Annotated in this window: 38 protein-coding genes and 1 pseudogene (1 of these 39 running past the window's edge); 13 read left to right on the forward strand and 26 right to left on the reverse strand. The window is 65.5% G+C overall.

What is annotated here, in order from left to right; genetic code table 11:
• Positions 1–300, reverse strand: partial view of a PQQ-dependent sugar dehydrogenase gene (locus HLH29_RS12530; RefSeq protein WP_182967286.1) — the beginning only. The gene continues 810 nt to the left of window position 1, outside the view; 300 of the gene's 1110 nt are visible here — the first part of the coding sequence; its start codon is at positions 298–300; the stop codon falls past the left edge of the window.
• Between the two features lie 19 nt (positions 301–319).
• On the reverse strand, positions 320–799 hold the full coding sequence (locus HLH29_RS12535; RefSeq protein ID WP_182967288.1) for a low molecular weight protein-tyrosine-phosphatase: 480 nt from the start codon (positions 797–799) through the stop codon (positions 320–322).
• A gap of 257 nt (positions 800–1056) precedes the next feature.
• Between HLH29_RS12535 and HLH29_RS12540 the strand changes: the two genes are divergently transcribed.
• Entirely contained in the window at positions 1057–3513 is a 2457-nt protein-coding gene (locus HLH29_RS12540) for an ABC transporter permease (RefSeq protein ID WP_182967290.1), read from the forward strand.
• A 30-nt stretch (positions 3514–3543) separates the two neighbouring features.
• Here the strand turns inward: HLH29_RS12540 and nadC are convergent, their stop codons facing one another.
• From nadC to HLH29_RS12560, 4 genes are all read right to left on the reverse strand, one after another.
• Complete coding sequence (nadC, locus tag HLH29_RS12545; protein WP_182967292.1) at positions 3544–4395, reverse strand: carboxylating nicotinate-nucleotide diphosphorylase; 852 nt, start codon at positions 4393–4395, stop codon at positions 3544–3546.
• Positions 4392–5933 (reverse strand): L-aspartate oxidase, encoded by a 1542-nt coding sequence (locus HLH29_RS12550; protein WP_182967294.1) that lies wholly within the window; start codon positions 5931–5933, stop codon positions 4392–4394. The genes nadC and HLH29_RS12550 overlap by 4 nt, the downstream gene beginning before the upstream one ends.
• On the reverse strand, positions 5930–6913 hold the full coding sequence (gene nadA / locus HLH29_RS12555; protein WP_182967296.1) for a quinolinate synthase NadA: 984 nt from the start codon (positions 6911–6913) through the stop codon (positions 5930–5932). Before nadA ends, HLH29_RS12550 begins: the two co-directional genes overlap by 4 nt.
• Before the next feature lie 243 nt (positions 6914–7156).
• On the reverse strand, positions 7157–8044 hold the full coding sequence (locus tag HLH29_RS12560; protein WP_182967298.1) for an NUDIX hydrolase: 888 nt from the start codon (positions 8042–8044) through the stop codon (positions 7157–7159).
• 195 nt (positions 8045–8239) lie between these two features.
• Between HLH29_RS12560 and HLH29_RS12565 the strand changes: the two genes are divergently transcribed.
• Complete coding sequence (locus tag HLH29_RS12565) at positions 8240–9004, forward strand: VOC family protein (RefSeq protein WP_182967300.1); 765 nt, start codon at positions 8240–8242, stop codon at positions 9002–9004.
• A gap of 24 nt (positions 9005–9028) precedes the next feature.
• Here HLH29_RS12565 and HLH29_RS12570 read toward each other — a convergent pair whose 3' ends face one another.
• The 6 genes from HLH29_RS12570 to HLH29_RS12595 all read right to left on the reverse strand — a co-directional run bounded on the left by HLH29_RS12570 (position 9029) and on the right by HLH29_RS12595 (position 16474).
• Positions 9029–10129 carry a sulfate/molybdate ABC transporter ATP-binding protein gene (locus HLH29_RS12570; protein WP_182967302.1) on the reverse strand — a complete coding sequence of 367 codons (1101 nt, stop codon included), beginning with the start codon at positions 10127–10129 and terminating at the stop codon, positions 9029–9031.
• A complete protein-coding gene (cysW, locus tag HLH29_RS12575; RefSeq protein ID WP_182967304.1) occupies positions 10126–10941 on the reverse strand; it encodes a sulfate ABC transporter permease subunit CysW in 816 nt (271 codons plus the stop codon). The genes HLH29_RS12570 and cysW overlap by 4 nt, the downstream gene beginning before the upstream one ends.
• The gene (gene cysT, locus HLH29_RS12580; protein WP_182967306.1) at positions 10941–11786 is read right to left on the reverse strand and encodes a sulfate ABC transporter permease subunit CysT; all 846 of its coding nucleotides are present in this window, start codon (positions 11784–11786) and stop codon (positions 10941–10943) included. The genes cysW and cysT overlap by 1 nt, the downstream gene beginning before the upstream one ends.
• Positions 11787–11797: 11 nt before the next feature.
• Positions 11798–12832, reverse strand: a complete 1035-nt coding sequence (locus HLH29_RS12585; protein ID WP_182967308.1) for a sulfate ABC transporter substrate-binding protein — start codon at positions 12830–12832, stop codon at positions 11798–11800.
• 44 nt (positions 12833–12876) lie between these two features.
• Complete coding sequence (locus HLH29_RS12590; RefSeq protein WP_182967310.1) at positions 12877–14547, reverse strand: OprO/OprP family phosphate-selective porin; 1671 nt, start codon at positions 14545–14547, stop codon at positions 12877–12879.
• Positions 14548–14854: 307 nt separating this feature from the next.
• On the reverse strand, positions 14855–16474 hold the full coding sequence (locus HLH29_RS12595; protein WP_182967312.1) for an OprO/OprP family phosphate-selective porin: 1620 nt from the start codon (positions 16472–16474) through the stop codon (positions 14855–14857).
• Between HLH29_RS12595 and HLH29_RS19905 the strand changes: the two genes are divergently transcribed.
• Entirely contained in the window at positions 16461–16583 is a 123-nt protein-coding gene (locus HLH29_RS19905) for a hypothetical protein (RefSeq protein WP_275944182.1), read from the forward strand. The genes HLH29_RS12595 and HLH29_RS19905 overlap by 14 nt on opposite strands.
• A 264-nt stretch (positions 16584–16847) precedes the next feature.
• Here HLH29_RS19905 and HLH29_RS12600 read toward each other — a convergent pair whose 3' ends face one another.
• The 4 genes from HLH29_RS12600 to HLH29_RS12615 all read right to left on the reverse strand — a co-directional run bounded on the left by HLH29_RS12600 (position 16848) and on the right by HLH29_RS12615 (position 22765).
• Positions 16848–18443 (reverse strand): isocitrate lyase, encoded by a 1596-nt coding sequence (locus HLH29_RS12600; protein ID WP_182967314.1) that lies wholly within the window; start codon positions 18441–18443, stop codon positions 16848–16850.
• Positions 18444–18679: 236 nt separating this feature from the next.
• On the reverse strand, positions 18680–20173 hold the full coding sequence (locus HLH29_RS12605; protein ID WP_182967316.1) for a CoA-acylating methylmalonate-semialdehyde dehydrogenase: 1494 nt from the start codon (positions 20171–20173) through the stop codon (positions 18680–18682).
• A 36-nt stretch (positions 20174–20209) separates the two neighbouring features.
• Positions 20210–21580, reverse strand: coding sequence for an MFS transporter (locus HLH29_RS12610; RefSeq protein WP_182967318.1), 1371 nt, complete (start codon positions 21578–21580; stop codon positions 20210–20212).
• Positions 21581–21607: 27 nt separating this feature from the next.
• Entirely contained in the window at positions 21608–22765 is a 1158-nt protein-coding gene (locus HLH29_RS12615; protein ID WP_182967320.1) for an iron-containing alcohol dehydrogenase, read from the reverse strand.
• A 184-nt stretch (positions 22766–22949) separates the two neighbouring features.
• Between HLH29_RS12615 and HLH29_RS12620 the strand changes: the two genes are divergently transcribed.
• Together HLH29_RS12620 and HLH29_RS12625 are read left to right on the forward strand one after the other, a co-directional pair.
• Complete coding sequence (locus HLH29_RS12620) at positions 22950–23849, forward strand: LysR family transcriptional regulator (protein WP_182967322.1); 900 nt, start codon at positions 22950–22952, stop codon at positions 23847–23849.
• Between the two features lie 101 nt (positions 23850–23950).
• Positions 23951–24784, forward strand: coding sequence for a DODA-type extradiol aromatic ring-opening family dioxygenase (locus tag HLH29_RS12625; protein ID WP_182967324.1), 834 nt, complete (start codon positions 23951–23953; stop codon positions 24782–24784).
• A gap of 9 nt (positions 24785–24793) precedes the next feature.
• Here HLH29_RS12625 and HLH29_RS12630 read toward each other — a convergent pair whose 3' ends face one another.
• From HLH29_RS12630 to HLH29_RS12650, 5 genes are all read right to left on the reverse strand, one after another.
• Positions 24794–26932: a TonB-dependent receptor gene (locus tag HLH29_RS12630; RefSeq protein WP_182967326.1), complete on the reverse strand. Its 2139-nt coding sequence runs from the start codon at positions 26930–26932 to the stop codon at positions 24794–24796.
• Positions 26933–27087: 155 nt separating this feature from the next.
• Positions 27088–27537 (reverse strand): DUF2946 family protein, encoded by a 450-nt coding sequence (locus HLH29_RS12635; RefSeq protein ID WP_338030236.1) that lies wholly within the window; start codon positions 27535–27537, stop codon positions 27088–27090.
• A gap of 111 nt (positions 27538–27648) precedes the next feature.
• Positions 27649–28341: a YfdX family protein gene (locus HLH29_RS12640; protein WP_182967328.1), complete on the reverse strand. Its 693-nt coding sequence runs from the start codon at positions 28339–28341 to the stop codon at positions 27649–27651.
• Between the two features lie 323 nt (positions 28342–28664).
• Positions 28665–29447: a uracil-DNA glycosylase gene (gene ung, locus HLH29_RS12645; protein WP_456305429.1), complete on the reverse strand. Its 783-nt coding sequence runs from the start codon at positions 29445–29447 to the stop codon at positions 28665–28667.
• Between the two features lie 8 nt (positions 29448–29455).
• The gene (locus HLH29_RS12650; protein WP_182967330.1) at positions 29456–30163 is read right to left on the reverse strand and encodes a pirin family protein; all 708 of its coding nucleotides are present in this window, start codon (positions 30161–30163) and stop codon (positions 29456–29458) included.
• 195 nt (positions 30164–30358) lie between these two features.
• Here HLH29_RS12650 and HLH29_RS12655 point away from each other — a divergent pair, with 195 nt between their 5' ends.
• Positions 30359–31291, forward strand: coding sequence for a LysR family transcriptional regulator (locus HLH29_RS12655; RefSeq protein WP_182967332.1), 933 nt, complete (start codon positions 30359–30361; stop codon positions 31289–31291).
• Here the strand turns inward: HLH29_RS12655 and HLH29_RS12660 are convergent.
• From HLH29_RS12660 to HLH29_RS12675, 4 genes are all read right to left on the reverse strand, one after another.
• Positions 31228–31728, reverse strand: coding sequence for an EAL domain-containing protein (locus HLH29_RS12660; protein ID WP_182967334.1), 501 nt, complete (start codon positions 31726–31728; stop codon positions 31228–31230). The two genes, HLH29_RS12655 and HLH29_RS12660, sit on opposite strands and share 64 nt — an antisense overlap.
• Positions 31729–31730: 2 nt before the next feature.
• On the reverse strand, positions 31731–33494 hold the full coding sequence (locus tag HLH29_RS12665) for an FUSC family protein (RefSeq protein WP_338030237.1): 1764 nt from the start codon (positions 33492–33494) through the stop codon (positions 31731–31733).
• Between the two features lie 243 nt (positions 33495–33737).
• Positions 33738–34640, reverse strand: a complete 903-nt coding sequence (locus tag HLH29_RS12670; protein WP_182967336.1) for a LysR family transcriptional regulator — start codon at positions 34638–34640, stop codon at positions 33738–33740.
• Positions 34641–34739: 99 nt separating this feature from the next.
• Positions 34740–35402, reverse strand: coding sequence for a hypothetical protein (locus HLH29_RS12675; RefSeq protein ID WP_182967338.1), 663 nt, complete (start codon positions 35400–35402; stop codon positions 34740–34742).
• Between the two features lie 986 nt (positions 35403–36388).
• Between HLH29_RS12675 and HLH29_RS12680 the strand changes: the two genes are divergently transcribed.
• Positions 36389–37810, forward strand: coding sequence for a carbohydrate porin (locus tag HLH29_RS12680; RefSeq protein WP_246374213.1), 1422 nt, complete (start codon positions 36389–36391; stop codon positions 37808–37810).
• A 160-nt stretch (positions 37811–37970) separates the two neighbouring features.
• The gene (locus tag HLH29_RS12685) at positions 37971–39224 is read left to right on the forward strand and encodes an MFS transporter (RefSeq protein ID WP_246374222.1); all 1254 of its coding nucleotides are present in this window, start codon (positions 37971–37973) and stop codon (positions 39222–39224) included.
• A 238-nt stretch (positions 39225–39462) separates the two neighbouring features.
• Here HLH29_RS12685 and HLH29_RS12690 read toward each other — a convergent pair whose 3' ends face one another.
• Positions 39463–40677, reverse strand: a complete 1215-nt coding sequence (locus HLH29_RS12690) for an MFS transporter (protein ID WP_182967344.1) — start codon at positions 40675–40677, stop codon at positions 39463–39465.
• Between the two features lie 105 nt (positions 40678–40782).
• Here HLH29_RS12690 and HLH29_RS12695 point away from each other — a divergent pair, with 105 nt between their 5' ends.
• The 5 genes and pseudogenes from HLH29_RS12695 (at position 40783) to HLH29_RS12715 (ending at position 44476) form a co-directional block, all read left to right on the forward strand.
• Positions 40783–41421: a TetR/AcrR family transcriptional regulator gene (locus HLH29_RS12695; RefSeq protein ID WP_182967346.1), complete on the forward strand. Its 639-nt coding sequence runs from the start codon at positions 40783–40785 to the stop codon at positions 41419–41421.
• Positions 41422–41579: 158 nt separating this feature from the next.
• Positions 41580–42341 carry an SDR family NAD(P)-dependent oxidoreductase gene (locus HLH29_RS12700; protein WP_182967347.1) on the forward strand — a complete coding sequence of 254 codons (762 nt, stop codon included), beginning with the start codon at positions 41580–41582 and terminating at the stop codon, positions 42339–42341.
• 31 nt (positions 42342–42372) lie between these two features.
• The gene (locus tag HLH29_RS12705) at positions 42373–42825 is read left to right on the forward strand and encodes an SRPBCC family protein (RefSeq protein ID WP_182967349.1); all 453 of its coding nucleotides are present in this window, start codon (positions 42373–42375) and stop codon (positions 42823–42825) included.
• Positions 42822–43535 carry an SDR family oxidoreductase gene (gene bdcA / locus HLH29_RS12710; RefSeq protein ID WP_182967351.1) on the forward strand — a complete coding sequence of 238 codons (714 nt, stop codon included), beginning with the start codon at positions 42822–42824 and terminating at the stop codon, positions 43533–43535. The genes HLH29_RS12705 and bdcA overlap by 4 nt, the downstream gene beginning before the upstream one ends.
• A gap of 49 nt (positions 43536–43584) precedes the next feature.
• Positions 43585–44476 (forward strand): annotated as a pseudogene (locus tag HLH29_RS12715) (aldo/keto reductase).
• Positions 44477–44716: the final 240 nt, after the last annotated feature.

Genomic DNA, 44716 nt, shown 5'->3' on the forward strand with positions numbered 1-44716 from the left:
ATCATGAAAGGCGACGCCCACCGGCATGGTCAGCCCGCGCGCCACGATCCGCACCCGCGTGGCCCGCTCGGGCCCGCCCGTCACCGCATAGACCACGCCCCCGCTCATCGAGCCCACGAACAGCGTGCCCCGCGCCCCCACCGCCATTTCCCGCGCCGAAGGAACCTGGTCGGTATAGACCGAGACATGGAATCCCGCCGGCAGGCGCAGCCGCTCGACCGGCGGCGCGGCCCGCCCGCCCATCGGCGCCGCCAGCGCCAGCATGGCCCCCAGACAGGCGATCAGCCCATATCGCGCCATCACGCTTCTCCTCTGCCGGTCACACCATGGTGGCGCGGGCCAGTTTCAACGCCAGGGCCTCGGCCCCCTGCCGCACATCCGCCCATGTCACGTCGAAAGCCCGCGCGTCCCCGTAATACGGATCAGCCACGCCCTGCCCCTCCCGCCCCGGCACATGATCCAGCAACAGCGAGAGTTCCGCAGTCGAATCGATAGGCCGCCGATTGCGCAATATCTTCAGATGGCCCGGATCGAGGGCGACGATATGGGTAAAGGTCCGGAAATCGGCCGCGCTGACCATCCGCGCCCGATAATCGGCGATATCGAGCCCATGCCGCCGCGCCACCGCCTGCGCCCGCCGGTCGGGCGCCTCGCCACGATGCCAGTCACCGGTCCCGGCCGAATCGACCAGCCCCTCCAGCCCATGGCGTTCGGCCGCCACCCGAAACGCAGCCTCGGCCAGCGGCGAGCGGCAGATATTGCCGGTGCAGACAAACAGAACGGCGGGACGAACAACCATCGCGTGATTTCCATCCTCGACGTGGGGCAGGGTACTGTGCCGTCCATCATGATGGCCGCAGACCGGCCACACTGTCGAGCCCGCCCCGCTACCTCTTGACGAAGGAAGCCGGCCGTCCGTTTCCAGACACCGCGTCCGTTTCCGGACAATTCCGCAGGGGTGCGAAAAAATCCAACGCCATTTCAAACAGATAAAAAAGAGCCCGTATCGCTTACACTGTCTACCCGAACCGCAACATCATGTGGAGAGCGTGGACCATGCTCACGACCATCCTGTCGAGCTTCTGGCGGAACCTGCGCCGCCATCGCCTGGACGCGGTCCTGACCGTCGCGGGCCTCTCCCTGGGGATCGCGACTTTCCTCACCCTCGGCCTGGTCGCCCGCTACGAATACCGCTTCAACGCCTGGATTCCCGGCGCGCAATCGGTCTACCGGATCGACGAGATCTACGACCTGCCCGGCCTGCCCCGTCTCGAGGTCGCGGGCTCGACCTTCGCGATCGAGCCCTATCTGCGCCAGGAGGTGCCACAGATCGGTGCCAGCGTCCGGATCGATCCGCACAGCGTCTCGTTCCGGCATGGCGAGACGACGGGCACCGAAACCCTCAATTATGTCGATCCCACCTTCTTCGACGTGTTGCGCCTGCCTCTGATCCAGGGGAAAACCGAGCAGGCCCTGCAAGAGCCGGACGGCATCGTGCTGTCCGACACGCTGGCCCGGAAATATTTCGGCCGCACCGACATCCTCGGTGCCCGCCTGACCATCCAGAACGACGGGCATAAGCAGGATTACGTGGTCAGCGGCGTACTCGCGCCCCAGCCGGCGAACACGACCCAGCCGATCGATGCCATGACGCGCCTTCCGGGCGCCGCACTGTCCGATCCCGCGTTCAGCGAATGGGGCACGGGATCGGGAAGTATCTATATCCGGATCGACAATCCGGACGACGTGGCAACGGTACGCAACGCGCTGGACGAAGTGGAACGTCGCCACGTCACCATGGGTCGGAACGATGCAGATCGAATCGACGCCCTCCGCGCCCTGCATTTCACGATCGTTCCTCTTCTCGAGACACATTTTTACGATGCCCATATATTCGGCGACGACACGGCCGCCGACAGGCGCGTGATCGACTCGCTGTTCATCGTCGGCCTGCTGGCGTTGGTCGCGGCGGCGATCAATTACGTCAATCTGGCCACCGCGCGCGCCCTGCTGCGGGCCCGCGAGGTGGCCATGCGCAAGGTATTGGGCGCACCGAAAGGCGTGCTGATCGCGCAGTTTCTCGGCGAGGCGATCATGCTGGCCCTGGGCGCCGGGATCGCGGGACTTGCGCTCACCGAACTGGCCGCGCCCGTCGTGAACGCATTGGGCGGATGGCAGGTCTCGCTCGACTATGCGTTCCTGCTGCCGGTCCTGCTCGCGGTCGTCCTGGCGATCGGCCTGGGTGCCGGCGCATATCCAGCCTTCGTGCTGGCATCGTTCAGGCCCGCCATCGTCCTGGCCTCCATGAAAATACCGTCCGGCGGCCGCATGGGCGCGCGGGTGCGGGCGGTGCTGGCGGGCGTGCAATTCGCCTTCGCGGTCGGTCTGGCGATCTGCACCCTGGTGGTGGACATGCAGGCCCGCCACCTGCGCACCGCCGATCGTGGCTTCGGCCGTGACGGGCTGCTCGAGATCACCACGCCGCTCGACCCCTCACCCGACGGGCGGCAGCGCATCCTGCGTGACGCCCTGCGATCCGTCCCCGGCGTGACGGCGGTCACAATGGCGAACTCGGCCCCCGGCCACGTCCGGATCGTCGACGAGCCTGCCTGGCGACCCGGTACGATCGGCCAACGGTCCACCGTAGGCTTCGTCGCCGTTGGTCCCGATTTCTTTCGCACCCTCGATATCGTCCCTCTGGCCGGCCGGGTATTCGACGACGCCCATGGCGACGACGACACGAAGGCCGCAGAATTGTCCGGCCACGGCACGATCATCATCGATACGGTCGCGATGCGTATTTTCGGCTGGTCCTCACCGCGGGACGCCGTCGGCCAGACACTGATCTACCGGGCCGATTCGAACCAGCGCGCGATCTCCGCGACAATTGCCGGGGTCGTGCCCTCGGTCCGCTTCCAGTCGATGCGCAATGCGCAGGGGCCGCAGATCTTCCGCTATTATCGCGACCCGATGCCGTACGGCCGCTCCATCGTGCGCTTCGCTCACACCGACCCGAAGATCATCCTGGCGCGGCTGGCGGAAAAATGGAGAACCCTCTTCCCCGACATCGCATTTTCCGCCCAGACGGCCGACGAGGCCCTGGCCCAGTATTACCGGCCCGACCAGCAGCGCGGGCAATTATTCACGCTGGGCGCCGCCGTGGCCCTTGCGGTCGCCTGCCTCGGTCTCTACGGGCTGGCGGCCTTCAATACCGAGCGACGGATGCACGAAGTCGGTATCCGTAAGACGCTGGGGGCCACCACCGGCCAGATCATGCGGCTGATGCTGACCCAGTTCCTGCGCCCCGTGATGCTGGCGAACCTGGTCGCGTGGCCGGTCGCATGGGCCTGCATGCAAAGCTGGCTCGCCGGCTTCGAAAGCCGCATCACGCTGTCGCCCCTCTATTTCCTCGGCGTGACGGCCTGCGCGCTGGTCCTCTGCGGCGTAACCGTTTTCAGCCGTACCATCACCCTTGCCCGCGCCGAACCCGCGCGGGCGTTGCGGGCCGAATGATGGCCATGCCCGTCCCCCCTTGCCCGTCTCTCACGCCTCGTGATCCAGTCCGATATCCAGCGCCCGCACCGTATGGGTCAGCCAGCCGACCGACAGGATATCCACCCCCGTCGCGGCAATCTCGGGCGCGCTATCGGGCGTGATCCCACCCGAAGCCTCGGTCACGGCGCGCCCATTCACCATGGCAACGGCCTCGCGCAACTGGTCCGGATTCATGTTGTCCAGCAGGTACGCATCCGCTCCCCCCGCCCGCAGCGCCTGCGCCAACTGGTCGAGCGTATCGACTTCCAGTTCGATACTCACCAGATGCCCCGCCCGCGCCCGCGCCGCCGCCAGCGCATGCGCCACATCGCCGCCGGCCAGGGCGATGTGATTGTCCTTGATCAGGATCGCATCATCCAGCCGAAAGCGATGATTCGCTCCCCCACCGGCCCGCACCGCATATTTCTGGATCGCCCGCATCCCCGGCAGCGTCTTGCGCGTACAGCACACGCGCGCCTTCGTCCCCGCGACGGCACGGACGATCCCGGCCGTGGCGGTGGCAATCCCGCACAGATGCGACAGGAAATTCAGCGCCACCCGCTCGCCGCCCAGAATCGCCGGCGCCGGCCCGGTGACGCGCGCAATCCGCTCTCCGGGCGCCACCGCGCTGCCATCCGGCCGCTCGATCTCGAAGCGCACCGACGGGTCCATCAGCGTGAAGGCCAGCCGGGCCAGTGCCAGCCCGGCCACCACGCCGGGCTGCCGCGCCACCAGGGCAGTGCGGAGCCTCTGGCCGGGCGCCGCCAGCGCGTCGGTCGTCAGGTCGCCGCCGCAACCGAGATCCTCCAGCAATCCCGCACGCACCAGCGGTTCCAGCATCAGGTCGGGCAAAGGGGTCATGGCACGGTCAATCCATCGGCAGGAGTAGAAACGAGGTCGCCGGACGACAGGTCGGCCAGCATGGTCAGGGTCCGCGCCAGCGTCAGGCGCGAATGCACGGCGGTCGCGGCGGTTCGCGGATAATCGGTACGATAATGGCCGCCCCGGCTCTCCCGCCGCTCCAGCGCCGCCAGGCACAGCATGGCCCCGACCAGCGCACGATCATCGGTGGCGACATGCGGCGCCAGCGCCCGCGCGGCACGGGCCAGTCCGGCGCCGTCGCGCAGAATGCCGGCGGCACGGCCGAGGCAGGCGTGAATATCCGCCAGCCCCACCCCGTCCCCGGCATCGGGCGCCGGCTCACCGACCGGACGCGGCATGGGCAGAGAAACGGCATCCAGATCGCGCGCCACGAAGCCCGCACAGACAAAGGCCTCCAGCAGCGAATTGCTGGCCAGCCGGTTGGCGCCATGCAACCCGGTCGACGCCGCTTCTCCGCAGGCCCACAGGCCGGGCACGGTGCTGCGCCCGTTCAGGTCGGTCTCGATCCCGCCCATATGGTAATGCACCGCCGGCCGCACCGGCATCGGCTGGCGGTCGGGGTCCAGTCCCCGCGCCGCACAGGCAAGCGCAATCCCGGGAAAATGCCGCGCAAACGCCCCCCGCGTGGCCGCACGTGTATCCAGCAGCACCTGATGCCCGGCCGCCAGATGGGCCTCGATCGCACGCGCCACCACGTCGCGCGGCGCAAGCTCGTCGGTAAAACGCGCTCCGGTCTCATCCACCAGAATCGCGCCGGCACCCCGCACCGCCTCGCTGACCAGCGCCCGCGGCGCACCGGCCGGCCCACCGGCCAGCGCCGTGGGATGAAACTGCACGAACTCCATGTCGCGCAGCACCGCCCCCGCCCGCGCCGCGCAGGCCAGCCCCATTCCCTGCCCACCCACCGGGCTGGTCGTCGCGGGAAACAGCGCCCCCACTCCACCGGTGGCGATGACGCAGGCAGCCGTCGGCAAGGCCAGCACCACACCACCCCGCATGATCTCGACCCCGGCCACCCGCCCGTCCCGCAGGATCAGGCGGCGCAGCGCAGCCCCCTCGATCACCGTAATGCGCGGCGTGGCCCGTACCCGCGCCACCAGCGCCCGCATGATCTCGGCCCCCGTGCCATCGCCCCGCGCATGGGCAATGCGCGGGCGGGAATGCGCAGCCTCCAGATGCAGGTCGGGCTTCCCATCGGCCCCCAGGTCAAAGACCACGCCCAGCGACCGCAGCCCCGCCACCGCCTCAGGACCGGCCCCGACAATGGCCGCAACCGCATCCGGGTCGCACAGCCCGCCCCCGGCAGCCAGCGTGTCCGCCACATGCAGGTCCACTGAATCATCCGCCCCGATCGCCGCCGCAATCCCGCCCTGCGCCAGCGCACTGGCGGCATCCCGCCCCAGCGGCGCGGGCGACAGCAGCACGCAGGGCCGGTCCATCAGCAGCGCGGTCGCCAGACCGGCCAGCCCGCCCCCGGCGATGACCGGCTGCCCGGCCAGGGCGGCGAAACCGGTCATGCCGCCAGCATCCGTTCGACCGCGCGGCGCCCGCCCGCCACCAGATGCGCCGGGATCGTCACCTCATGGCTCATGGTCTCCAGCGCATGGCGGATGCCTCGCAGGGTGATGCGCTTCATGTGCGGGCACAGATTGCACGGCCGGACGAACTCCACCTCCGGATGCGCGGCCGCCAGATTGTCGCTCATGGAACATTCGGTCACCAGCAGCACCTTGCGATGCGCGCCCTCGGCGACGAAATCCGACATCGCCGCCGTCGAACCCGAAAAATCGGCCTCCGCCACTACGCCGGGCGGGCATTCCGGATGCGCCAGCACGGCTACGTCCGGATTGTCGGCGCGCCAGTCGCGGATCTCCTGCGGCGTGAAGCGCTCATGCACCTCGCAATGGCCGCGCCAGGTGATGATCTCGACCCCGGTTTCCCGCTGCACGTTCTGGGCCAGGAACTCGTCGGGGATCATGATCACCCGCGGCACGCCCAGGCTTTCCACGATCCGCCGCGCATTGGCCGAGGTGCAGCAGATATCGCTCTCCGCCTTCACCTCGGCGGTGCTGTTCACATAGGTCACCACCGGCACGCCGGGATGGGCGCGGCGCAGGGCCCGCACATCCTCGGCGGTGATCGAATCGGCCAGCGAGCACCCGGCCTCCAGCGACGGCATCAGCACCGTGCGGTCGGGGTTCATCAGCTTCGCGGTCTCGGCCATGAAATGCACGCCGGCCATCACGATCACCTCGGCATCCAGCCCCTGCGCATCACGCGCCAGGGCCAGGCTGTCGCCCCGAATGTCGGCGATGCAGTGAAAGATCTCGGGCGTCTGGTAATTATGGGCCAGGATCACCGCACGGCGCCGCCGCTTCAGCTCCAGGATGGCCGCGATGTCGTCGGCGAACAGATCCCATTCCAGACGCGGGACGACACGGGCGACACGATCATAGAGCGCATCGAGCTGGGACGGAGCGGTAAGGGTTTCGGACATCACGGTCTCCTCCGACCTTTATGCTCATGTTGAGCATAATCTAGATACATAACGTCGCCCTTGTGCTGTTCAACCCGCCCGCCGCCCGCGTCAACCCATGCCGGCGCGCGTCCTAAAACCCATCACGGAAAAAACGCCAGAATTCCAGTTCACTGATCCCGTCAAACATATCCGTGAACACCGCATTCAACAGCATTTTTTAAAGAAGACACTCAAAGCCAGCGCGCATTTTCGGTCAGGTTCTCAAATCGGACGCGCCAATGGCAGTTTCGACCCCGCAATCCGCCGCGCGCCAATCACCTCGCGCCGAAAGCGGAACAGCCGCGCCGGCCGGCCGCGCGTGTCCGGCGCCACCTCGCCCGTCTCCTCGATCAGGTCCTGCTGGGCCACCAGCCGGCGGAAATTCTGCTTGTGCATCGGCTGGCCAGCCACCGCCTCGACCGTGCGCTGCAGGTGCAGCAGCGTGAAACTGTCGGGCATCAGCTCGTAGATCACCGGCCGGTAGCGGATCTTGGCCCGCAGCCGCGCCATCGCGGTGGCCAGCACGCGCCGCTCGTCGCACGCCATGCTCAGGCCCGGCAGCACCGGCGCCCCCGGCGGCGCGGATTCCGGCACCAGCGCCGCCTCCCACAGCAATTCGTAGCGCTGCAGCACCAGCTCGTCGTCCCAGCCCAGCCCGTCCAGCCCGAAGGTCAACGCCACACGCTGGCGCCGCGCCTCCTGCCCGGCGGCCGAGGGCGCCCGCCCGGCCCAGTCATCCAGCAGCCGCGCGATACGCTGCACCAGCGCGCGGCCTTCAGGCGCCGTCTGGTCCTCCCACGGGAAATAATCGTACCAACCCCGCCAGCCGCGCTCGCCCCGGCGGGTGCGGGTCAAGGCAAGGTAGGAGATCATGACCCGCCGCTCATCCGGCCCGCCATCGACCGGCGCATCGGCAAATGTATAAAGCTGCTCCACATGCCCCAGGGCATGACCGGTCTGGTGCTCCACCCACAGGCGCAAACCCGTCTGCAGCGACCGATGCCCCGCTTCCAGCGGCCCGGAGGGCAGCAGGCGGCCGCCTTCCAGCGTCAGCACCATCGGCCGGTCGTCGCTGACCGCGATCAGGACCGCGATCAATTCCGGGGGCATGGCGCATTTCCTTCGGCTTGCGTGGCGGGGGGCACGGGCGGCAAAGCCCGGCTATCGGGCCATATCACCGCGCGGCCGGCAAAAAAACCGCGAATGGGGGCGCTTGATATGGTCCCGGTTCCGCACCACGGTCATCAGGGCCGCCGCAACCCGCGCGATGCCCGCCGGGGCCGGATCGGCTTGAGAGGATGCGCCATGTCGACCCATTCGGGCACGTTCGTCTGGTACGAACTGATCGCCGGCGACCCAGCGGCCGCCGAGTCGTTTTATTGCACCGTCATCGGCTGGCACGCCCGCGATGCCGGCGTGCCCGGCATGGCCTACCGTATCCTGAGCGCCTCGGAACGCCCGGTGGCCGGCCTCCTCGGCCTGCCGGGCCTGGACGCCGCCGCCCGGCCGGGCTGGATCGGCTATATCGGCGTGGATAATGTCGATGCCGCCAGCGCACGGATCGCCACCGCCTCCGGCGCCATCCTGCACGCCCCGGACGATATCCCCGGCGTCGGCCGCTTCGCGGTCGTCACCGATCCGCAGGGCGCACCCTTCGCCCTGTTCCAGGGCAATGGCGAAGCACCGATGCCGCCGGCACCGGAAGGCACGCCCGGCCATGTCGCCTGGCACGAACTCTATGCAAGCGAGGGAGAGGCAGCCTTCGCCTTCTATGCCGACCAGTTCGGCTGGACCAAAGCCGACGCGCTGGATATGGGCCCGCGGGGGATCTACCAGATGTTCGCCACCGGCGGACCGCCAGTGGGCGGCATGATGACGGAACCCGACGCGGCAGCGCCATTCTGGTTGTTCTATATCGCCGTCGAGGCCCTGGATGCCGCGCTGGAACGCGTCGCACAGGCGGGCGGCCACGCCATCCAGGGGCCCATGGAAGTTCCCGGCGGACAGTGGATCGCCCAATGCCGCGATCCGGAAGGCACGCTGTTCGCGCTGGTGGCCCCCCACCGCTGAACCGCCCGCCCCGCCTCCGCCGCGTCAGCCGACGGTCACACGCGGCAATTCCTGCCCGCTCGCCACGGGGGGCGCGCCGGCCAGCGGCGCGCCATCGCGAAACAGGCGCGCCCGCCCGATATCGAGCCCCAGCCCCTCGGTCCCCGCCTGGCCAAGCCGCTCCGGCAGGACGAGGATCTCGACCTCCCGCGTGCCCAGCGCCACGGCCAGCCGCCGCAATCCCCCCTGCCCGCCGGTCAACGGTATGGCCCGGGCCGCCCCACCCGCCGCCACCAGCCGCGCCTCATGCGGGCGCAGGTAGGCCGTCGCCGGGCCATCGCCGGCGCTCACGGCAAAGGACAGGACATTCGGATCATCGGGCAGGAACCGCCCGTGGGCGACCCGGCCGGCAAATTCCAGCGCTTCGCCCAGAAATTCCATCACGAACGGCGTGGCGGGTGCGGCATCCAGCGTCTCGGCCGCCGCCTCCTGCACGATGCGCCCGTTCTGCATCACCACCAGCCGGTCGGCCACTTCCAGCGCCTCGTCATGGTCGTGGGTCACCAGCACCGTCGTCAGGCCAAGCTGGTCGTGCAGCCCGCGCAGCCAGCGGCGGATCTGCCGCCGCACGATCGGGTCCAGCGCGCCGAACGGCTCGTCCAGCAGCAGCAGGCCCGGCTTCGTCGCCAGCGCGCGCGCCAGCGCCACGCGCTGCCGCTGCCCGCCGGACAACTGGTCCGGATAGGCCCCGCCCAGCGTCGGCAACTGGATCAGCTCCAGCAATTCGGCCACCCGGGCGGCAATCGCCCCCCGATCCGGCCGCTCCCCCCGGGGCAGCACATCCAGCCCGAAGGAGATATTGCGCGCCACCGTCATGTGGCGGAACAGCGCATAATTCTGGAACACGAAGCCGATCCGCCGCTCGCGCATCGGGCGCCCCGCCAGCACCTGGCCATCGACCAGCACCGTGCCCTCATAAGGCCCGTCCAACCCGGCGATGGTCCGCAGCAGCGTGGTCTTGCCGGCACCGGACGGCCCGACCAGGGCCACGAAGGCCCCATCCTCGATGGTCAGCGAAACCCCGTCGAGCATCTTGCGCGACGCATTCGGCGCACGGCGCGTCAGGGACTGGATCTGGACGCTCATGACGACGCCTTCCTGAAATCATGCTCGAGAAACGACCGCAGCAGGACGGTGGCCATGGCGATCAGCGCCAGCAGCGCCGCCATGGTGAAGGCGGCGACCGTCTGATAGCCGTTATAGAGCGTCTCGATATGCAGCGGCATGGTTTCCGTCAGCCCCGGAATATGGCCCGAGACGACCGACACCGCGCCGAACTCGCCGATCCCCCGCGCCGTCGTCAGCAGGATGCCCGACAGCAGCGCCCAGCGCGCATCGGGCAGCGTCACCCGCCACAATGTCCGCCAGAACCCGGCCCCGAGCAGGAACGCCGCCTCCTCCGCCTCGCGCCCCTGCTGTTCCATGAACGGCATCAGCGTCCGCGCGACATAGGGAAAGGTCACGAAGAGCGTGGCCAGCAGGATACCCGGCGTGGCAAAGGCGATCTGGATATCGTGCTGGTCCAGCCAGCCGCCCCACCAGCCCTGCCGCCCGAACAGCAGCAGCCAGACCAGGCCGGCAATCACCGGCGAGACACTGATCGGTAGTTCGATCAGCGCGACCAAAACCCCCCGGCCGCGAAAACGATATTTGGTCACCAGCCACGCCGCCATGATCCCGCCGGCGGTATTGACGAGGGTGGCCACCAGCGTGACCAGCAGCGTCAGGCGGATCGCGGACAGCGCATCCGGGTCCAGCAGGCTGCGCCACGCGGCCGCGATTCCGGTACGCAGGGCTTCGACCATCACCAGCAGCACCGGCAGCACCAGCACGGCCAGCACCGTCAGATAGGTGGCGGCAACCAGCACGGCATTGCCGCGACGCGACGGCCCACCCATCACGCCGCCCCCCGCGCCACCAGCCCGCGCGACACACGGCGGCGCAGCGCGGCCACGCCGGTCATGCACACCAGCGCACTGAGCAGCAGGATCAGCGCGATCGCGGTCGCGCCATTATAATCATATTCCTGCAACCGCACCACGATCAGCAGCGGCGCGATCTCGCTATGGAACGGCTGATTGCCGGCGATGAAGATCACCGACCCGTACTCGCCGATGCAGCGCGCGAAGGCCAGGCTGAACCCGGCCACCAGCGGCGGCAGCAGGGGCGGCAGGATGACCCGGCGAAAATTCTGCAACGGGCTGGCCCCCAGCAGCAGCCCTGCCTCCTCCAGCTCCGGCGGCAGGCCGCGCAGCACCGGTTCGACGGCCCGCACGATAAAGGGCAGGCCGACGAACATCAGCGCAGCCACGATGCCGGCCGGCGTGTAGGCCACGCGGATGCCGGCACGGGCCAGCAGCGCGCCGACCCACCCGGTGGGACCGTACAGGGTCGCCAGCGTGATGCCCGTCACGGCGGTCGGCAGGGCGAAGGGCAGGTCGATCAGCGCATCGATCGCCCGCCGCCCGGGCAGGCGCGCGCGCACCAGCGCCCAGGCCAGCAGCAGGCCCAGCGGCACATCGATCGCGGCGGCCAGCGCGGCACAGCCAAAGCTGACGCGCAGCGCCGCATACATGCGCGCGTCATGCAGCGCCCGCAGCATCGCACCCCCGCCTTCCTGCCAGGGGCGCAAGACCAGGGCCGTCAGCGGCAACGCGACAATCAGGCCGATCCAGACCAGCGTGAACGCGATGGATATGGAAAGACCTGGCAGCCCATCGCGCCGCCGCAGGCAAAACACCATGAAAGAGTCCGCTATCGGCTATAGATCTGGTCGAACACACCGCCATCGGCGAAATGCGTCTTCTGGACCTTAGTCCATCCACCCAGGCTGGCGACATCGAATGTTGTCGTCTTGGGGAAGACAGATGCCGTTTCGGCCACGATCGCCGGATCGACCGGGCGGAAATAATGTTTCGCCCCGATCCGCTGCCCCTCAGGCGTGAACAGGAAGTCGAGGAAGCCCTTCGCCACCGCTTCCGTTCCATGCGCCTGGACATTCTTGTCCACCACCGCGACCGGCGGTTCGGCCAGGATCGTCACCGGCGGCACGACGATGTCGAACGTGTCCGGCCCCAGCTCGCGCGTCGCCAGCAGCGCCTCGTCCTCCCACGCGATCAGCACATCGCCCAGCCCGCGCTGCACGAAACTGTTGGTGGCCCCGCGCGCGCCGGTATCCAGCACCGGCACATGGGCGAACAGCGACTTGAGATACGCGGTCGCCGAAGCTTCGGACCCGCCGGGCTGGCGCAGTGCCCAACCCCAGGCGGCCAGATAGTTCCAGCGCGCACCGCCCGAGGTCTTGGGGTTGGGCGTAATCACCTGCACGCCGTCCCGCAGCAGGTCCGGCCAGTCATGGATGCCCTTGGGGTTCCCCTTGCGCACCAGGAAGACGATCGTGCTGGTGTAAGGCGTGGAATTGTGCGGCAGACGCGTCTGCCAGTCCGCCGCCAGCAGCCCGTGCTGGGCCAGGATATCGATGTCATAGGCCAGGCCCAGCGTCACCACATCGGCAGGCGCCCCCTCCAGCACCGAGCGCGCCTGCGCGCCCGACCCGCCGTGCGAGGACGTCACCACCACCCGCTCACCCCCATGGGCCTTCGCCCAGAAGGCGGAAAAGGCCCGTCCGGCATCGGCATAAAGCTCGCGCGTCGGATCGTACGACACATTCAGCAGCCGCGTCGCCGCCGCCGCGGGACGCGGGCGCGCGCCCATGGCAAACGCCGTGGCGGCGGCAGCCGTCCCGGCAAGGAAGCCGCGCCGCGACGGCACCATGAAACCGTTCTTCATATCGTTTCTCGTCCAGATGACAGTTGCGGATGAAAAAAACCGGTTCAGAACGTGGCCTGCACGCGCCCGGCGACGGCATTGCCCGTCCGGCCCAGCAGGTTCACCCCGCCGGACACACCCTTCGACCGGGTGACGATGAAATGATCGAAATCCAGCATGAACTTGAAATGCTGGTTGGGATACCAGTTCAATCCCCCCGCCCAGACCGTCTGCTGGTTGCCGTTGACGCCCACCCCGCCCTGGTTGGCGACATCGGACAGGTCCGCCACGCTCCAGCGGCCGCTGAGTTCCAGCGCGCCCCAATCGCCGCGCGCCGGATCGAAATCATGCTCGACCCCCGGCGTGGTGAAGGCACCGGTCTTGACGTTGTATCCACGCCCCCGGCCGAACAGCGTGTAGTTGGCCGCGACATACCACCCGTCGAAATTCAGCGACGGCAGCGGAGACGCCCCGGCATTATGCCCGCGCTCCACGCCCACATGGTAATATTCGCCCTTCAGCAGGAATTTCCGCCAGCGGAAGGCCAGTTGCGGACCAGCCGCCCAGATCTGGGACACATTGGTCAGCGCCCCCGATGTCAGCAACGAAGTCTCGCCCAGCGCCACCTCCATATTGTCGCTGAACGTATAGTTGCGGCCGCTTGAATTCTGGTTGACCTTGAAGGCGCTGGTCGCGCCGGCCCCGACATGGACGTCGATATCCTTGCTCACATAGGGCCGGCCGACGATGCGGGCCACCGCGCCGGTCTGGCTGTCGGTAATCGTCGTGTCCTTGTTCCGGTCGCCGAACTTCTGGCCGGTGAAATAGGCCGCCGCCTGCCAGCGGTTTTCATAATGCTCGCCGCCGATGCTGAAGCGCCCGACGCCGCCCGCCAGGTTGCGCACCAGATCGATGATGGTCGGGCGCTCGAGGAACTCGAACGACGATGCCCGCTCCGCGCTTTCCTCTTCCATGCGCGGCTGGAAATAGCCGACGGTCAGAATCGTATGGCGCAGCCCGGTATAATTCGCGTTCGCCTCGAACAGGCTGACCGACCCGTCCACCGAGCTGGAGCCGAATTCCGGCGTGACGTTCGCCACCCAATCCTTGTAGCGCCAGGAGAAATAGATCCGCTGGCGCCGGGCATTCTGGGTGAATTTGTTGAAATTGCCGGCTCCCTCGCCCCGCCTGGGCCCGGCGCCGAGAAAGCCCCCAAGATCCTCCATCGCCGTCAGGCCGAGCGAGAAGCTGTATGCGCCATCCTCCGACGAGATCGTGGGCCGCCCGGCCGGAAAGCCGATCTGCATCCCGCCCACATGCACGGTCTCGTCCCGCGCGGTCGCGGCCCGGATCTCGGCCCAGGACGGAATCGGCCCTTCCGGGGTGATCAGGCGCGTCTCGGCATCCGTGCGGGGCCGATGCGTGGCGGCCAGTCCCTGCGGTTCCCCGATCGCGGGCAACGGACCGCCGGCCCAGCGATGCGCATGGACGACACGCGGCGCCCCCTCCCCACCATGGCCGGTGGTGACCGACACGGCCCGGCCCTCATCGCGGGCGATCCGGGCCTGCAGCACCCGGATCTCGTCCCGCATCTGGCGCTGCATCTCCCGCATTTCACGCCGCAACGCCGTGATTTCGTCATCCTGCGAAGCCGCCTCCGCCAGAGCCGGCAGAAAACTGGTGGACAGGGCCGTTGCCAGGGCAAGCATGCGCCGGACTTTGAAACCTTCTTTCATGTTCTACGAACCCTCGACCCAGCACACGCAGGCGTATTTCACGATATTTTTCGCATTTAGCGCGAACTGCAATGATCGATGGCACGTTGTAATTTAACGGTCAATAGCGTTATAAAAGTCATTTACTGTTTTTGTTCGTTTAATTCGGACAGCGCCCGAGCGACAATCCCGAGCGACAATACGGATATTCCACTATTTTTATAGTTGTTAACCGTATATGAAGGCGGCCTCAGGATGACCGGCCCTCACCCCGAAGAGGCATGGGCGGGCGGCACGTCCCACCCGGTACCCCACCCAAAAAAACGCCTCAGAAACTGGCCTGGACCCGTCCCACGACCAGATTGCCGGTCCGCCCGAACAGATTGACCCCGCCAGCCACCCCCTTCGACCGGGTGACGATGAAATGGTCGAAATCCAGCATGAACTTGAAATAGCGGTTGGGGTACCAGTTCAGGCCCCCCTGCCAGACCGTCTGCTGGTTGCCGTCAACCCCCGCGCCGCCCTGATCGGCGACATCGGACAGATCCGTGACGCTCCATCGCCCATTGAGTTCCAGCGCGCCCCAATCCCCATGCAGCGGATCGAAATCCCGTTCGACCCCCGGCGCGACAAACGCGGCGATCCTGGGATTGTAGGATCGGGGCCGGCCGAACAGCGTATAATTGGCCGCGACATACCACCCGTCGAAACCCAGCGATGGCAGCGGGCTGGCACCGGCCTCCCGGCGGCGTTCCACGCCGATATGGTAATATTCGCCCTTGAGCAGGAAACGCCGCCAGCGCACCGCCAGTTGCGGACCGGCCGCCCAGATCTGCGCCACATTGGACAACACACCCGAGGTCAGCAGGGACGTCTCGCCCAAGGGCACCTCGACATTGTCGCTGAACGTATAGCTCCGGCCCTTGGCGCTCTGGTTGACCCTGAAGGCGCTGATCGCGCCGGCCCCGACATGGACATCGACATCCCTGCTGACATAGGGCCGCCCGACAATACGCGCGACGCCGCCGGTCTGGCTGTCGGTAATCGTCGTATCCTTGTTGCGGTCGCCGAATTTCTGCCCGGTGAAATAGAGCGCCGCCAGCCACCGATCCTCGTAATGCTCGCCACCGACGCTGAAGCGCGCGACACCGGCCGCTATGTTGCGCGCAAGATCGACGATGGTCGGCCGCTCGAGAAACGCGAACGCCACCGGCCGTTCCGCGCTTTCCTCGTCCATGCGCGGCTGGAAATAGCCGACAGTCAGCGTCGTATGGCGCCACCCGGTATAATTCAGGTTCGCCTCGAACAGCCCGACCGACCCGTCGGCGGTCAGCGACCCGAAATCGGGGGTGACATGCACCACCCAATCCTTGTACCGCCAGGAGAAATACAGCCGCAGCCGGCGCCCGTTTTCGGTAAAGCTGTTGAAATTCCCCCTGGCCTCGCCCGCCCGGGCACCGGTGCCGATAAAACCGCCGATATCCTCCTGCAACAGCATGCCGACTGAAAAACTATACGCCCCGTCATCCGACGATATCGTGGGCCGCCCGGACGGAAAGCCGATGCGCATGCCGCCGATATGCACGCTCTCATCCTTCGCCGTCGCGGCCCTCAATTCCGCCCAGGACGGGATCGGCCCTTCCACCAGGGCCAGCCGGCTTTCCGCCTCCGATCGGGGCCGCACCGGGCCTGCCCCCTGCGGCACGCCGATCATGGGCAACGGCCCGCTCCACCGCCTCGGCATGGCATGGGCCCCATGCGCGGGTACCCGATGCGCCTCCTGCGCCCGCGGCGCGCGGCCCTCGTCGCGGGCGATCCGGGCCTGCAGCACCCTGATCTCGTCGCGCATCTCGCGCTGCATCTCCCGCATTTCGCGCCGCAACGCCGCAATCTCGTCATCATGGGGGGCCGCTCGGGCCAGGCTCGGCAGACCGATGACCGGCACCATCGTCGCCAGAAACAAAGACCGTATTTTCAATAAACTGGACACTATCGACCGAACACTCCGCGCCATTCCCCGCAAGAACGCACCGGATCGCGCAGGTTTCCCGCAATGAATTGCCGGAAGGCTAGTGAGCCACCATGACTCGGTCAACGCCGCCGTATGATTTACACCACGATTTCCACAATCAATCCATGGTTTTATATTCTACCGAAATACAAATGTATATTTTCATGTCTCCGACCGCAGACGACATGCCCGGCCCCGACCGGTCGCGTAACTCCCAAAAAAAGCCCGGTCTCCATCAGGAAGACCGGGCCAGCAGTTTCAATAACCGTTATTGCTTGTTCTTATTCCGCAACGCCAGGGGGCGCCGGCTTCAGCCGAACTGCCCCATGGTGTTATGCGCGCCGCCGGCCTTCAGCGCCGCTTCACCGGCGAAATACTCCTTGTGATCGTCGCCGATGTCCGAGCCCGCCATGTTCTGGTGCTTGACGCACGCGATCCCCTGGCGGATTTCCTCGCGCTGGACGTTCTGCACGTAACCCAGCATCCCCTCCTCGCCGAAATATCTCTTGGAGAGATTGTCGGTCGACAGCGCCGCCGTGTGATAGGTGGGCAGCGTGATCAGGTGATGGAAGATGCCGGCCCGCTTCGACGCATCCCGCTGGAACGAGCGGATGCGCAGGTCGGCCTCCGTCGCCAGTTCGGTCTCGTCATAGCTCTGCGCCATCAGCTTCGCGCGGTCATACGCCGTCACGTCGCGCCCTTCTGCCTTCCAGGCATCATAGACCTGCTGGCGGAAATTGAGCGTCCAGTTGAAGGACGGCGAATTGTTGTAGACCAGCTTGGCATTCGGCACGGCGTCGCGGATACGGTCCATCATGCCGGCAATCTGCTCGATATGCGGCTTTTCCGTCTCGATCCATAGCAGGTCGGCGCCATTCTCCAGCGCGGTGATGCAGTCCAGCACGCAGCGATCCGCACCGGTTCCGTGACGGAACTGGTAGAGGTTGCTGGGCAGCCGCTTCGGACGCAGCAGCTTGCCTTCGCGGGCAATGATCACGTCGCCATCGCGCACGGTGCCGTCGGTCACCTCTTCGCAATCCAGATAGGCATTGTACTGGTCGCCCAGATCGCCCGGCTGGCTGCTATAGGCGATCTGCTTGGTCAGGCCCGCACCCAGGCTGTCGGTGCGACAGACGATCACACCATCTTCCACCCCCAGTTCCAGGAACGCGTAGCGGACAGCGCGCACCTTCGCCAGGAAGTCCTCATGCGGCACCGTGACCTTGCCGTCCTGATGGCCGCACTGCTTTTCGTCCGACACCTGGTTCTCGATCTGGATGGCGCAGGCACCGGCCTCGATCATCTTCTTCGACAGCAGGTAGGTCGCCTCGGCATTGCCGAAACCCGCGTCGATATCGGCGATGATCGGCACGATATGGGTCTGGTGATTGTCGATCTTCGCCTGGATCTCGGCCTCGCGCGCCGCATCGCCGGCTTCACGCGCGGCATCGAGGTCGCGGAACAGCCCCCCCAGCTCGCGGGCATCGGCCTGGCGCAGGAAGGTGTAGATTTCCTCGATCAGCGCCGGCACCGCCGTCTTCTCGTGCATCGACTGGTCGGGCAGCGGGCCGAATTCCGAGCGCAGCGCGGCGACCATCCAGCCCGACAGATACAGGTAGCGGCCCTTCAGCGACCCGAAATGCTTCTTCACCGAGATCATCTGCTGCTGCGCGATGAAACCGTGCCAGGCCCCCAGCGACTGGGTGTACTGCGCCGGATCGGCATCATAGGCAGCCATGTCCTGACGCATGATGGCGGCCGTGTAGCGCGCGATGTCCAGCCCGGTCTGAAAACGGTTCTGCAGGCGCATGCGCACGACATAGTCGGGATTGATCCCGCCCCAGGTGCCCTGCTTGGCCTGGATGATCTGGTTGAGCTTGGCGGTTGCCGATTCCTGATATGACATGTGACGGTTTCCGTTATTCTTGGGAAGCGTGGCGTCACAAGGCTTAACGCCATCACGCCCCATCCCGGAAGGTGGAAACCGGTATTCACGCTGTATTTCTGTAAAGAATTTACAGACAGTAATTTCCAATTGAAAAGTCTTTTTACGCCCTCGGAGCCTGTCTGGAAATGTGGGCTGGTGAGCGAGAGCGGCCCGAGGGCAGATGGCCGGGCGCACCGCCGGGCCATCTGCCCAGGTCAACCGTGCGTCGGCATCGCGAATTCCGCGCCCGAGCGGATACCCGTCGGCCAGCGGGTGGTCACCGCCTTCATGCGTGTAAAGAAGCGCACACCCTCCGGCCCGTGCATATGGTGGTCGCCGAACAGCGAGTCCTTCCAGCCCCCGAAGGAATGAAAGGCCATGGGCACCGGAATGGGCACATTCACGCCGATCATGCCCACCTGCACCCCATGGGTGAACGCCCGGGCGGCATCGCCGTCGCGGGTAAAGATCGCGGTACCATTGCCATAGGGGCTTTCATTGATCAGCGTCAGCGCGCTGTCGAAATCCGGCACGCGCACCACACACAGCACCGGGCCGAAGATCTCCTCCCGATAGATCGTCATGTCCGTCGTCACATGGTCGAACAGCGACCCGCCGATGAAGAACCCCGTCTCATGCCCGGCCACCACATGGGCGCGCCCGTCGACCACCAGGCTCGCCCCCTGCTCCACCCCGGCATCGACCAGCGCACGCACGCGGGCCAGATGCTGACCGGTGATCAGCGGCCCCATCTCGTTGCTGTTATCGCTGCCATGACCGATCTTCAGCGAACGGACCCGCGCGGCCAGCCTGTCCACCAGCGCATCGGCCACCGGCCCGACGGCCACGGCGACCGAAATCGCCATGCATCGTTCACCGGCCGAGCCATAGGCCGCCCCCACCAGCGCATCCACCGTACGGTCCAGATCGCAATCCGGCATGATGACAGCATGGTTTTTCGCCCCGCCCAGCGCCTGCACACGCTTGCCGGCCGCGGTCCCCGTGGCATAGACATGCTTCGCGATGGGCGTGGAACCGACAAAGCTGATTGCTTCGATGCCGCGATGCTCAAGGATGGCATTGACCATCTCCTTGTCGCCCTGCATCACCTGGAACACCCCGTCCGGCAGCCCGGCCTCCCTGAAGATATCGGCCAGCAGCACGGCAGCGGACGGATCGCGCTCGGATGGCTTCAGGATAAAGCAGTTGCCGGTCGCCAGCGCCATCGGCGCCATCCACAGCGGCACCATGACCGGGAAGTTGAACGGCGTGATGCCGGCCACCACCCCCAGCGGCTGGCGCATCGTATGGGCGTCGATCCCGCGACTGACCTGCTCGGTAAACGCGCCCTTCAGCAGCTCCGGCGCGGCGGTGGCATATTCCACCACTTCCAGCCCGCGCGTGACCTCCCCCTGGGCGTCCGAAAGGATCTTGCCATGCTCGGCCGTAATCGTGGCGGCCAACTGGTTCATGCGCGCCTCGATCAGGTCCCGCGCCCGGAACAGGATGCGCGCGCGCGTCAGCGGCGGCGTCTCCGCCCAGGCGGGAAAGGCACGGCGCGCGGCGGCAATCGCCGCTTCCAGGTCGCTCTGCACCCCCAGCACGACCTGCGCCGCCACGGAACCCGTCGCCGGGTTGAACACATCGGCACGCCCCTTCCCGTCGCCCTCGCTATGCCGGCCATCGATAACGTGAGGAATAATCTTCATGATCTTGATCCTTCATATGTATGTCAGTGTTCAGATCTACGGCCCGGAATCCCGGACCAGCGCGTCGCAGGACAGCGTAGCCGCCTCGCGTTTCCGGTCACGCCCCACCGGCAGCGTTTCGGGAACGAAGAAAAGAGTGACGAAGAAGCCGATGACACAGACCACCACCGGATAGAGCAGCCCGGCGAAGACATTCCCGGTAAGATTGACCAGGCTGAGGCCGATCAGCGGCAGGAAGCCACCGAAAATCCCGTTGCCTATATGGTAGGGAATGGAAATCGACGTATAGCGGACCGAAGGCGGAAAACTCTCGACGATAAAGGCCCCATACGGGCCATAGATCATGGCGGCAATCACCACCAGCAGGAACACGGTGGCCGCGACAGGCAGGAAATCGATCGTGCTGCCATGCACGGCGGACCGCAGCAGCATGAACATCGGCAGGTAAAAGACGATTGCAGCCCCCATCCCGCACAGCGACAGAAGCTTGCGCCCGATCCGGTCCGACAGTGCGCCAAAGAGGACGAAGAACGGCAACCCGCACAGCGCCCCCATGGCAACCGCCAGCGTGGCGGACAGGAAATCCACATGCAGCACGCTTTGCAGGAAATAAAGCGCGTAGAACTGCGCGGTATAGAAGGTAATGGCCTGCGCGCAGGCCACACCGAACAGAAAGGTCACGATCCGCCGCGCATTGCCCGGAATCGTGAACGCATCGCGGATCGGCGATGCGGAAAGCTGCTTGTTCTTCTGCATGTCCAGAAAGACCGGCGATTCATGCAGCCTCATACGGATACGAAACGACACGCCAACCAGCACGATCGACACCAGGAACGGCAGGCGCCATCCCCAGGCACCGAAGCGCGCCTCGCCCAGCCCCAGGCGCAGACCCAGCACCATGGCCAGAGACAGCACAAACCCGCCCGACGCCATGGCCTGGATATAGCTGGCCCACTTGCCCCGCTCATGGGCCGGCGCATGTTCTGCAACGTAGGTGGCCGCCCCGCCATATTCCCCGCCCAGCGCCAACCCCTGGATGATGCGCAGCGAGATCAGCAGCACCGGCGCCAGATAACCCGCCATGGCATAGGTGGGCAGAAACCCGATGGCGGCGGTGGAACAGCCCATGATCAGCAACGTGGCCAGAAACGTGACCTTGCGCCCGAACCGGTCCCCCATATGGCCGAAGATCAGGCTGCCGAGCGGCCGGACGGCAAACCCGGTCGCGAAAGTGGCGACACTGATCAGCGTCGCCGCCACCCCGTCCTGCGGCGGATAGAATAATTTCGAAAAGAAGATGGCCAGGCTTCCGTAAAGGAAAAAATCGTACCATTCGATAATGGTGCCGACGCTGGAGGCGAAGACCAACCCATACATCGGGCGGGCGGCAGCGTGCGAATCCTGCATGATGATCGCTCCCGTTTTCTGATACGCTCAGGCCCAGACGCGGCGATAAAGGTCCACGATCTCGGTCGCGGTCGGCACGTGCGGATTATTCGCGGGCGAGCCCGAGGCCAACGCCTGATCGGCCATCAGCGGCAGCAGATTGTCCCAACGGGCAGCATCCAGCCCGAAGGATTGCGGCGACGGCACCCCCAGTTCCGCATTGCGCGCCCGCAGCGCCCCCACCAGCGCCTCGCCGGCCACCGCGTCGGACGCTTCCCGCCCGACAATGCCCATGGCCCGTGCGCATTCGGCATACCGCCCCGGCGCGCCGGGCAGCGACCACGCCGTGATCTCGGGCAGCAGCATCGCGTTGGACAGGCCATGCGCGACATGAAAATGCGCCCCGATCGGCCGGCTCATCCCATGCACCAGCGCCACCGAGGCATTGGAGAACGCCATGCCGGCCTCGAACGCCCCCTCCATCACGGCGGCACGGGCCTCCCGATTGCCGGGCTCGACGCAGCAGGCAGGCAGATGGGTCCAGATGCGCTTCATCGCCGTCAGTGCCAGCGCATCGGTAAACGGGCTGGCCTTGCGCGAGACATAGGCTTCCAGCGCGTGGGTCAGGGCATCGATCCCGGTATCCGCCGTCAGGCGGGCGGGCATCGACAGGGTCAGCTCATAATCGACGATGGCAATCCGGGGCTGATAGGCCGCCCCCATGCACAGCATCTTCTCGTCCGTGGCCTCGTCGGTAATCACCGTCACACGCGTGGCCTCCGACCCGGTACCGGCGGTGGTCGGAATGGCGATGATCGGCAGCCCTGGCGCATCCTGCACGAACGGCGCCTTCAGCCGCGCCGGGGTAGTGTCATGCACCGCCAGCACGCCGACCATTTTCGCCGTGTCGATGGGGCTGCCGCCTCCCAGCCCGATCACGCAATCATGCGCGCCCTCACGCAGCATCGCCAGCGCCGTGTTCACACAGGCCACCGTCGGGTCGGGCACGGTGTCGGTGAAGGCGCGCGCCTCGAACCCCTCCCCGCTCAACAGCGCATGAACCCGCTCCAGCACGCCCGACGCCGCCATGAAACGATCGGTGATGATAAAGGGTGCCCGAAGCCCCGCCTGACGCAACGCCACCGGCAGGTCCTCCAGCGCACCGCCACCGAGGCGCACGAAAGGAGGCAGATAGAAAGCTGTCATGGACAGGACTCCTCGCGGAAGAGAGAGGCTTTGTCCGCCGTTCGGGGCCGCCTCTTCTTGTTGCTGTTGCCCTTGGGTTAACGCGAAAACGCTCACGCGAAAATTAGGCGTTTTCGCCCATGGCCTGTGCAAATCTGCACGACATGGGACAACCCGATGTGCGGGATCATGGGGAGCGACGCGCATGAAGCTGGGACTGGACTGGCGCGACCTGCAGTATTTTCTGGCGGTCGCGCGCGGCGGATCGCTGTCGGTGGCGGGCCGCCAGCTCGGCGTGGACCATGCGACGGTGGGGCGCCACATCCAGTCGCTGGAGCAGGCGATGGACGCCTCGCTGTTCGAACGGCACCTGCGCGGCTACGCGATGACACGACAAGGTGAACGGCTGCTGGCGGCGGTCGAGGGCATGGACAAGGAAGCCGGCCGCATTACCGAGACCGGCGAAGGCGGCCTGTCCGGCACGATCCGCATCAGCGCGCTGGAAGGATTCGCCAATTTCTTCCTCGCCCCCCGCATCGGCCTCCTGCTGGCCAACAATCCCGGCCTGACGGTGGAGATGGAAACCATCCAGCAGATCGTCTCCCTCGCCCGCCGCCACGCCGATATCGCCATCACGCTGACCCCACCCAACGGCAACCGCTTCACGGGCGAGGAACTGGGCGAATACAGGCTGTTCATCTACGCCAGCCCCGACTATCTCGCCCGCCACGCCCCCATCCGGACGCGCGAGGATTTGGCGGAGCACATGTTCGCCGGTTACGTCGACGAACTCCTCTTCACGCGCGAACTCGATTATCAGGGCGCCATGGGCATTCCCGCGCGCGCCGTGCGGATTCAAAACTCCAGCATCCACGCCCAGATGGAGGCCGCCTGTTCCGGCCTCTGCCTTGCCGTCCTCCCCGCCTTCGTCGCCGCCACCCGCCCCCGACTGGTGCGCATCCTGCCCGAGACGATGACCCTGCGCCGCATCTACTGGCTGGCCACCCGCGCCGACGAACGCGGCACCCGCCGCATCCACCATCTCTGCGCCCTGCTCCGCCGCGAAGTGGAGAAGGAGAAAGCCCTGTTCCTGGGCGAGACGTAAAAAATTCATCCGCACAGGCGGGAAAGCTGCCGCTCCGGGCTTTATCGCACCGCCCGAACCGTGACAAAACGCGGCGGCCCCTCACCCATCAGGAGCACATCATGGAATCGCAAGCCCCCGCCCCACAGGCCAGCGTCGCGTCCGCGTGTCAGCCGGTCCTGTTCCTGCCCCATGGCGGCGGCCCCTGCTTCTTCATGGACTGGCCCGACACCTGGGACCATATGGCCGCCTATCTGCGCGGGCTGGCCGCGACACTGCCCCGCCGCCCCGACGCCATTCTTGCCGTCTCAGGCCATTGGGAAACGGACGTGCCGACCGTCACCTCCGCACCCCATCCGCAACTGATCTACGATTATTACGGCTTCCCCGCCCACACCTACCGGCTGCGCTACCCCGCCCCCGGATCGCCGGAACTGGCCGCACGGGTGCGCGCGCTGCTGGACGCGGCCGGGATCGCGAATGCCGAGGACCCGGCACGGGGTTTCGACCACGGCGTCTTCATCCCCTTCATGCTCGCCTTCGAACAGGCCGATATCCCGATCGTGGAACTGTCCCTGCGCCGCGACATGAATGCAAAAGCCGAAATGCAGGTCGGCGCAGCACTGCGCCCCCTGCGCGACCAGAACGTGCTGATCGCCGCCACCGGCATGACCTACCATAATCTCGCGCATTTCATGGCGCCCGACCCGGCGTCCGACGCCGCCGCGCGCGCTTTCGACAATTGGCTGGCGCTGGCCGTGGAAGCACCGCCGGAGCAACGGCGCGAAGCCCTTCTGCACTGGGACCGCGCCCCCGGCGCCCTGCAATGCCATCCCCGCCCCGAACATCTGCTGCCGTTGATGGTCGCGGCTGGGGCAGCGGGACAGGACCGCGGGCGGCGCGATTACAGCGACACCATCATGGGCAAGGCCCTGTCCGGCTTCCGTTTCGGCTGATCCGCCCCCTCAGAACGTCGCCGTCAGGCTCAGATTGTAAGAGCGCCCCAATCCGGGCAGCGCCCCCAGCACGCCCGTCGCCTTGTAATCGCCCAGCGAAAGCCCCCCGAGCGGCAGATCATATTTCTGGTCCAGCACGTTATCGATGCTGGCATCGAGCGTAAGATTCCGCCACCGATAGCTCCCGCCCAATTCCAGCAATGCATAACCCGGCGTGCGCGGCTCATGCCGCAGCCAGTCGACCGTGTCCTTGGCCTTGACCAGCGTTACCTCGACGCGACCGGTCCAGTTCTCATAAATCTCGTGCAGCGCAATCGTACCGTTGGTCGGCATCTGATGATAAAGGCCGGAATGCGTCACCAGATCCTGCCCGCGCACCCAGTTAAGGTTGGCCTGCACCTCGCCGGTACCGAACGCGTCGCTCCGCCATAGCCGCGCAAAGGCCGAGCCGTTGATGCCGTAGCTCTGCGCATCATGGTTGACGAACTGCAATTGCGACAGGCCGTTCGAAAGCGCCCCGATACGCATCACGTTGATATAACGATGCGTGTATGTGTAGTAGGGCTGGATTTTCACCAGCCACGCCTGATCGCGCGGGTCATGCCACGTGATCGTCATGCTGGCGGTATTGGCAATCTCGGGTGTCAGGTCCAGGTTGCCGACATAGCCGTTCCCGTCGCCGAACCAGCCGATCATGCTGCTCGCCATCGCCCCCCTGCCCCAGGCATAGCGTTCGTACAGATTGGGCGAGCGCGTCTTGCGCGCATACCCGCCCTCGATCATCAGACTGTCGAGCGGATGCCAGCGCACCAGCGCCGTGACATCGAAATTGGTATCGGTCCGCCCGCGCGAGGCCGCATTGAACCGCCGCGCCGCCATGATATCGGCCATGCTCATCATCCCGGTCCAGGAATAGGGCGCGACCGGGCCGGTATTCATCATCACCAGGTCACTGCGCATCCCCAGTTCGGTGGACAGGCGCGGCAGCCACTGCGCCTTCCATTCGATGTAATGGCCCAGCCGGTCCCGATACCCGTTATTGACGTTATGATAGGTATTCGGCCCCATCATCATGCTGCCCGCCAGCGGCGGCCACCAATCGTTCAACCCGTTATGGTCGAACGAACTCCCCAGGCCCAGCTCATGGCGCCGGCCAAGCGGAATCGTCGTCTTGATCGCATAGCCCGCCGTCCGCGCATCGGTATTCATCGGCATGCCGGTCGAGGCCGTATGCCCACCCTTGTCCGACATCATGTCCATGACATGATCCACCCGCTGCCAGAATCCCCGCGCCTCCAGCGTGCCCCAGTCGAAATCGCCCTTGTACTTGCCGTTCACGAAGGTCGACCGGTTGTTGGTCATATCCATGTATTGATTCGGGAAACCCTCATACGGAATATCCTGCTGCCCGACCGTCAGCGCCAGCAGATGATTGTCCTTATGCACGCCCAGCGTGACGGCATGGTTGAAGCTCAGATAACTGGTCGACCGCACGCGCGGCCCGTCACCGCCGGCATGGTAATCGCTGGCATGGCTGTAGGAGCCGGTATAGCGCAGGCTCAGCAGGTCGTTCGCCACCGTCACCGACCCCGACGCGCCGGACCCGCCTCCATTGCTGCGATAATCCCCCCGCAGCCGGCCGGTGACGAGAAGCGCCCCGGCCTTGGCAAATTGCGGATCGCGCCGCTCGACCGAGACCGTCCCCCCGGTACTGTCGCCCCCCTGGCTGACCGAGGTGATCCCGGCGGTGGCGATCGCCGACGCCACGCTGTCCGGATCGATATAGGACATCGCCGGATTCATGTGATTGGGACAGGCTGAGGCAATCCGCATCCCGTCCACAAAGGTCGCCACCCGGTCATCCGCCATCCCGTTCAGCACCGGCAGCGCCGACACTCCACCGGCCGCATAACTGCTGAACCCCAACGCATGAGACAGCAGGGCGCTCGTATCCGCACTATGTCCCGCCGGCCGCCGTACGCCGTTGACGGTAATGAACTCGCCCGCCGCTCCGGCAGACGAGGATTGAGAGGATATCGGCGCGGACACGGCCTGGTCCGCCCAGGCCGGAACAACGGCCAGCCCGCCGGCGACGGCCCAGCCGCACGCCACGGCACCGATCCACAAGGACCGGACATGATCTGTCATGACAGAAACCTGATCTGAGAGAGAGCAACAGCCCACGGGCCACGCGCACCGGTTTCCCCGTACGCAGGCCATGGGCGCGTCGTGCGCGGAGACGGTTCAGGATCGTACACGCCATCCCTTGCGGGCATGCGGCGGCACGATCGCTGAAAAATCTCTCAGATCGTCAGGGGCGGCCCAATGGCCGGGGGCCGCAAAAGGGCCCGCCGCATCGGCGGCGCACGCGGCCGGGCCGGGCTGTAGCGCACCCGCACCAGCCGGTGCAGGAGACAGAGTGCCGCCAGTACCACCGGCAGCACAACCAGCGACAGGTGCAGAAGCGGGCAAAGCGGGCAGGCATCATTGTCCGGCGCATGGTCATGCGACCGGTCGCCCGGCCCCGGCATGCCGGCCATCGCCATGCCGGGCATGTCATCACACATGTCGGACGCGGATGGCGGCGTCAGATGAATGCCCGTCAGACGCTCCAGCGTGGCCCGGGGCATCTCGCCGGGCAGCGCGCGCGCCTGAATGCCCAGCAAGCCGAGATAGCCGCACAGCACGAGCAAGGCGACCGTCCAGCGGCCCCATCCCGGCCGCTCCTTCCTGATCGCGTCCCGCCCGTTCACGGTCCGGCCACCTCGTTCGCTGCAAATCCGCCGCCTATCCCCTAGCGCCGGACAGGCAAAAGACGCAAGCACGACCGGGGGCGAACGCCGTCCGCCCGGCCGCCGCGATGATTATTTCTTCGCCGGCTGCGCCGAAGACGCCGGGGCGGTCGGCGCCAGGGTTTCAATGAAATCCTGCGAGACGAAGACAATTCCGTCCAGCGCCTGGTCCAGCGCCTCGGCCGCCTGCTTCGGCTGCCGACCCTCGACGAACACCGTCGCCCGGTTGACCGCGCCTTCCATCTGGTCCAGCGGCGCCAGCGCGACGATGAAATCGACATCCTCGCCCACGACCTGCATCGTCTGGGCCGCGGCCTTGCTGTCGCCTGCCTTCAGCTGGGCGTTGGCCGACGCGACCGCCGCCTTCTTCTCGGGCGCCAGAATGTCACTGGCGATGAACTCGCCACCCACCGGCACCCAATCAGTCGGCGTCGTCACCGGCCGATGCGTCGGCGGCAGCGGATGCTGCGGCGCGGGCTGAAGCGCGCTTTCCGCCGCGTTGTAGCGTTTCTCGGCCTTGCGGGCGGCCTCCAGCCGCTTCTGCGCGTCATAAAGGGGCGGCACCGCCTGATCCACCTTCCCCTGCGCGACAAGCTGCCGGGCGGTTACGATGTCCGACAGCGCCCGCTCTCCATCATTGGAGAGATGATGCAGCGCACGGCCGGCCTTGAACTTCTCCCATGCCGCATGCAGCGGCGCCGCATGCACCAGCGAGGGCACGGCACCCAGCGCGGCAACCACCGCCAGCGAGGTCACAATCCGCATATCTGACATCCTTCTCGTCGGTTAGAGTCATTTTCAACATAATGTTGCTGGCGATCGGAGGACAAGGCAGGGCAGGAATGCGCCTGGCGATTATGAAATTTAAAGAATACCGAACCGTTCCCGGTGCGCGCCGACGACAGGACCCGCGCGCCCCTCCGCTGCCCTGCCCGATGCCGTGGTGCTGGGCCGGCAGCAACTGGCCCGCCTCTCGGCGGCCTTCGCCGGGCTCGATGCGCGCACTGCCCGCCATCGCCAACTGCGCGCCCCAGCACAAGGCCCCTGAACGAATCAAAGTTTTTTGGTTCTTTTTTCAAAAAGGAACGTCAAACATCCCTCGGCGGCTCTGCCGGCAACCGCCAGTCGATCGGCGTCAGCCCATGGCTGACCAGAAACGCATTCGCCTTGGAAAAATGGTGGCAGCCAAAGAACCCGTTATGCGCCGATAGCGGCGACGGATGCGCCGCCTTCAGCACCAGATGCCGCGACTGGTCGACAAAGGCCGCCTTGCGCTGGGCATAGGCCCCCCACAGCATGAAGACCGCCGGCGTGCGCTGCTCGTTGACGCGGGCGATCACCGCATCGGTAAACTGCTCCCATCCCCGCTTCTGGTGCGAAGCCGCATTCCCCCGCTCCACAGTCAGCACGCTGTTCAGCAGCAGGACACCCTGCTTCGCCCAGGATTCCAGATAGCCGTGATGAGCCGGTGGAATACCCAGATCGCTCTGGAGTTCCTTGTAGATATTGACCAGCGACGGCGGAATGCGCACGCCGGGCCGCACGCTGAAGCACAGCCCATGAGCCTGACCATCGCCATGATACGGGTCCTGGCCCAGGATCACGACCTTGACGTCATCCAGCGGGGTCAGGTCCAGCGCCCGGAAATATTCCGCCCCCCTGGGGAAGATCACCTTGCCGCGCCCCTTCTCCGCCAGCAGGAAATCCTTCAGCGCCTGCATGTAGGGCGCATCGAATTCGGGGGCCAGCGCCGCCTTCCAGCTATCATCGAGCTTGATCGTCATGGCGGCATCAAGCGACGCCGCGTGGCAAAAATCAAGCAGGCTGCCCGCCCCCGCCATGAAGGGCAGGGGCGGAACAGGGTCGGACACCGATCCGGTCAGGGGGCAACGTCCACCAGCACGATCTCGGCATCCTCCAGCGCGCGCACCGTCAGCACGTCGGTCTGGGAAATCGCCGCCCCATCACGCGTGCCGACCGTCCGGCCCTCGATCTCCACGCTGCCCTTGGCCGGGACCAGATAACCCAGCCGTTCCACACCCAGCCGGTATTCCGCGCTTTCCCCCTTCTTCAGGGTCGCGCCCAGAACCCGCGCATCGGCATGGATCAGCAGGGCATCGCCCGCCGTATCGGCATCGTAGCCCGAGGCCAGTGCCACGAACCGCCCGCCACGCTCACCCCTGGGAAAGGTCCGCGTGCCCCACGAGGGCGCATGCCCCGCCCGGTCCGGCATGATCCAGATCTGGAAGATGCGCGTCCTGCCGGCCTCGCGATTATACTCGCTGTGCATGATGCCGGTGCCGGCCGACATCACCTGCACGTCGCCCGCCTCGGTGCGCCCCTTGTTGCCCAGATTATCCTGATGCGTAATGGCCCCTTCGCGCACATAGGTGATGATTTCCATGTCGCGATGCGGATGGGTGCCGAAACCGGTCCCCGGCGCAATGGCGTCATCGTTCCACACACGCAGCGCACCCCAGTGCATCCGGCGCGGATCGTAATAATCCGCGAAGGAAAAATGATGTTTCGCATCGAGCCACCCATGGTCGGCATGGCCCAGTTCCGCGAACGAACGAACCTCGATCATCGTGATCCCTCCAGTCTGATGTTTCTGGACGGACCCTACGCCCCCGCCGCAGCACTCCGATACGGCAGGAAGCGAAACCCTTCGTTTCCGGATTTTCCGCCCCCGGAGCCTGCCGGAGCCCCCCGTCTGGACGGGCACCGGCAGAAAATATATGGAAAGAGACCCGTCTGACCGTTTCCAAAAAGGCCGCTCTTCATGCGACTGCCCGATTTCGAAGCCTGGGCCATCTTCGCGAAAGTGGCCGAATGGGGGTCGTTCGCACGCGCGGCGGAGGACATCCAGCTGTCCAAGCCCACGGTCTCGAAGGCCGTAACCCGGCTGGAACAGGCGCTGGGCGCCAGCCTGTTCAACCGCAATTCGCGCCAGTTATCCCTGACCGACATGGGCCGCCACGCCCTGGGCCATGCCAGCCGCATCATCGCGGAAGCCGAAGCCGCCGAGGCCCAAGCCAGGGACGGCACGCTGAAACCCTCGGGCCAGATCCGCATCGCGGCGCCGATGACATTCGGCGTCAAGCACCTCTCGCCGGTCCTGCCCGCCTTCCTGCAACGCTATCCCGACATCGACCTCACGCTCGATTTCAGCGACGCGATCGTGGACCTGGTGGCCGAGGGCTACGACATCGCGCTGCGGATCTCCTCGCTGGCGGACTCGTCGCTGCGGGCCCGCCGGCTCTGCGCGGTCAGGCTGCTGCTGGTCGCCACCCCCGCCTGGCTCGATGCGACGGGCCGGCCGACCCACCCGCGCGATCTCGAGGCCCACAAGAGCTTCGTCTACACCAACACCTCCGCCCCGGGGACGATCCGCCTGCGCCATGCGCCGTCCGGCAAGGACTACGTGCTGTCCCAGGCATCCCGCCTGCGCGCGAACAATGCGGAAGGCTTCCTGCCGGCACTCGAAGCCGGGCTGGGCTTCGGCCTGTTCCCCGAATTCATGATCTGGGACAGTCTTCAGGCCGGATCGCTGGAAATCATCCTTCCGGAGTGGCAGGCACCGCCGATCGCGCTCTACCTGGTCACCCCCCCCAGCCCGCTTCGCCCCGCGCGCGTCAACGCGCTGCTGGACTATTTCGTCGACGCGTTCGCACTGCCACCCTGGGCCCGACAGGACGATCCGCCACCCGCATAGCCCCCGCGCCAAGCCTTGAAACAGCCCCTCACCGCCTTCTGTCGAGCCGGGCGCCCGTAGAGATAACCCTGCACCTCCCGGCACCCTTCCGCACGGACCAGCGCAAGCTGGTCCTCGGTCTCGACCCCTTCGGCGACGATCCTCACCCCCAGCCGCTTGCCCAGATCGGCAATGGCCCGGACCACGGCGGCACATTCCGACCGCTCCAGCGCATCCCTGACGAAGGAGCCGTCGATCTTGATCTTGTCGAACGAGAAGGTCCGCAGATGGGCCAGCGACGAATAGCCGGTGCCGAAATCGTCCAGCGAAACGCGCCCCCCCATCTCGCGCAGGGCCAGCAGGTCCTGGAAACCGCGATGCTCGTCGCCCAGCGGCGCGGTTTCCGTCACCTCGATTTCCAGCCGGGTCAGCGTAACGGCGGGGCCGTTGCAGACCATTTTCAGCCGTGCTGCCGCACGATGGCCCTCAGCGCGATCGCCAGATCCTCCCTTTCAAGAACCTGCATGTCCGCCCGGCGCAGCAACACCGGCACAAGGCGGACCGCCCGCGCCGGATTGCGCGTCCATGCACGCAGAAACGCCGCCAGCCGCCGCGCAACAGGCACCGGCAGCGTGCCATCCGCCATGGCCTCGCGAATTTCAAGGACGCACATCCCCCGCACCGTGACGGCCATATGGGACGCGAAATAGGCAAAAAGCCGCTCACCCGGCACATCGCGCCCCGTGCGGACCGCACGGACCATGCTATCCGCGTTCGTCATCAGCCAGGCGCGCGCCGAGGGCACGCTCCGGCCGGTCGCCAGCCCGGACAATCGCCGCTCCGCCCAGGCCATCGTGCGCCGCAGATGTTCGTCGGGCCGGAAAGGCAGGACCAGCCGGAACATCGCCCCCGCGAAGAAGACCGCAGCCAGAAACGCCATCGTCCCGTTCAGGAAGGCGCTTTCGTCATACCGGCCGGCATTGGACGGCCCGATCAGCACCGGAAGAAACATGTTGAAGGAAAAGGCATGGTTGACCAGGCGCGGCGTACGCGCGGCCAGGCCACCGACCACCATGGGCACCAGCAGGCAGAAGGCCAGCATCTCCGGCGCGGTCACCATCGGCACGATCAGCAGCACATAGGCGCCCGCGACAAGGGCACACCACATCGCCCCACGCGCAAAACCGGCCGAGGCCAGCACCGGCATCTCGCGCGTCGCCAGCAGCCCATAGACCAGCACGACATACGCAATGAACCCGATCCCCGACGGCCAGGCCGTGACATACCAGACGACCGCCGCCGCCAGCACACCCGCCGCCACGCGCGCGCCATTCCGCAGCCCCTGCGTCGCCTGCCGCACCGAACGGGCGCGAAACCGAAAACGATCCCCCGCACGGGGTTCCGCAATGGCATCGATATGCCGCGCCCCGGCATCCAGCGTCCGCCGCACGGCATCCCACGGCGCACCGGCCCGCCGCCGCGCCACGGCGGCCAGCAGATCGGCCAGCGCCGCGCGGGCATGGTCGGCCACCCGTCCGGCCGCGGGGCCCATCTCCAGCACGTCGAATTCGATCCGGCCCGACGCCGCCATGATATCCGCCAGCAAGGCACTTTCCGTCGCCGGCCCGGGCACAGCCCCCTGCCAGCTCTCCAGCCCCTGCCGGGCCGTCGCGGACACGCCGCGCAGGCGCGCCAGCAGCGCCCCCCGCGCCCGCTCGCGCAGGCCGGGCGAGAACAGCATGGCCAGCACCGCCTCGCAGAGAATACCGAGCGCGATATACGTCCCCCGCGCCATCGCGATAAAGAAGGCATCATCGGGCGACGCGATACCGTCCGTGGCGACGATGGCGGCCGTAAAGCTCGCGACCAGAAAACCGTAGCTGCGATAACCGTCGAACACCGTCGCCAGCCCGCAGCACAGCCCGGCCCACAAAGCGAGGCAGATAAAGAACAGCCCCGCCTCCTGCGGAAAGGCGGCAATCAGCGCCACCCCCACGCAACACCCCACGGCCGTACCCGCCAGACGCCAGCGCGCCTTGGAAAACGACTCGCCGCGCGAGGCCGTCGCCACGGTCCAGACAGTCAGCGGCGCCCATTGCGGGCTGCCCAGCTCCATCCACATCGCAATCAGCAGCGACAGGATGGCCGCGCACGACGTCCGGAGCGCAAACCCCAGATCGGCCCGCGAGGGCGCGAACAACCAGCTCCATCGCCCCCCGATCACGCCCGCCCCCACCTTCCATTCGGCGGCGGACAGTGGCCGGAGCCATGGGCGGCGTCCAAGTCATTCTCGTGATCAGGTGATAAAGGTAGCTTATGATCCGGGAGAGAAAGCTCTCTTCTTTTGTCTTCCGAAAAAGAAGCAAAAAGACTTTTGATCCGTTCAGGTCCATCGCGTGCCCCAGCAAAAAACTCCAGAACGAATCAGAGTTTTTTGGTTCTTTTTTTTCAAAAAAGAACATCCTTCCTACATGGTCAGCACATCCGTCAGCACAAGGCTGGACGCAACCTGCCAGCACCGCGCCATCAGCGCACTGGTCATCGTCTGCCGCACCCGCACCAGCCCCACCGAAGGCGTCGGCGACGGATCGAGCCGCCGGACCTGAAACGGCACGCCACCGGTGCGGGACGGCAAGGCCGCCACCGGCAGGATCGACGCCAGACGCCCCGCCCGCAGTTCCACGTGCAACAGTTCCAGCGCATTCGTCTCGAACCGCACATCGGGGGTGCTGCCCGCCTCCGCGAAACACCGATCGACGATCTGGCGGCTGCGCATCGAACGATCCAGCAGGCACAACGGCAATCCGGCCGCCTCGCTCCACGCGCAACGCACACGCCCCGGCAGGGTAATACCCGGACCACCGACCAGCACATGCTGCTCGACATAAAGTTCGTGGACCTCGAACGACCCGCCGGCCGGCAACTGGTCGAGATAGACGATACCCAGCCCGAAACGCTGTTCGGCCAGCCCGCGCAGGATGTCGCCATGCGCCGCGACGGTCAGCTCCAGATGCAGCGCCGGAATGGCGGCACGCAGGCTCTCCATCAGCAGCGGCGCCAGTTGCTGGGCCGGCGGCATGACGCCAATGGCCAGGCTGCCACCCGCGACCTCATGGGCAAAACCGGCCTCCTGCCGCAAGCCGTCGAGCGCCGCGAGGCTCTGCCGCGCCCAGGCCAGCACACGCTCACCCTCCGGCGTCAGGCCCAGCACCCGCTGCCGGCGGCGGATGATGGTCACCCCCAGCTCATGCTCCAACTGCCGGATCGCCGCCGAAAGCGCGGGCTGGGACACGCCGCAATGCTCCGCCGCGCGCGAGAAATGGCGAAACCGATCGAGCGCCACGAGATAGGTCAACTGCCGGAGAAACAAGACGCCCTTCCTTCACATTGCGAAACGTCCCGTTCTCCTCGCGGAATGCGCTCGCCCCCGCAACCCCGGCCGCACCAGGCATCTGCCCGGAACATGGTCTCAGTCCGTAAAGCCGGCATTAAGGCCGCGCGTCAGGGCGATGACCCGCGCGCCGTCGCCTCGCCGGTCGGCGGGCAGACGAAGCTGGATTTCCATCAGGTCATTCGTGGCGCTCAGATGCGCCACTCCTTCGATCGGATCGCCATCGCGCCTGAGCCAGCTTTGGGTACCCATGCCCTCTGCGCCCGGTGGCGTCGTATACGCGATATCAGCCGGCCCGCGCGCGGTGATAATGTCGGCCGGATAGGGCCCGGCGGGGAAGTTGCCGGCAGGCTCGATTCCCTCGGCGACGACCTGTCTGACGAAGGCAGCGTGCTCGGGAAACATCCTGGCAATCACCCGCGCGACCGCGAAACGCCCACTGGTATCGCCACTGGTCGCGGAGACCTGGATAGCCGGTCCGGTGACATGCGCGTCTTTCGAAAGACCGGCGGAGGACGACAGGCCGGGCGCCACCAGAAGATACGATCCGGCAGACCCGTACCGTTCAGTACACGTCCAGCCGACCGGCGCGACCGCCGCCAGATCCTGTGCCTCATAAACTGCGTATCCCGCAGGCAGGCTGGCGGGGAGAACGAATTTCGGGTCCGGCCGCGCTGGCGCCGCAATCGGGCCAACCTGACCGTCCGCCGGGCAACCGACGAACCGGACCGGCGCCGCCATGGCCCGGCATCCGCCCGATACGGCACAGGAGATCACCAGCGAAAACAGCCAGACAGCACGAAAACATGTTGGAAAGGTAGACATTCCTGCCTCGCATCGGAAGCGTGTTCCGCTACAATACGTCAACACCCCCTGTCTTGAAATATCGCCGAATAAAAATAACTTGGGGGCTGACATAGGTAAGCGATTTACCTGGAACGCTCCGCTGGCAGGTTAACCCATTGGGTGAGGATTTTCACGAGCTTCTCGGGCGAATGGTGATTGAAGCGCCATTCACATTCCGCGAGGAAGAGATGGAAGTTTTCCGGGGTACTCCATTGTATCGCCGCAAGTGGCGCTTGGCCGGGCTCCAGAAATTCTCGATGCCGTTGATATGGTTCCTGCCTTCAGCGAATCGCATGCCGCGATGTATGCGACGATGATGGAACTCCGCAACGTCGAGTTTGTCATATGCCTGCCATGACGCGCTGCGGCATGGGCGGAAGAGCCGGCTCGCGCTCAGGCGCCAGACAGGTCCAGATCAGCCCATAGCGCTCGGCCGCCGGATATCCCGGCCATGTTCCCGTACCGCCCGATCGCTGAAGTCACCAGTTGGTGAAGACAGCCTCTCACGATCCGGTGAAGCGCGGCACGCCATGAACCGTAACCCAATGGTTCAGAAAATATTTCTCGATTCCGGCAAAACTCATTCGAATAAAACATAATTTATATTCAGACCGGCATCTCTTGTCCTTCCCGCATGACAATGCTGAGAATGGCGCCACCGACGATGTTTTCATGCATCATGAAATAATAACAAAGAATCGGCTAACGATACCATGTCCCTCACGGTGACTGCCTCCTCTCGCGCACGCTCCTGTCCGGACAAAAGGCCGTTTGCAGCAAATCCATTTTCCGACGCCTTCCACAACAAGGCGTCCGATATCCGCAACATCATCAACGACCGGATATCCCTCGCCGTCTCACTGCTCGTGGCGCTGCTCTGCATGGCCGCATCCACCAGCCTCGGTGCGCCCATCAACCCGGCCGTGGCAACCACACAGGTGAAGCAGAAGCGCCCGCTCGCCGAAGACAGGCTGAACCCGCTCTTCGACGGAGAAAGCCTCTCCACCCTGCTGGCGCCCGCGGACGACGCCCTGCGCGCCGGCGACCCGAGCGCCGATTATTTCGCGATCGACCGCTCCTCGGGCAATTTGCTGCCGCAGGCCCTGCCATGGCGCCGATGGCTGAGCCGGCGCGGCTTCACCTTCGACATGATCTACAAGGCCGAAGGCATGGCCAATATCGCGGGCGGCCTGTCCCAGGGCATGGATTATGTCCATGACCTGCGCGTGACCATGCTGTTCGACCTGGGCAAGCTGCTGGGGCTGGACGGATGGTATGTCCACGGGCTGGTCATGAACCGCGAAGGCCGCCAGGTCGGCTGGGACCATGTCGGCGAACGCAATGTCCTGCTGACCGAATTATGGAGCATCCACGGCCCCGCCGCCGCGCGCCTGGCCGATCTGTATGCCGAGAAATCGTTTCTCGGCGACCGGCTCAACCTCAATATCGGCCGCATCGCGCTGACCCACACCTACGGCACCTCGGCGCTGCTGTGTACGTTCATGATGCAATGTTCCGCACCGATGGCCATCCGCGAACCGCCGGGCTGGAGCGTCTATCCCAAGACCTCATGGGGCGGCACGCTGCGCTTCCGGCCGCTGCGCGACCTGACATTGCGCACCGGCATCTACAAGATCGCCCCCAAGCCCGAGGACAATACCGGCTGGGCCTGGGCCAGCGAAACCACCACCGGCATCCAGACACCGGTGGAACTGACATGGGAACCCTTCTTCGGCCCGCACAAGCTCGTCGGCCACTACAAGTTCGGCTACGGGCACGACACCTCGCCCTATGCGGACATGATCGGCACCGTGCCGGCCATCGACCGGGGAACGATCCGCGCCCATGCCGGCAAGCCACGCGACACGTTCTATATCGAGGCCGACCAGATGATCTATCGCACCCAGGGCACCAGCCAGATGTCCGGCGGTTACCTGATGGCCGGCTACATTCACAATACGCCGAGCATCTCCACCTTCGCCGACGAATTCTATTTCGGCACCGCGCTGCTCGGGATCGTGCCCGGGCGCCCCTTCGACCGGCTGGGCCTGATGTATTCCTATTACCAGATGAGCCCGCGCCTGGCCTACGGGCAGCGGCTGCGGCAGGATGCCGGCCTGCCGCTGGGCCCCTACGTCACGGGCCCGCAAACCCATTCGGCGGTGCTGGAGGCCTATTACAGCATGCCCGTGCTGCCGGGCCTGATCGTCTACCCCGAATTCGAATATATGATGCGCCCGGACGAAACATCGGTCATTCCCAATGCCACGTTGGTCGGCATCAAGATGATCGCCAACCTGTAGCCCCACCACACCGGCTGCAATCGCCGGAATATGATCGCATGGCCTCGGTAAAATAAAAATTAGGCGCATCTTCGCCAAACCGATGCTCTCTACACAGGAGCAGGCAAAACGCGCCGGACCGGAAAAGCGCTTGGAAGGGATGGAAACAGGCATGAACGACATGGCAGCCACACCGGCGACGATCACAGGACAGGCGCAGACCTACGACGTGGCGACTTCCCGCCATGTGGTCGCGGCCTCGCTACTGGCATGGCTGCTCGATGCCTGCGATTTCTTCATCGTGCTGTTCACGCTCGACGATGTCGCCCGCAGTTTCCACGTCTCGCTGCAAAGCATCCTGCTCGCCCCGACGCTCACATTGCTGACGCGCCCGATCGGCGCCTTCCTGTGCGGACACGCCGCCGACCGGTACGGGCGCAAACCGGTCATGATCACCACCATCATCGTCTATTCCGCGATCGAGATCCTGTCCGCCTTCGCCCCCAACCTCGCCATCTTCCTGCTGCTGCGCGCTTTGTTCGGCGTGGCGCTGGGCGGCGAATGGGGCGTGGGCACGTCGCTGATCATGGAAAGCATCCCGCCCTCATGGCGCGGCACCGCCTCGGGCATCCTGCAGGCCGGCTACCCGGCCGGATACCTGCTGGCGTCGCTGGTCTTCCTGCTGCTGCCCTTCGTCGGCTGGCGCGGGCTGTTCATCCTCGGCGGCAGCGCGCTGCTGGCGGCCGTCTATATCTGGCTGCGCGTGCCCGAGAGCCCCGAATGGCTGCGCCGCCGGCACGACCAGACCGCCCGCGCCACCAAGCCCCCCAGCCTGTGGTTCATCGTCCGCAACAACGCGGCCCTGTGCGTCTTCGCAATCACCCTGATGACCGCCTTCAATTTCATGAGCCATGGCTCGCAGGACCTGTATCCCAAGATCTTCCTGGGTCTGGAACGCCACCTGCCCCATCCCTCCATCACGCTGATCGTGGTGCTCTACAACATCGCCGCCATCGTCGGCGGCCTGTTCTTCGGCGTGCTGTCGCAGAAGATCAGCCGCCAATACAGTATCGCCCTGGCCGCCCTCCTCACCCTGCCCTTCCTGCCGCTGTGGGCGCTCTCCCACTCCCCCTTCTGGCTCGCCGTCGGCGCCGTCTGCATCCAGTTCTGCGTCCAAGGCGCCTGGGGCGTCGTCCCCGCCTATCTCAGCGAACTCTCCCCCGCCTCGGTCCGCGCCACCTTCCCCGGCCTCGCCTACCAGTGCGGCAACCTCATCGCCGCCAGCAACGCCCTGCTCCAGACCGCCCTCGCCGCCTGGTTCGGCACCGGCCTCGCCCCCGCCATGATGTTCACGGTAGGCACCGCCGCAACGATGGTCCTAACCCTGATCCTCCTCAACGCCCGCCTGTATGGCCGTTATCGACCCATTCAATGAATAGCGGCCATATCGTTTGAAGACATCTCGGCTTACGCCCTCATGTCGGACATAAAGTAACTATCCCTCTATTCTTGAAAGCGGACACTCTCGGGTGACCGAGATTCACGATCAGATACGATCCCGCCAATCAATCGGGTGATGAGTAAAAATCCTCTGACACAAACCATCGTTGACACAAATAGGCTGTCCTTACCGAAACCGCGCGGTAACTCCACAACCCGTCCCTATCGAATTTTTAGCTCTCGCCACCACGTCCGAGCCGGTGGCCAGGTCGAAAGCCGTGTGACCGGGCTTGCCATGCGATCAGGAATCCAGCAACTGCGAGCCCCAGCACAGCCCAGGGGAACGACATAGCTCCCCAGGTCTCAAGCAACATACCGCCCAGAACACCCCCACCGGCTATGGCACTATTCCAGGCGACGACATTCATCGACAACGCAACGTCCACGCCATCGCCGGCCGCATCCGCAAGTGCCGTCTGGAGCAACGTCGCAGCTCCTCCGAATGTCAGACCCCATATCGTGACACCGATCACGATCACCGAGGGGGATGCTGATCCGATCGCAAAAATACCCGCAACGACCGCGAATATTGCAAGACTGACCAGAACGGAGAGGCGCAGGGCGTGATCGACCGTGCGGCTGGTCAGCCAGATGCCGGCAAGCGCGGCGATCCCGAAAAGCAGCAGAACGCGATCCGCCTGTCCCGCCAGCCCGGCCGGTGTCACAAATGGCACGATGTAGGTGTAAAGAACATTGTGCGCGAGCATCCAGGCCATCACGACACCCAGGACAGACGGCACGCCCGGCATGTCCAGAACATGCCGGAACGGCAGACGCTCGTGATGCGCGGCGCCCGGAAAATCGGGAATCTTCGCCAGGACCCATGCGATTAGCAGCACGGTCAGGCCCGACATGATCCAGAAAGCCAGACGCCAGCCGACGGCAGCACCCAGCCATGTCCCGGCGGGAACCCCCAGCGAGAGCGCGATCGGCGTACCGACCATAGCAATCGCCAGGGCGCGGCCCTGCAGGGCGCGCGTCACCATCCGACGCGCATAGCCGGCCAGCAATGCCCAGGCGAGGCCCGCCGCCGCACCCGCTCCGTACCGGGCCACGAGGGTCGCGCCGTAATGCGTCGAAAACGCGGTGATGGAATTGAACACCACGAAGCCGATAATCGCCAGCAGCAGGACCCTCCTGCGCCGCCACCGCTGTGTGGCGAGCGTCAGCGGAATCGCCGCACTCAGGGAGCCTATGGCATAAGCCGTCACCATCTGCCCGGCGAGAGCCGGAGAAATATGCAGACCCGCGCCGATCTCAGGCAACAGACCTGCCGGCAGGGTTTCGGTCATGATGCAGATGAAGCCGGTCATGGCCAGCGCGAGCAGGCCGGCGACCGGCAGGCGCTCATCGGTTTTTTTCGTGGGCGATGTGATGGTCGGGGTCATGGGTCGCTCATATATGGATCGGTCGATGCACATATAGGGGGACAGCAGCCTTGGCAATCACTTCTGGATCACTTAATATGGAAGTCTTTCGGAAGGAACGATGCCATGGCGCGGACTGGGCGTCCCCGTGAGTTTGACCGCGACAAGGCGATTGACGCCGCCACCGCGCTCTTCTGGGCGCAGGGTTATGAACCGACCTCCTTGACCCAGCTCAAGGCCAGCATGGGTCATATCTCGCCTGCGAGCTTCTATGCCGCGTTCGGCTCGAAGGAAGCCCTGTTCCGGGAAGTCGTGCAGCATTATCTGGCGACCTACGGGCAGGTCATGGCGCCCTTATGGGACGAGAGCCTGTCGCCGCGTGAGGCCATCGAACGGACGTTGCGCGGCTCGGCGCGCATGCAGGCTGCCCGCTCACACCCGACCGGGTGCCTGGTTGTGTCCGGCGCCAGCAATTGCTCACCCGAAAACGAACCCGTCCGGGCTCTCCTCGCGGCAGAACGACAGCGCACGCGGGCAGGCCTCCGGGCCTGCGTGGAACGCGCCATCGCCAAAGGTGAATTGAAGGCGTCCCCGGCGACAGAGGCTCTGCCCGATATTCTCGTGACTTTTTTCCACGGCATGACGTGCGAAGCCCGGGACGGGATGGGCTCAGACAATCTGGATGCGGCCGTCACGTCTCTCCTGACATTGTGGGATGTCAACGCGGTGAAGCCGGGGACAGAAAAGCGGTCGCGAAAGCGCTGACGGGCCGACGTGGGCAAGACCAGCCGGTCGCGGCATGATTATTCCGCATCGGTCGGTCCATAAATCCTTGCCCCCACCCCACGCTTCTTTTATGGATCGGTCGATATGGAAGTTGTGTCTTCGGAATACGACGCCATGCCTCCTCAAGGAACCCGATCATGAGCACATCAAAAATCGCCTTCGTCACGGGTGCCAATCGCGGCATCGGATATAGTATCGCGAAGCATCTGACGGCCGCCGGCATCAGCGTGATCGGCACCTATCACACCAATGAAGGCGAGGCGAAAGCAGCCGAAACGGCCCTCAGCCACGAGAACGCGAAGTTGCGCATGCTGCCACTGGACATCGCGAACCACGCGTCGTTCACGGATTTTGCAGAGCAGGTCAAAGTCCTTCTCGCAGACGCGTTCGGGCAGCAGGCACTGGATTATATTGTCCAGAACGCCGGCAATATCATCCACACGCGCTTCGATGCCGCGACATCCGAACAGCTCGACAATCAGTACAACATCCACTTCAAGGGCCCCTACCTGCTGACGGCAGCGCTCCTTCCGCTGATCCGCGATGGCGGCCGCATTCTCAACATCACCTCTGCCGCGACGCGCTTCTATCTGACGGATCATGGTCCCTACTCGGCCATGAAAGCGGCGACCGAGGTCATTTCGCTCTACATGGCGAAGGAACTGGGCGCGCGCGGCATTACGGTCAATGCCGTCGCCCCTGGCGCGGTCGCATCGGATTTCGGCAATGGCCTGGTTCGTGACGATGCCACGATCAACAGGGGCCTCGCAGAGATCACGCCCCTGGGGCGCGTCGGTCAGCCCGACGACATCGGAGCCACTGTTCGCGCTCTTCTGTCTGACGACATGCACTGGGTGAATGGCCAGCGCATTGAGGTGACAGGAGGCCAGTCGCTTTGATCCCACACAGAAAAAAGCAGGGAGAGTCCATATGCTTCACGTTATGGCCAGCAGCGTCATCAATGCACCCGTTTCGTCTGTCTGGGGGCTAATCCGCGATTTCGGCGCCCTTGGTAGCTGGTTGCCGGGCGTGAAAAGCTGCGTGATCGAGGCAGACGATCCCGGCGACCGTGTCGGCGCGATCCGTCGTCTTGAAATGGGCGATGTCGGCATCATCCGCGAGCAGCTTCTGGCGCTGTCCGATGTGGATCACATGGTGACCTTCTCGATCATTGAGTCGGCTTTGCCGATCCGGAACTACCGCTCGACGATCAGCCTCCTGCCCGTCACCGATGGCGACCGCACCTTCATCCAGTGGCGCGGTCAGTTCGAAGCATCGGCCGAGCACGCAGCGGAGATGGAAGCCCGGATGCCCACGCAGATCTATCAGACCGCATTCGACAGACTGGCAGAAATACTGGCGTCAGCGAAGGCACTGTCATGAACCGTCTTGGTAAGAAATCTGTCTTGGTGCTTGGTGGCAGCCGCGGAATCGGTGCCGCTATCGTGCGTCGCTTCGCGGCAGAAGGTGCGAAAGTCGTTTTCACGTATTTGTCCTCCCCTGACGACGCCCAGGCATTGGCCGCCGAGACCGGAAGCGAGGCCCTGCGCGCCGATAGCGGCGACCGGGACTCTCTCGTCGAACTGATTGTCTCGCTCGGTCCTCTCGACGTGCTGGTCGTCAATTCCGGAATTCTCGGCGCGGGCGACCCGCTGGACATGCCTCCGGACGACATCGACCGGCTTTTCCGCATCAATATCCACGCCCCTTACCACGCGGCAGTTGCTGCCGCACGGACTATGCCCGACGGAGGTCGCATCATTTTCATCGGCTCAGCCAATGCCGACCGTATGCCGATGACTGGGCTTGCAGCCTACAGTGCCAGCAAATCGGCATTGAAAGGCATGGCCAAAGGCCTGGCGCGTGATCTGGGCGCGCGCGGCATCACCGTCAACGTTGTCCAGCCCGGTCCCACCGATACCGACATGAACCCTGCCGAGGGGCCGCTGAAGGACGTGATGCACGGTTTCATGGCGATCAAACGCCATGCCACGGGTGCGGAGATTGCGGGACTGGTGGCGTATCTTGCCGGGCCAGAGGCTGACGTCATCACCGGCGCCGCGTACAACATCGATGGCGGCTTCACGGCCTGACGGAATGATTGATCCCCACCCACCCGCAGGAAAAAAAGGAACGAGAGCCATGACCCCTTCATCTCCCAACGCCGCCAACGCCGGCACCTTCACAATCGGCGGCGATCTCGCCGTTCATCGGCTTGGTTTCGGGGCCATGCGCATCACCGGCAAAGGCATATGGGGACCGCCCGCCGATCATGACGAAGCCATCCGCACGCTGAAGCGTCTCCCCCGAACTCGGCGTCAACTTCATCGACACCGCCGATTCCTATGGTCCGGATGTCTCGGAATGGCTGATCAGGGAGGCTCTCCATCCCTATCCCAAGGGCCTCGTGATCGCCACGAAGGGCGGTCTTACCCGTTCGGGACCAGACATCTGGAAGCCGGTCGGGCGGCCGGAATACCTCCTCCAGCAGGTGCATAAGAGCCTGCGCAACCTCGGCGTCGAGCAGATCGATCTGTGGCAGTTGCACCGGATCGACCCCAGGGTCCCGGCGGACGAGCAGTTCGATGCGGTCCGGTCCTTCATCGATCAGAAACTGATCCGTCATGCGGGACTGAGCGAGGTTTCCGTCGAAAACATCAAGGCGGCCTCGAAATTCTTTGACGTCGCGACCGTCCAGAACCGCTACAATCTCGTCGATCGCACCAGCGAGGACGTGCTCGACTACTGCACGGCGCAGAACATCGGGTTCATCCCCTGGTTTCCCCTCGCCGCCGGCGACCTCGCGAAGCCGGGCTCAATTCTGGACACCATGGCAGGGAAATACGGCGCCCATCCCAGCCAGATCGCACTGGCATGGGTCCTGAAACGCAGTCCGGTGATGCTGCCAATCCCCGGGACCTCGCAGGTCGCACATCTGGAGCAGAACGCCGCCGCCGCCAGCCTCACGCTATCCGACGAAGATTTTGCGGCATTGGACTCAGAAGGACGAAAGGCGTTTCAGTCAACGCGGTAGGGGAGCGCTCCCGGACAGTCGCAGTCCCAGCGCCGAAAGGCCGGGGGACCGTCCGGGCACGCTTTGCAGAGGTGGCCCCCGTTTTTTGGACAGGTGGTTAGAGCGGAATTCGACCTGAGTGAATTTTTTGGGGTACCCAAGCGGGCGTATTTGTGATTCAACATGATGGCCGGATGGGAGGCCGGCGGTCATGTCGAAAGCTCTGTCGGTGGATCTTCGTAGCCGTGTTCTGGCTGCGGT

The sequence above is a fragment of the Gluconacetobacter tumulicola genome, assembly GCF_014174215.1.
GTDB classification, from domain to species: domain Bacteria; phylum Pseudomonadota; class Alphaproteobacteria; order Acetobacterales; family Acetobacteraceae; genus Gluconacetobacter; species Gluconacetobacter tumulicola.

Coding starts and splice junctions, on each gene's coding strand:
- HLH29_RS12650 (WP_182967330.1), bottom strand. CDS start 30,163: ATGATCGAGGTTCGTTCGTTCGCGGAACTGGGCCATGCCGACCATGGG.
- HLH29_RS12535 (WP_182967288.1), bottom strand. CDS start 799: ATGGTTGTTCGTCCCGCCGTTCTGTTTGTCTGCACCGGCAATATCTGC.
- HLH29_RS12590 (WP_182967310.1), bottom strand. CDS start 14,547: ATGAAAGAAGGTTTCAAAGTCCGGCGCATGCTTGCCCTGGCAACGGCC.
- HLH29_RS12700 (WP_182967347.1), top strand. CDS start 41,580: ATGAGCACATCAAAAATCGCCTTCGTCACGGGTGCCAATCGCGGCATC.
- HLH29_RS12550 (WP_182967294.1), bottom strand. CDS start 5,933: ATGACCGGTTTCGCCGCCCTGGCCGGGCAGCCGGTCATCGCCGGGGGC.
- HLH29_RS12570 (WP_182967302.1), bottom strand. CDS start 10,129: ATGAGCGTCCAGATCCAGTCCCTGACGCGCCGTGCGCCGAATGCGTCG.
- HLH29_RS12695 (WP_182967346.1), top strand. CDS start 40,783: ATGGCGCGGACTGGGCGTCCCCGTGAGTTTGACCGCGACAAGGCGATT.
- HLH29_RS12630 (WP_182967326.1), bottom strand. CDS start 26,932: ATGACAGATCATGTCCGGTCCTTGTGGATCGGTGCCGTGGCGTGCGGC.
- HLH29_RS12585 (WP_182967308.1), bottom strand. CDS start 12,832: ATGAAGAACGGTTTCATGGTGCCGTCGCGGCGCGGCTTCCTTGCCGGG.
- nadA (WP_182967296.1), bottom strand. CDS start 6,913: ATGTCCGAAACCCTTACCGCTCCGTCCCAGCTCGATGCGCTCTATGAT.
- HLH29_RS12605 (WP_182967316.1), bottom strand. CDS start 20,173: ATGAAGATTATTCCTCACGTTATCGATGGCCGGCATAGCGAGGGCGAC.
- HLH29_RS12655 (WP_182967332.1), top strand. CDS start 30,359: ATGCGACTGCCCGATTTCGAAGCCTGGGCCATCTTCGCGAAAGTGGCC.
- cysW (WP_182967304.1), bottom strand. CDS start 10,941: ATGGGTGGGCCGTCGCGTCGCGGCAATGCCGTGCTGGTTGCCGCCACC.
- cysT (WP_182967306.1), bottom strand. CDS start 11,786: ATGGTGTTTTGCCTGCGGCGGCGCGATGGGCTGCCAGGTCTTTCCATA.
- HLH29_RS12640 (WP_182967328.1), bottom strand. CDS start 28,341: ATGCGGATTGTGACCTCGCTGGCGGTGGTTGCCGCGCTGGGTGCCGTG.
- HLH29_RS19905 (WP_275944182.1), top strand. CDS start 16,461: ATGACCGGCACCATCGTCGCCAGAAACAAAGACCGTATTTTCAATAAA.
- HLH29_RS12600 (WP_182967314.1), bottom strand. CDS start 18,443: ATGTCATATCAGGAATCGGCAACCGCCAAGCTCAACCAGATCATCCAG.
- HLH29_RS12690 (WP_182967344.1), bottom strand. CDS start 40,677: ATGACCCCGACCATCACATCGCCCACGAAAAAAACCGATGAGCGCCTG.
- HLH29_RS12685 (WP_246374222.1), top strand. CDS start 37,971: ATGGCAGCCACACCGGCGACGATCACAGGACAGGCGCAGACCTACGAC.
- HLH29_RS12625 (WP_182967324.1), top strand. CDS start 23,951: ATGGAATCGCAAGCCCCCGCCCCACAGGCCAGCGTCGCGTCCGCGTGT.
- bdcA (WP_182967351.1), top strand. CDS start 42,822: ATGAACCGTCTTGGTAAGAAATCTGTCTTGGTGCTTGGTGGCAGCCGC.
- HLH29_RS12615 (WP_182967320.1), bottom strand. CDS start 22,765: ATGACAGCTTTCTATCTGCCTCCTTTCGTGCGCCTCGGTGGCGGTGCG.
- nadC (WP_182967292.1), bottom strand. CDS start 4,395: ATGACCCCTTTGCCCGACCTGATGCTGGAACCGCTGGTGCGTGCGGGA.
- HLH29_RS12610 (WP_182967318.1), bottom strand. CDS start 21,580: ATGCAGGATTCGCACGCTGCCGCCCGCCCGATGTATGGGTTGGTCTTC.
- HLH29_RS12660 (WP_182967334.1), bottom strand. CDS start 31,728: ATGGTCTGCAACGGCCCCGCCGTTACGCTGACCCGGCTGGAAATCGAG.
- HLH29_RS12680 (WP_246374213.1), top strand. CDS start 36,389: ATGGCCGCATCCACCAGCCTCGGTGCGCCCATCAACCCGGCCGTGGCA.
- HLH29_RS12620 (WP_182967322.1), top strand. CDS start 22,950: ATGAAGCTGGGACTGGACTGGCGCGACCTGCAGTATTTTCTGGCGGTC.
- HLH29_RS12675 (WP_182967338.1), bottom strand. CDS start 35,402: ATGGCGGCGCCGGTCCGGTTCGTCGGTTGCCCGGCGGACGGTCAGGTT.
- HLH29_RS12705 (WP_182967349.1), top strand. CDS start 42,373: ATGCTTCACGTTATGGCCAGCAGCGTCATCAATGCACCCGTTTCGTCT.
- HLH29_RS12565 (WP_182967300.1), top strand. CDS start 8,240: ATGTCGACCCATTCGGGCACGTTCGTCTGGTACGAACTGATCGCCGGC.
- HLH29_RS12595 (WP_182967312.1), bottom strand. CDS start 16,474: ATGGTGCCGGTCATCGGTCTGCCGAGCCTGGCCCGAGCGGCCCCCCAT.
- HLH29_RS12560 (WP_182967298.1), bottom strand. CDS start 8,044: ATGCCCCCGGAATTGATCGCGGTCCTGATCGCGGTCAGCGACGACCGG.
- HLH29_RS12540 (WP_182967290.1), top strand. CDS start 1,057: ATGCTCACGACCATCCTGTCGAGCTTCTGGCGGAACCTGCGCCGCCAT.